Source organism: Paenibacillus sp. FSL R5-0341 (genome assembly GCF_037975235.1).
GTDB classification, from domain to species: Bacteria; Bacillota; Bacilli; order Paenibacillales; family Paenibacillaceae; genus Paenibacillus; species Paenibacillus amylolyticus_A.
Map to the genome: position 1 here is coordinate 4,380,439 of NZ_CP150241.1, position 57,671 is coordinate 4,438,109.

General features: G+C 46.0%; 57 protein-coding genes and 1 tRNA gene (1 of these 58 running past the window's edge). 16 read left to right on the forward strand and 42 right to left on the reverse strand.

Annotated elements, in window-relative coordinates:
* A protein-coding gene (locus MKX75_RS19605; protein WP_339166477.1) for a GNAT family N-acetyltransferase crosses the window boundary here: on the forward strand, positions 1 to 125 show its 3' portion. 322 nt of this gene lie to the left of the window's left edge; only the last 125 of its 447 coding nucleotides appear in the window; its start codon lies beyond the left edge, outside the window; its stop codon occupies positions 123 to 125.
* A 143-nt stretch (positions 126 to 268) separates the two neighbouring features.
* On the opposite strand, the gene MKX75_RS19610 is transcribed toward MKX75_RS19605, so the two are convergent.
* The 8 genes from MKX75_RS19610 to MKX75_RS19645 form a co-directional block, all read right to left on the reverse strand.
* Positions 269 to 1,138, reverse strand: coding sequence for a PHP domain-containing protein (locus MKX75_RS19610; protein ID WP_339166479.1), 870 nt, complete (start codon positions 1,136 to 1,138; stop codon positions 269 to 271).
* Between the two features lie 64 nt (positions 1,139 to 1,202).
* On the reverse strand, positions 1,203 to 2,126 hold the full coding sequence (locus MKX75_RS19615) for a selenium metabolism-associated LysR family transcriptional regulator (protein WP_339166481.1): 924 nt from the start codon (positions 2,124 to 2,126) through the stop codon (positions 1,203 to 1,205).
* 131 nt (positions 2,127 to 2,257) lie between these two features.
* Positions 2,258 to 2,695 (reverse strand): hypothetical protein, encoded by a 438-nt coding sequence (locus tag MKX75_RS19620; RefSeq protein ID WP_017687436.1) that lies wholly within the window; start codon positions 2,693 to 2,695, stop codon positions 2,258 to 2,260.
* A 165-nt stretch (positions 2,696 to 2,860) separates the two neighbouring features.
* A complete protein-coding gene (locus MKX75_RS19625; RefSeq protein WP_026080981.1) occupies positions 2,861 to 3,124 on the reverse strand; it encodes a YlbG family protein in 264 nt (87 codons plus the stop codon).
* Positions 3,125 to 3,154: 30 nt separating this feature from the next.
* A complete protein-coding gene (locus tag MKX75_RS19630) occupies positions 3,155 to 3,592 on the reverse strand; it encodes a YlbF family regulator (protein ID WP_062835367.1) in 438 nt (145 codons plus the stop codon).
* A 152-nt stretch (positions 3,593 to 3,744) separates the two neighbouring features.
* On the reverse strand, positions 3,745 to 5,463 hold the full coding sequence (locus MKX75_RS19635; RefSeq protein ID WP_339166483.1) for a helicase-associated domain-containing protein: 1,719 nt from the start codon (positions 5,461 to 5,463) through the stop codon (positions 3,745 to 3,747).
* A gap of 36 nt (positions 5,464 to 5,499) precedes the next feature.
* The gene (locus MKX75_RS19640) at positions 5,500 to 7,194 is read right to left on the reverse strand and encodes a DNA repair helicase XPB (RefSeq protein WP_339166484.1); all 1,695 of its coding nucleotides are present in this window, start codon (positions 7,192 to 7,194) and stop codon (positions 5,500 to 5,502) included.
* 127 nt (positions 7,195 to 7,321) lie between these two features.
* Positions 7,322 to 8,491: a M20 family metallopeptidase gene (locus tag MKX75_RS19645; RefSeq protein WP_264927975.1), complete on the reverse strand. Its 1,170-nt coding sequence runs from the start codon at positions 8,489 to 8,491 to the stop codon at positions 7,322 to 7,324.
* A gap of 210 nt (positions 8,492 to 8,701) precedes the next feature.
* On the opposite strand from MKX75_RS19645, the gene MKX75_RS19650 reads away from it, so the two are divergent.
* Positions 8,702 to 9,049: a YugN family protein gene (locus tag MKX75_RS19650; protein ID WP_339166486.1), complete on the forward strand. Its 348-nt coding sequence runs from the start codon at positions 8,702 to 8,704 to the stop codon at positions 9,047 to 9,049.
* A gap of 13 nt (positions 9,050 to 9,062) precedes the next feature.
* Entirely contained in the window at positions 9,063 to 10,352 is a 1,290-nt protein-coding gene (gene ftsW / locus MKX75_RS19655) for a putative lipid II flippase FtsW (protein ID WP_062835372.1), read from the forward strand.
* 172 nt (positions 10,353 to 10,524) lie between these two features.
* Here the strand turns inward: ftsW and MKX75_RS19660 are convergent, their stop codons facing one another.
* Positions 10,525 to 10,887: an Asp23/Gls24 family envelope stress response protein gene (locus tag MKX75_RS19660; protein ID WP_017687428.1), complete on the reverse strand. Its 363-nt coding sequence runs from the start codon at positions 10,885 to 10,887 to the stop codon at positions 10,525 to 10,527.
* A gap of 183 nt (positions 10,888 to 11,070) precedes the next feature.
* Here MKX75_RS19660 and cax point away from each other — a divergent pair, with 183 nt between their 5' ends.
* A complete protein-coding gene (gene cax / locus MKX75_RS19665) occupies positions 11,071 to 12,141 on the forward strand; it encodes a calcium/proton exchanger (RefSeq protein ID WP_062835373.1) in 1,071 nt (356 codons plus the stop codon).
* Positions 12,142 to 12,326: 185 nt separating this feature from the next.
* On the opposite strand, the gene MKX75_RS19670 is transcribed toward cax, so the two are convergent.
* From MKX75_RS19670 to MKX75_RS19690, 5 genes are all read right to left on the reverse strand, one after another.
* Entirely contained in the window at positions 12,327 to 12,620 is a 294-nt protein-coding gene (locus MKX75_RS19670) for a YlaN family protein (protein WP_017687426.1), read from the reverse strand.
* 225 nt (positions 12,621 to 12,845) lie between these two features.
* Positions 12,846 to 13,091, reverse strand: a complete 246-nt coding sequence (locus tag MKX75_RS19675; RefSeq protein WP_036614658.1) for an HPr family phosphocarrier protein — start codon at positions 13,089 to 13,091, stop codon at positions 12,846 to 12,848.
* A gap of 95 nt (positions 13,092 to 13,186) precedes the next feature.
* Positions 13,187 to 14,302, reverse strand: coding sequence for an aminopeptidase (locus MKX75_RS19680; RefSeq protein ID WP_339166488.1), 1,116 nt, complete (start codon positions 14,300 to 14,302; stop codon positions 13,187 to 13,189).
* Between the two features lie 114 nt (positions 14,303 to 14,416).
* Positions 14,417 to 15,310, reverse strand: coding sequence for a hypothetical protein (locus tag MKX75_RS19685; RefSeq protein WP_339166489.1), 894 nt, complete (start codon positions 15,308 to 15,310; stop codon positions 14,417 to 14,419).
* A 101-nt stretch (positions 15,311 to 15,411) separates the two neighbouring features.
* Positions 15,412 to 17,403: a sensor domain-containing diguanylate cyclase gene (locus MKX75_RS19690; protein WP_339166490.1), complete on the reverse strand. Its 1,992-nt coding sequence runs from the start codon at positions 17,401 to 17,403 to the stop codon at positions 15,412 to 15,414.
* A 465-nt stretch (positions 17,404 to 17,868) separates the two neighbouring features.
* Between MKX75_RS19690 and rpsD the strand changes: the two genes are divergently transcribed.
* The 3 genes from rpsD to MKX75_RS19705 all read left to right on the forward strand — a co-directional run bounded on the left by rpsD (position 17,869) and on the right by MKX75_RS19705 (position 24,088).
* Positions 17,869 to 18,468, forward strand: a complete 600-nt coding sequence (rpsD, locus tag MKX75_RS19695; protein ID WP_062835377.1) for a 30S ribosomal protein S4 — start codon at positions 17,869 to 17,871, stop codon at positions 18,466 to 18,468.
* A gap of 187 nt (positions 18,469 to 18,655) precedes the next feature.
* The gene (locus MKX75_RS19700; protein WP_339166491.1) at positions 18,656 to 20,761 is read left to right on the forward strand and encodes a methyl-accepting chemotaxis protein; all 2,106 of its coding nucleotides are present in this window, start codon (positions 18,656 to 18,658) and stop codon (positions 20,759 to 20,761) included.
* 228 nt (positions 20,762 to 20,989) lie between these two features.
* Complete coding sequence (locus MKX75_RS19705) at positions 20,990 to 24,088, forward strand: transglycosylase domain-containing protein (protein WP_339166492.1); 3,099 nt, start codon at positions 20,990 to 20,992, stop codon at positions 24,086 to 24,088.
* Between the two features lie 239 nt (positions 24,089 to 24,327).
* On the opposite strand, the gene acsA is transcribed toward MKX75_RS19705, so the two are convergent.
* Positions 24,328 to 26,052 (reverse strand): acetate--CoA ligase, encoded by a 1,725-nt coding sequence (gene acsA / locus MKX75_RS19710; RefSeq protein ID WP_145151220.1) that lies wholly within the window; start codon positions 26,050 to 26,052, stop codon positions 24,328 to 24,330.
* A 294-nt stretch (positions 26,053 to 26,346) separates the two neighbouring features.
* On the opposite strand from acsA, the gene MKX75_RS19715 reads away from it, so the two are divergent.
* Positions 26,347 to 26,979 carry a GNAT family N-acetyltransferase gene (locus MKX75_RS19715; RefSeq protein ID WP_076332395.1) on the forward strand — a complete coding sequence of 211 codons (633 nt, stop codon included), beginning with the start codon at positions 26,347 to 26,349 and terminating at the stop codon, positions 26,977 to 26,979.
* Between the two features lie 136 nt (positions 26,980 to 27,115).
* On the opposite strand, the gene MKX75_RS19720 is transcribed toward MKX75_RS19715, so the two are convergent.
* From MKX75_RS19720 to MKX75_RS19735, 4 genes are all read right to left on the reverse strand, one after another.
* On the reverse strand, positions 27,116 to 27,811 hold the full coding sequence (locus MKX75_RS19720; protein WP_062835382.1) for a 5'-methylthioadenosine/adenosylhomocysteine nucleosidase: 696 nt from the start codon (positions 27,809 to 27,811) through the stop codon (positions 27,116 to 27,118).
* Between the two features lie 120 nt (positions 27,812 to 27,931).
* Positions 27,932 to 28,945 (reverse strand): catabolite control protein A, encoded by a 1,014-nt coding sequence (gene ccpA, locus MKX75_RS19725; protein WP_062835383.1) that lies wholly within the window; start codon positions 28,943 to 28,945, stop codon positions 27,932 to 27,934.
* 92 nt (positions 28,946 to 29,037) lie between these two features.
* Positions 29,038 to 29,385 carry a bacillithiol system redox-active protein YtxJ gene (gene ytxJ / locus MKX75_RS19730; RefSeq protein ID WP_264927987.1) on the reverse strand — a complete coding sequence of 116 codons (348 nt, stop codon included), beginning with the start codon at positions 29,383 to 29,385 and terminating at the stop codon, positions 29,038 to 29,040.
* Between the two features lie 122 nt (positions 29,386 to 29,507).
* Positions 29,508 to 29,921 (reverse strand): hypothetical protein, encoded by a 414-nt coding sequence (locus MKX75_RS19735; RefSeq protein ID WP_062835385.1) that lies wholly within the window; start codon positions 29,919 to 29,921, stop codon positions 29,508 to 29,510.
* A gap of 277 nt (positions 29,922 to 30,198) precedes the next feature.
* Here MKX75_RS19735 and MKX75_RS19740 point away from each other — a divergent pair, with 277 nt between their 5' ends.
* Entirely contained in the window at positions 30,199 to 30,723 is a 525-nt protein-coding gene (locus MKX75_RS19740) for a type 1 glutamine amidotransferase domain-containing protein (protein ID WP_062835386.1), read from the forward strand.
* Positions 30,724 to 30,847: 124 nt separating this feature from the next.
* Here MKX75_RS19740 and ptsP read toward each other — a convergent pair whose 3' ends face one another.
* The 4 genes from ptsP to aroA form a co-directional block, all read right to left on the reverse strand.
* A complete protein-coding gene (gene ptsP / locus MKX75_RS19745) occupies positions 30,848 to 32,608 on the reverse strand; it encodes a phosphoenolpyruvate--protein phosphotransferase (protein WP_339166495.1) in 1,761 nt (586 codons plus the stop codon).
* Entirely contained in the window at positions 32,605 to 34,485 is a 1,881-nt protein-coding gene (locus MKX75_RS19750; RefSeq protein ID WP_076332393.1) for a glucose PTS transporter subunit IIA, read from the reverse strand. The genes ptsP and MKX75_RS19750 overlap by 4 nt, the downstream gene beginning before the upstream one ends.
* Before the next feature lie 196 nt (positions 34,486 to 34,681).
* On the reverse strand, positions 34,682 to 35,116 hold the full coding sequence (locus MKX75_RS19755; RefSeq protein WP_339166496.1) for a CoA-binding protein: 435 nt from the start codon (positions 35,114 to 35,116) through the stop codon (positions 34,682 to 34,684).
* 58 nt (positions 35,117 to 35,174) lie between these two features.
* Complete coding sequence (gene aroA, locus MKX75_RS19760; RefSeq protein WP_145151207.1) at positions 35,175 to 36,470, reverse strand: 3-phosphoshikimate 1-carboxyvinyltransferase; 1,296 nt, start codon at positions 36,468 to 36,470, stop codon at positions 35,175 to 35,177.
* 106 nt (positions 36,471 to 36,576) lie between these two features.
* Here aroA and MKX75_RS19765 point away from each other — a divergent pair, with 106 nt between their 5' ends.
* Positions 36,577 to 36,882 carry a rhodanese-like domain-containing protein gene (locus MKX75_RS19765; RefSeq protein ID WP_339166498.1) on the forward strand — a complete coding sequence of 102 codons (306 nt, stop codon included), beginning with the start codon at positions 36,577 to 36,579 and terminating at the stop codon, positions 36,880 to 36,882.
* Between the two features lie 130 nt (positions 36,883 to 37,012).
* Here MKX75_RS19765 and MKX75_RS19770 read toward each other — a convergent pair whose 3' ends face one another.
* Both MKX75_RS19770 and gndA read right to left on the reverse strand, forming a co-directional pair.
* Positions 37,013 to 37,522, reverse strand: coding sequence for a shikimate kinase (locus MKX75_RS19770; protein ID WP_248278203.1), 510 nt, complete (start codon positions 37,520 to 37,522; stop codon positions 37,013 to 37,015).
* 267 nt (positions 37,523 to 37,789) lie between these two features.
* On the reverse strand, positions 37,790 to 39,199 hold the full coding sequence (gene gndA, locus MKX75_RS19775) for an NADP-dependent phosphogluconate dehydrogenase (RefSeq protein WP_062835391.1): 1,410 nt from the start codon (positions 39,197 to 39,199) through the stop codon (positions 37,790 to 37,792).
* Positions 39,200 to 39,461: 262 nt separating this feature from the next.
* On the opposite strand from gndA, the gene MKX75_RS19780 reads away from it, so the two are divergent.
* Positions 39,462 to 40,067: a suppressor of fused domain protein gene (locus tag MKX75_RS19780; RefSeq protein ID WP_339166499.1), complete on the forward strand. Its 606-nt coding sequence runs from the start codon at positions 39,462 to 39,464 to the stop codon at positions 40,065 to 40,067.
* A gap of 76 nt (positions 40,068 to 40,143) precedes the next feature.
* On the opposite strand, the gene MKX75_RS19785 is transcribed toward MKX75_RS19780, so the two are convergent.
* Entirely contained in the window at positions 40,144 to 40,743 is a 600-nt protein-coding gene (locus MKX75_RS19785; RefSeq protein WP_062835393.1) for a hypothetical protein, read from the reverse strand.
* A gap of 253 nt (positions 40,744 to 40,996) precedes the next feature.
* On the reverse strand, positions 40,997 to 42,289 hold the full coding sequence (locus MKX75_RS19790; RefSeq protein WP_062835394.1) for an MFS transporter: 1,293 nt from the start codon (positions 42,287 to 42,289) through the stop codon (positions 40,997 to 40,999).
* A gap of 176 nt (positions 42,290 to 42,465) precedes the next feature.
* Here MKX75_RS19790 and MKX75_RS19795 point away from each other — a divergent pair, with 176 nt between their 5' ends.
* On the forward strand, positions 42,466 to 43,941 hold the full coding sequence (locus MKX75_RS19795; RefSeq protein ID WP_062836119.1) for an aminotransferase class I/II-fold pyridoxal phosphate-dependent enzyme: 1,476 nt from the start codon (positions 42,466 to 42,468) through the stop codon (positions 43,939 to 43,941).
* 208 nt (positions 43,942 to 44,149) lie between these two features.
* On the opposite strand, the gene MKX75_RS19800 is transcribed toward MKX75_RS19795, so the two are convergent.
* The 6 genes from MKX75_RS19800 to MKX75_RS19825 form a co-directional block, all read right to left on the reverse strand.
* Positions 44,150 to 44,467 carry a DUF1292 domain-containing protein gene (locus MKX75_RS19800; RefSeq protein ID WP_036614722.1) on the reverse strand — a complete coding sequence of 106 codons (318 nt, stop codon included), beginning with the start codon at positions 44,465 to 44,467 and terminating at the stop codon, positions 44,150 to 44,152.
* Positions 44,468 to 44,565: 98 nt separating this feature from the next.
* Entirely contained in the window at positions 44,566 to 45,120 is a 555-nt protein-coding gene (locus MKX75_RS19805) for a hypothetical protein (protein WP_062835395.1), read from the reverse strand.
* 506 nt (positions 45,121 to 45,626) lie between these two features.
* Positions 45,627 to 46,367 carry an SDR family oxidoreductase gene (locus tag MKX75_RS19810; protein ID WP_339166501.1) on the reverse strand — a complete coding sequence of 247 codons (741 nt, stop codon included), beginning with the start codon at positions 46,365 to 46,367 and terminating at the stop codon, positions 45,627 to 45,629.
* Positions 46,360 to 46,986 (reverse strand): TetR/AcrR family transcriptional regulator, encoded by a 627-nt coding sequence (locus MKX75_RS19815; protein WP_339166502.1) that lies wholly within the window; start codon positions 46,984 to 46,986, stop codon positions 46,360 to 46,362. Before MKX75_RS19815 ends, MKX75_RS19810 begins: the two co-directional genes overlap by 8 nt.
* Before the next feature lie 519 nt (positions 46,987 to 47,505).
* Entirely contained in the window at positions 47,506 to 48,072 is a 567-nt protein-coding gene (locus MKX75_RS19820; RefSeq protein ID WP_339166503.1) for a YdhK family protein, read from the reverse strand.
* A 170-nt stretch (positions 48,073 to 48,242) separates the two neighbouring features.
* Positions 48,243 to 48,662: an organic hydroperoxide resistance protein gene (locus MKX75_RS19825; RefSeq protein WP_017687397.1), complete on the reverse strand. Its 420-nt coding sequence runs from the start codon at positions 48,660 to 48,662 to the stop codon at positions 48,243 to 48,245.
* 255 nt (positions 48,663 to 48,917) lie between these two features.
* Here MKX75_RS19825 and MKX75_RS19830 point away from each other — a divergent pair, with 255 nt between their 5' ends.
* Positions 48,918 to 50,132 carry a chromate transporter gene (locus MKX75_RS19830; RefSeq protein WP_339166505.1) on the forward strand — a complete coding sequence of 405 codons (1,215 nt, stop codon included), beginning with the start codon at positions 48,918 to 48,920 and terminating at the stop codon, positions 50,130 to 50,132.
* Between the two features lie 124 nt (positions 50,133 to 50,256).
* Here the strand turns inward: MKX75_RS19830 and MKX75_RS19835 are convergent, their stop codons facing one another.
* From MKX75_RS19835 to MKX75_RS19845, 3 genes are read right to left on the reverse strand one after another with little or no spacing between them, the layout of a single operon-like run.
* Positions 50,257 to 50,943, reverse strand: coding sequence for a hypothetical protein (locus MKX75_RS19835; RefSeq protein WP_339166506.1), 687 nt, complete (start codon positions 50,941 to 50,943; stop codon positions 50,257 to 50,259).
* A 2-nt stretch (positions 50,944 to 50,945) separates the two neighbouring features.
* Positions 50,946 to 51,944 (reverse strand): hypothetical protein, encoded by a 999-nt coding sequence (locus tag MKX75_RS19840; protein ID WP_339166507.1) that lies wholly within the window; start codon positions 51,942 to 51,944, stop codon positions 50,946 to 50,948.
* Positions 51,931 to 52,194 carry a hypothetical protein gene (locus tag MKX75_RS19845; protein ID WP_339166508.1) on the reverse strand — a complete coding sequence of 88 codons (264 nt, stop codon included), beginning with the start codon at positions 52,192 to 52,194 and terminating at the stop codon, positions 51,931 to 51,933. Before MKX75_RS19845 ends, MKX75_RS19840 begins: the two co-directional genes overlap by 14 nt.
* A gap of 95 nt (positions 52,195 to 52,289) precedes the next feature.
* On the opposite strand from MKX75_RS19845, the gene MKX75_RS19850 reads away from it, so the two are divergent.
* Entirely contained in the window at positions 52,290 to 52,526 is a 237-nt protein-coding gene (locus tag MKX75_RS19850) for a hypothetical protein (RefSeq protein ID WP_339166509.1), read from the forward strand.
* A 183-nt stretch (positions 52,527 to 52,709) separates the two neighbouring features.
* Here MKX75_RS19850 and MKX75_RS19855 read toward each other — a convergent pair whose 3' ends face one another.
* Both MKX75_RS19855 and MKX75_RS19860 read right to left on the reverse strand, forming a co-directional pair.
* Complete coding sequence (locus MKX75_RS19855) at positions 52,710 to 54,359, reverse strand: recombinase family protein (protein WP_339166510.1); 1,650 nt, start codon at positions 54,357 to 54,359, stop codon at positions 52,710 to 52,712.
* A 198-nt stretch (positions 54,360 to 54,557) separates the two neighbouring features.
* A tRNA-Val gene (locus MKX75_RS19860) sits at positions 54,558 to 54,629 on the reverse strand.
* A gap of 700 nt (positions 54,630 to 55,329) precedes the next feature.
* On the opposite strand from MKX75_RS19860, the gene MKX75_RS19865 reads away from it, so the two are divergent.
* Positions 55,330 to 55,773: a GNAT family N-acetyltransferase gene (locus tag MKX75_RS19865; protein WP_062836121.1), complete on the forward strand. Its 444-nt coding sequence runs from the start codon at positions 55,330 to 55,332 to the stop codon at positions 55,771 to 55,773.
* 113 nt (positions 55,774 to 55,886) lie between these two features.
* On the forward strand, positions 55,887 to 56,123 hold the full coding sequence (locus tag MKX75_RS19870; protein WP_017687389.1) for a DUF3892 domain-containing protein: 237 nt from the start codon (positions 55,887 to 55,889) through the stop codon (positions 56,121 to 56,123).
* A gap of 74 nt (positions 56,124 to 56,197) precedes the next feature.
* On the opposite strand, the gene MKX75_RS19875 is transcribed toward MKX75_RS19870, so the two are convergent.
* From MKX75_RS19875 to MKX75_RS19890, 4 genes are all read right to left on the reverse strand, one after another.
* Entirely contained in the window at positions 56,198 to 56,479 is a 282-nt protein-coding gene (locus MKX75_RS19875; protein ID WP_186333752.1) for a hypothetical protein, read from the reverse strand.
* On the reverse strand, positions 56,463 to 56,684 hold the full coding sequence (locus tag MKX75_RS19880; RefSeq protein WP_017687387.1) for a hypothetical protein: 222 nt from the start codon (positions 56,682 to 56,684) through the stop codon (positions 56,463 to 56,465). The genes MKX75_RS19875 and MKX75_RS19880 overlap by 17 nt, the downstream gene beginning before the upstream one ends.
* A gap of 194 nt (positions 56,685 to 56,878) precedes the next feature.
* Positions 56,879 to 57,199 carry a DUF3889 domain-containing protein gene (locus tag MKX75_RS19885; RefSeq protein WP_339166511.1) on the reverse strand — a complete coding sequence of 107 codons (321 nt, stop codon included), beginning with the start codon at positions 57,197 to 57,199 and terminating at the stop codon, positions 56,879 to 56,881.
* A gap of 56 nt (positions 57,200 to 57,255) precedes the next feature.
* Positions 57,256 to 57,564 carry a hypothetical protein gene (locus MKX75_RS19890; RefSeq protein ID WP_339166512.1) on the reverse strand — a complete coding sequence of 103 codons (309 nt, stop codon included), beginning with the start codon at positions 57,562 to 57,564 and terminating at the stop codon, positions 57,256 to 57,258.
* Between the last annotated feature and the right edge of the window lie 107 nt (positions 57,565 to 57,671).

Sequence of the window (57,671 nt, forward strand, 5' to 3'; positions counted from 1 at the left end):
ATACGCGTGACCATGGATGTGCATATATGTCTTGGATCACAGCAGTGACGAATGAGCGAGCACAACAATTATTCGAACGTCTTGGGGCTACACGTGGCGCTTGGGTAAACTATTCCATTACGTAGACTCTTTTGAGCACAAAAAAAAGGACATGGAAACATGAAGGTTCAGCCCTATCATGTTTCCATGTCCTGTAATCCTTCGATCCTAAATGTACTCAATAAGCAGAAAAACCCTCATATCCAGATAACGTGTTAACCTGTCTAGATCATACTCCCTCTTGTCGTGAAGCAGCTGCCTTCAGCCTTTCTAACACATCAACCTTTACGGTCTTGCTACCGAGATCCCCGTGGAACACAACTCCTTGCCGTTCGCCATGATAATCCGATCCACCAGTCTCAATAAGATCATACTCCCTGGCCAGCTTACCATACCTTCGTTCCTCTTCCGGGCCATGGTCCGAATGAAACACCTCAATGCCATCTGGACGAGAGTCTTCGATGATACGTCGCACCAATTCATCATCATTATAGAGACCCGGATGGGCAATCACAGCGGCTCCACCAGCGGCTCTGATCCACTCACATGCATCCTCGGGTGCAACGCGGGGTACAGATACGAAGCCAGGCTTGCCTTCAGCAAGATATCGATCAAATGCATCCCGCATGTCGACAGCATATCCCTTCTTCACCAACACATCAGCCATATGAGGTCTGCCGATACTCTCATCCTGCTCTAACGGCCGTCCTAGCTCATCGAGTACCTCCTGCCAGCTTATATCAAGCCCGAGTTCCTGCAGCTTGCCAATAATCAGATGATTTCGCTCATCTCGTGCTTCTCGTAATCCGCGCAACCGTTGCAGAAACTGCTCATCCTCCGTATTTACGTAATAACCCAAGACATGAATATCTTTGCCGCCAGCCCGGGTGCTGATCTCCACTCCAGCAACGACATCAATCTCGAACTCTTTACCCGCTTGCTGTGCTTCCGCTACACCAGCTACTGTGTCATGGTCCGTCAGAGCAACCGCAGATAGTCCTTTTTGCTTGGCAAGCTTCACATTATCAGCTGGTGGCTGCATTCCATCGGAGGCCTGACTGTGGGTATGAAGATCACAGCGTCCTTGGCGTTGATCCATGTACAACAGCTCCTTTGTGTAAAATGATTTGGATTACTCTCATCTATCATTGAGTTTCCGCCTATTATGCCTTCCCCGGCTTGTGTTCTGGCTCAGATTGCTCCTGTTGACGCAGATAGTTCAGGAAAGCGACAGCTGACAGCGGCAACAAGGACGATTTTAGATGGATGGCATAGAACTGCCGTTTGAATTCGAGTCCACGGATATCCACAATATGAACGAGTCCCAGAGCAAGCTCATGCTGCACGGAAGAAGGAGATAACATCGTAATGCCCACCCCTGCCTCTACAGCCGATTTTACGGCTCCAGTACTTCCAAGTTCCATCACCACATTCATATCCTGTGGATCAATATTTTTCTTTTGCAGTTGGTCTTCCATCACCTGACGGGTACCCGAGCCCTTCTCACGCAGCACAAAGGGATAGTTCATTACATCTTCAAGATTCACTTTGCTACGCTTAGCCAGATCATGCCCAGCAGGTACAATCAGTTTCAGCTCGTCCTGCATGACAGGCTCTACAATCATGTCCGGATGGTGTACAGGCGCTTCAATCAGACCAAAATTAAGCTGGTGTTTCAATATATCATCCATAATTTGCGTTGTGTTCATCACCTTCATGACAATGGAAATATCGGGATACTGAAGCGCAAACGGTCCGAGCATGCGTGGGAGCACATATTCCCCGATCGTTAAACTGGCTCCAAGCTGGAGTCGGCCCTGTAACATCTGGGTAAACGCCGACATCGCTTCATCCGTCTGTCTGACCAGTTCTACGCTCCGTTTCGCGTGAGGCAATAAAGTCCGGCCAGCCTCAGATAGTTCTATTTTTTTGGTGGAACGATGCAATAACTTGGTTCCAAAATAGTCCTCCAATGATTGAATCTGCATCGTTACTGCCGGTTGAGTCATATGTAATGCTTGTGCAGCAGCCGAGAAGCTGCCCTTCTCTGCTACCGTATAAAAAATATGCAATTGGTGAAAATTCATATCTTCGCCCCTCTTCGATTACACTCTCTACATTGTAGCCGATTTCCTGCTTGGCAACAAAAAAAGCATGCAGCTTGTCTGCATGCGATGATACTTGAATCTATGATTTCAACTTATTAAATCTACTCAATTTACTTGTGCTTGCGGCTATTTTTGACCAGCGTCATTCTTCTTGAATGTCTTAACCATGAATAATATGACTTCAGGTCCCTCAACTCAATGGTCTCCGACATACGTCCCAGAAACGTAACTACAATCATTTTGTGCAGCGGGTTGCCCGCAATATCATATTCTCCTTCAAGTTCGGAAAATTCGGCGACCACCACCAGATCCTCATCAATCAGGTAGACGTCCTGTTCATTACGGTAGTATGGTGTTATACGGTCCTGCTTCAGACACTCCCATAACCACGCCGCAATATGGTCATCATCACTACGTGCAGGCTCAATACGGTCTGCATACCGCATCTTGGCATGATGGGTAATGACGATGTCGGCCACTTTCTTGTCTCCAAGAGCCACGAAAAACGGCTCGTAGGTGCTCCAACGTTGCATCACCTTATCACGCATGGGAATCACTCTCCACCAGATAGGACTTTCTATCTATTTATTACCAAATATATTACAACATTAGTCCCGCAACCTCAAGGCGTAAGTTTAACTTTTTTTCACAATAGCCAATTTGTGTATAATTCAAGAAAAGAGCGACCCCAAAGGGTCCCTCCAGTTTCTCTTCTATATTCCGTAAAAGCTCGTTTTGTCCATGGTTTTGCTGGCATACTCGGTTTTGATCTCATTACGATACGAGCGTTCGATCTTGCGCACATAGGAAAGTCGCTTCACATTTTTCATCGTATCATCTGCCCGTTCTGCATTAACATACATGACTACATAATGCATACGACGGGAGATATAATGCACGGTGCCATATTTTTCGAGATTACGGGCAGCCTTCAAATCACTGACCCAAATAATGAATCCTGTCCTTTCCGCAAACATCATCGTTCCCCGCCCTTCTATAATGATTACTTAACTGCAACCACATTTGCCGCCACTACCGCAGCCGCCCTTCGGATTCGGATCGTTGCTCGGTACCTTAATGGTCGTTGACACTGCAAATGCAATGGTCTCTGACATCTGGAATAACATATCATCCAGGGACTTCTCTGCCTGTTTGAAGCGAATTACCGCCTCGAAATTTTCCAACTCCTGTTCCAGAGCCTTCACCTGATCTTTCGCTGCATGATAATCCGGGTGAAAATGACCAAAACGCTGTGTTTCTTCAAACAATTCTTTCTTGGCATTCAGCTTCCGAATCCCCATCTGAATCTCAGGGCTAGTCTCGACTTGCTGCTTCCAATATAAATAATCCGATACTTCGGCAGATTGGTTAATCATGTCGCCCAGTTCATATGCGCCCGTTAACACTTGGGCCATATCGACCGTGTTCATTTCCGCTACGCTCATGAAATATTCATCCTATCTATATATAAAGTTCTACTCAACGTAGACTACCTCATCATAGCATATCCATGAATAGTTAAGAAGAGTTTTTCCTGCAATTAGAAATAGGGGGAACTCGAAAATTCGCCTTTCAACCTGATATTCACGTGAAATAGTCAGGTTATGACATCATCTGGCAGGATAAGACGCATTGAATCCCACTGTGACGGGGAGAATGTACGCCATTCCGTCTCTGATGTATTTTCACTTGAATCCAGCATACACCAACCGCTTAATGTCCATTCTTCATGCCCCTCTACCTGATGTGGAATGAGGTATCGCGTACGATTTTCCTGTTGTATCCCCAGCTTTGTCTGCCACTCAATGGCTTTGGCAGCAATCTGTCGTGCGGTTGAACTATGATATCGACGCCACTCCTTGTACCAGGTCTCCGGTATCTCCTCAAATCCCAACAGAGAGAACTTCTTCTCAATGACAGAATGATCATGCTCCAACCCATGCAGAGAAGCAGGGACATCAACCAGACCTTGATTATCGGGAGTGTAGAAAGAAGAATATACACCGCTAAACATATCTTTTTCTAATAACTTCGGATCATCTGCGGAGCCTGTACTTTCCTCCATTACCTCCATACTTCTATCTACAGTCAATGGTGCAGCATCCGTCTCCTTGCCCCAATCTGCTAACGCAATCCGTACATTCTCCGGTATACCTGTCAGCGCATATTGATCCAGAAACTCTATCACTGCAGGTAATCCATACCCGCTGGCTATGGCCGAAATGAATCGTTCTCTTGTCAAACGGTAGATGGACATTCGATCACGCGTCACCCGTTCTGCGCATTGCTCCAGCATCCAGATTACATCAGGCCCCGCTTCCGGTGGCACCAACATGTCGAAATCAGGCTGCATGTAAAACCCACAAGGCTCCGCCTCACCTACCGCCTCTTGGCGTAGATTCAACAGGCTCTGTGGTTCGATCAGCCAACGGAATGCCAATGCTCCCGACTGATCTTCTCCAACGTCGCCATAACCCCAACCAGCCAGTGCATAAAGCCATCCCCTGATCTGAGGTTCACATGTGGAATTCACTATACGACACCATACGTTCTTCCCTGGAGAAAGAACGGCCAATTGATGACGGAAATGCTGTAGAGTAGGCTCGGTATTCCCGTATCTGTCTACACAAGCTTGATATATCTCCCGATGCATCTGTCCCCATGAAAGCTTCAACCATTGCTGTAATTGATGATCTACGATCCGAATCCTCCCCTCTGCCTTCTGAACCAGATTCAGACTGAGCAGTAGATCGAGAAGGATTGCAACGTGAATCGGATACAGGTCCGAATGTTCATATCGGATGCCCAGACCTTCAAAGTCTGTCGAAGATAACACCGTGATCACACTTAATTTTTGAACACTTTTCTTATGTATGGTGCCCTTCCCTGTCAAAGGAAGTCCTTCTCTTTCGATCCAAGCGATCAGATGAAGAAGCTCTGCAGCAATATCCGGCTTTCCCTCTTGTAGTACATGAGCATGTATTGTCATCTGTTCAACGGTTAAGCCCACTCTCTGCACATAAGCAATCGTCAATGTCTCCATCAGCGAAGCAGGAATATAGAATAATCGCTCCCCCCAACTCTTATGAACAGATTCGATCCATCTTTGCTGCCTAAGATTGGCGAATGTAGATTGGGCCTCTGCGACACTTAGCCCTTCGACAGCCCACTGTTCTCGCTGCAGGAGGGAAGAGAAAGGCTGTGCAGCATGTTTGTGAAAAATTGCACCAAGTACTTTTTGTTCTACCAAAGTAAGCTTTGACCATGAATCAATATCCATTACCATAGGCTCATTTACTGGTTCATATGAAGCCATCCCTTAATCCCTCCTCTTTTTGCGAATATAAATAAACTATCCGTTTTCATGAACGATGGCATATTCATAACCCTGTTCCACCAAGAACATCTGACGGTTTAACGCAAACTCTTGTTCCTTGCTGTCCTCTGATACCAGTGCATAGAAGTAAGCTTTGTTTTCCCCAGCTTTTGGTCTCAGAATTCGTCCCAACCGTTGTGCTTCTTCCTGCCTTGAACCGAAACTCCCAGATATCTCAAGAGCAACCGCAGCATCGGGCAAATCCACAGCAAAATTGGCAACCTTGGATACAACAATCGTTTTAATCTCCCCACGTCGAAAAGCGGCAAACCATTTGATTCGCTCTTGCTGGGACATTGTTCCCGAGATCAGAGGTGCTTCAATTTCCCGGGCAATCAACTCAAGTTGATCCAGATATTGTCCAATTACAAGTGCAGGCAAATCCCGATGACGCTCCAGCAAACGCTTGACCACATGTACCTTCGCCGGATTCTCGGCAGCCAATCGAAACTGATGCTTAACCTCGGCTTGCAGATAATTCGATCTTAGTTCTGGGGAGAACGGGATACGTATCTCCTGACATTGTACATCGGCAATCCATCCTTGCTGCTCCAGCTGTTTCCACGGCATATCATAGAGCTTCGGGCCAATCAGCGAGAACACATCCTGTTCACAGCCATCCTCTCGAACCAAAGTAGCCGTCAATCCCAGTCTTCGAGTAGCTTGAATATCCGCAGTGGCACGAAACACTGGCGCAGGCAGCAAATGCACTTCGTCATATATGATCAGACCCCATTGCCGCTCACTGAGCAGTTTGATATGGGTAAAATCAGCATCCTTGGATTTCCGGTGTGTAAGAATCTGATATGTAGCTACAGTCACAGGTTTCACTTGTTTTTTTTGACCGGAATACTCACCAATCTGTTCGCTGGTAATCGTTGTTTTGTCTTGAATTTCCTGAATCCACTGTCGCACAGACGTCGTATTGGACGTCAAAATAAGGCATTCACACTGAAGCCGCTCCAGAACGGCCATGCCAATGACCGTTTTGCCTGCCCCACAAGGCAGCACGAACAATCCGCTTCCTCCCATGCCCTCACTGCCTTCGAATGCATCCACAGCTTCTCTCTGGTATGAACGCAACGCAAATCGCTCTGAGTGGTCCCCTGGATCATTGGACCGCCATTCAAATGAAAGTTTGGTTCCCTCCCGATACCCCACATAATCAAGTACCGGGTAACCCAGCCGTGTTAATTCTCTTTTCAATAGACCTCGCTGTGCTCCTGAGAGCAGAAGCTCATGAGCGTCTGTTCGTTCCATACGAAAGGCAGCTATTGTTTTCAATCCGCTTAACTCATCCAGCAACCGCTCATCCTCACTGTAAAGGCGCATTCTGGCATGATTTGCTTCCGAATGCAGCTTTAATTTCCCGTACTGATCCATAATCCTCTGAACATCCTGTATAAGTGCAGCAGGCACGTTCCAGCGGGACACCAATTCCAGACTTGCGATGACCTGATCTGCATTCCATCCCAGTGCAGCAGCATTCCAGAGCGACAATGGAGTAATTCGATAGGTATGAAACGCCGCCGGTGTCTTAACTAGTTCTGAATACTTCCCAAGCTGCTCTCTTGCTCTTTGGAACCCAGGGTGTCCGACTTCCAGTAAAACCGTAAAATCCCGCTGAACAATACAAGCATCCGTTCTTTCTCTATGTTCTGTTCCTTCCATTCGAAACTTCCTCCTATCAAAAAAAGTCCAGTTCCGGCAACTTCCGAAAATGAACCACTTTAAAAATCCACAAAAAAACATCCTGCCCATACCTCGGTATGAACAGGATGCCCAACTGCATCTAAAGTCATTCGGCTGTATAACCCTTAGCCATGGCGATAAATAATTTTACGGCCGTCTGCATCGCATCTTCATCAAAATCAAACATCGGATGATGATGCGGATAGATCGCATTTTTATCCGGATTACCTGCTCCAACAAACATAAAGCACCCTGGAACCTTCTGCAGATAATACGCGAAATCTTCCGCTGGCATCAGCATCGGCGACGTTTGCACTCGTTCTGCCCCAAATACTTCTGTAGCTTCCCTGAAGAAACGCGCTGTCTCCAGTTCATCATTCACCACAGGCGGATATCCCATAATATATTTCACTTGAGTCTCGGCCCCGTACGCAGCCCCTGTCTGGGCCACCATGGTGAGCACCCGCTCTTTCATCCCATTTCGGGTCTCTTCATCAAACGTTCTTACCGTACCGCTCATTTTGCACTGCTCTGCAATCACGTTTTGAGCGGAGCCAGCCTGCATTGTGCCAATGGTCAGCACCGCCGGTTGCAATGGATCAACCGAACGACTGACAACGGTCTGAAGCTGCATCACAAGCGCAGAACCCGCGATAAGACTGTCTATCGTGGATTGCGGCATGCCGCCATGTCCACCTTTACCTTTGATCTCAATGTAAAAGTCGTCCGCCGCTGCCATCATCGGTCCTGCTTTACTGGCAACAACACCTACAGGCAACGGGGTCCACAGATGAATGCCGTATATGACGTCCACGCCTTCAAGTGCACCATCGGCAATGACTTGGACCGCACCACCCGGAAGCAGTTCTTCTGCTGGCTGAAACAAAAAGCGAATCTCCCCTCGGATCTCCTGCTTGTGACGGCTGAAATACAATGCCGTACCGAGCAAGATCGAGATATGACCATCGTGGCCACATGCATGCATCGCTCCTGCTTGTTGTGATGCGTATTCGATATTCTTCTCATCCTGAATTGGCAATGCGTCCATATCGGCCCGCAGCATGACGACAGGCCCTGGCTTGTCCCCACGAATCGTACCGATGACCCCGTGACCGCCTACATGACGCTTCACTTCAACGCCAAAGCTCTCCAACATATCCGCTACAAAAGAGGATGTCTTCTCCTCATGAAAGGAAACCTCAGGATTGCGATGAAGGTGACGCCGCCATTCCACCATGTGGATCTGCAGATCTTCCCACCATATATTATTAGTCATGTCTCTCCACCCTTTCAATCTTGAACGGGACTTGGATCAAGCCCGAACCTTCCTCTTCAAACCTATTGCTGTATATTGTAGCAGAATTGGAAGAAAACCGATACGAAACACCCCTGGAAAGCTTGCACGAGAAGGGGAAACATACTATCATGAACTAGAGAAATGCACGAGAAATTACACTCGGAAGCTTATGAGGAGGATCAGACGCTTATGATTTTTGAGAATACAGGCTTGGATGGCTTGAAGAGCGACTTGGCATACCTGGATGAGAGCGCCGAGAAAGTCGGATTTGTCCGGTGGCAATGGGAATATTACCGTGCTACATATGACTACAAAATTGAAGATGAACAAACCAAATCAGAATACTTTGTACGCATTAATACCCGCGCAGTGGAAGGCAAATTGGAAAAACCGGATACCGTTCTTTCTGTTGAAGCCGTTTATCTTGGCAAAGCCACCTTCCCTCACGGTCTGGATTATGACTCTTCCGTTCCACAGCCAGTCGTGAAGCTGGCAGCCGAAAAATTACAGCAGCTCAAAGAACTGCTGGAAGCATAGGCTGGGCCAAACGATGAAACAACAAACGGCCCAAACGAAAACGAAGAGAGGCACGCCGGATTTTCAACTGCTAATCCTCACTTTATTGTTGGTGGGCTTCGGACTGGTGATGGTATTCAGCTCCAGTTCCAGCATTGCAATCGCAAGCGATAGATTTAACAATGATGCCCTTTACTTCACGAAAAAACAACTTATGTGGGCGATTATCGGTCTATTTGGCATGTTCTTTGCCATGAATATCCGCTTCAACAAGTACAAAAAGCTATATGCACCCTTTTTCCTGATCACTACAGTCATGCTGGTGATTGTTTTGATCTCAGGTGCAGTATTGAACGGCGCACGAAGCTGGATTCACATTTTTGGTTTCAGTCTTCAGCCTGCAGAGTTCGCAAAAATTGCTATCATTCTATATCTTTCTGCTCTTATCACCAAAAAAGGTGAAAAATTCAGGGTTTTCAAGACAGGGTATTTTCCCGTCTTGTTCATCGTTGGATTCATCGCAGGACTAATCATGCTGCAACCAGACTTTGGTACCACCTTCATCCTGGTGTCCACCTGTGGTCTCTTGATCTATGCCGGTGGCGCCAGTATGAAACATATCCTGGGTTCGATTCTCTTGGTTGTACTCGGTGGAGCACTGGCGTTCGGAGCGAATTCCCTGTTCTCTTCCATGTCTCCTTCAGACACGACGACTGCTACAACAGCGGTCACTGCGGAGCAAAACTACAAGATCGGACGTATTCAAGCTTTTCTTGATCCATTATCCGATATTAATGGAGGAAGTCTTAACCTCTACCGTTCTCTTGTTGCCATTGGTGATGGTGGCATGACGGGTTCCGGGATTGGACAAGGTACGATGAAGCTGCACTATTTGCCAAATGCGTATAATGACTTTATTTTCTCCGTAATCGGGGAAGAACTCGGATTCATCGGAAGTACCTTATTCCTTCTGGTTTATCTGTACTTCATCTGGCGAGGTATTATTGTATCTCTCCGCTGCCCTGATCCATTCGGAACACTGGTCGGCATAGGCATCATGGGACTGATTGCGATACAGGCATTCATCAACATCGGCGGTGTAACTCAGACCATTCCGGTGACGGGGGTCACACTTCCGTTTATCAGTTATGGGGGTACCTCACTCTTTGTGATGATGGTCGCCATGGGCATTTTGCTGAGTATCTCGCGTACCAACAACCTTGACGTGATCAAGGAAGAGAAAACCAAGTCCGTGACTGTACAGACACAGACTCGCACTTCTCCTGCTCTTCGTTCACGGGAGTCCATCCGTCGGATTCGGTGAACGGGATTGGCCGTAAAGGCACAGAGCACGTCTCAATACAAAAAAAGCTAACACAAAAAAGGCTGTGCACCCAATTGGATGCGCAGCCTTTTTGTGTGTACCTAGTACACTCTGTCTATCAAGATGGAGACAAGTCAAGATGTCTTTGTCCTCCATCGCGGATTGCGAAATTTTACAGATCGTCGCCTTTGAAAGATACGCCTTCTACCTTTACATTGACTTCAACCACGCGTAATCCGGTCATGGTCTCTACCGCTTCTCTTACATTCTGCTGAAGCATACGGGAAACTTCATGAATCGGGGTTTCGTACAGGACGATGATGCGCAGGTCAATGGCTGCTTCCAGCTGGCCGACCTCAACGCTCACGCCTTTCTGTACGTTTTTACCGCTGAGTCGCTTCGCCCAGCCCTCTGACAATCCTCCAGACATTGCGGCAATTCCGGGCGTTTCCATTGCAGCCATTCCGGCAATTTTTGCAACCACGTCATCGGCAATCCGGATGTTTCCGCTCTCCAGTTGAAGTTGTTCTGCCATGCCACATCCTCCTTCACTTCGTTACTCGTATTTTAAATCCTTTCCACCCCAAAAAGCAAATTAAACTCAAAAAGATGCGTTTACAACCTACCACCATTTGGTTATATTGAAATATGAAAATAATCTCATAAGCTTTTACAATACAATTTCAAAACAAAATATTTTATAACCGAGGTGTTTGTTGTGAGAAACCGGATTTCATCCATTTTGCTGATTGCGTTCTTTGCACTCAGTGCCATCGCCCACTACTTGAAATGGGATTCGATTCTACAGTTCGTGATTTCAGCCATTTCGGTTATTTTTGTGGCCGGTTTTTTAGGCAAAGCCACCGAAAATGTTGCCCACTACGCCGGACAGCGGCTGGGTGGATTCCTGAATGCCACCTTCGGCAATGCCGCCGAATTGATCATCGCCATTTTCCTCGTGAAAGAGGGACTGTTCGACATGGTCAAAGCAAGTCTGACAGGCTCCATCATCGGAAACCTGCTGTTAGTGCTCGGGTTAAGTATTTTTGCCGGAGGACTCAAGTTCAAAATCCAGAATTATAATGTATCACTCGCAGGTCTGAATGGTTCCCTGATGATTGTTGCCATCATTGCCCTGTTTATTCCGGCAGTCTTTCTCAATACACATTCCATTACACAGAAAGACACGAATACCCTTAGTCTCATCGTGGCCGGGTTGCTCATCCTCGCGTATATCGCCTGGCTACTGTTCTCCATGGTGACGCACAAGAACTATCTTGCGGACGTCACTGAGGATTCTGATGAAGAGCTACCACATGAGCATGCTCCGGCATGGTCCAAGAAAAAATCAATTCTCTATCTGGTGCTCGCAACGGTCATGGTTGCCTTCGTCAGTGAATGGCTTGTCGGCACGCTCGAAGTATTCACTTCCGAATTTGGACTTAGCGAGCTGTTTGTTGGTGCATTCCTTGTAGCCATCATCGGTAATGCGGCGGAACACAGTGCAGCCATCATGCTTGCCATGAAAAATAAAATCGGAGCAGCCGTCGAGATTGCTGTCGGCAGCAGCTTGCAGATTGCACTCTTCGTTGCCCCTGTGCTGATTTTTGTCAGCTACTTCACAGGTAGAACCATGGATATCGTGTTTACAACGATTGAACTGGTTGCCATTGGCGTATCCGTATTTATTGCAAAGTCGATCACCCAAGATGGTTCTACGAACTGGTATGAGGGTCTACTTCTGCTCGTGGTATATATTATTCTGGGCGTATCTTTCTTCTTGGTATAACCCTTCCCTCAGCAAACTAGCATTAAAAGAAACAAGCCATAAGAGACAGCTCGAATATCCATATCGAGTTGTCTCTTCGCATATACACGCCTTCGGAGTGACTTATGTCATAATCGATTCAGACGCACAAAAAAAGCATGCATAAACGCCTGCATGCCTTCTATTCTGACCCGCGCATTTGCAGGCTATTGCTCATTCTTTTTGTTCAAGGCTTCATATAGAATTGCCAAATTCCGCTCAAGCGCGCTAACCAGCTGCTTACCTGCACCTTCTGGAAGGAGCCCTGCACGAACAGCAAAGTCAACTTCCTTGGAGAACCCATACATCTGTGTATCCAATACTTCCTCATAGAGAGGGCAGTAGCGGGTAGCCAGATTCTCCATCTGTACTTCAATAAGCTTCTGTATTTTATCTGCATCTTCTTGAAGAAGACTGATCGCTTTCAAATTCAGCTGGTCCTGCAGATCAGATGAAGTCATGCATTTTTCCCCCCTATGTCCCAAAAATCGCGTAAAGACGTTCTACCTCTAATATTAGACGAAATGGAGAGCTAATACAAGAACCTGACCAAAATAAGCCCACAAAGTGAAGCCTTCTCTTGCAGCTTATTCCCCCTGTTCCAGAGATGTCCAGATGAGGATTCAGGTCATGCAATGCCAAAAAACACCCCTGCCAAAAAAGGCAGAGGTGCTTCTTGAGAGCTATTACTCAGATGCGATGCTTACATTCAGTCCATGCTTGGCAAATACTTCTGACATGGCTGCTTTCGCTTCAACTGCATCTGGTCCATGAACATGCAGTTCATAGCTGTGGGTGCTGATCAGCGTTGTAAACAACCCGAGAATGCTTTTCACATCGATATACTTGTTCTCCGAATGAAGCACGATTGAAGAAGTAAACTTGCCTGCTGTTTGAGCAATTTCCACTACAGCCGCGTTATTACTCGACATAGGAATCCCTCCGTCTTTTTACTTTGGTATCATCTATTAATTACCACTACATGATACCGTGAATCCGCTTTCCTAGCAACAGCAAAATCCTGTTCCTATTTCAAACGGTCCGGATTGAGGCATTCCAGCTCAGGAATAACAAAGATACCGTCTTTACGAATCAGTACATCGTCAAAATAAATCTCCCCGCCGCCGTAATCCGGACGCTGGATCAACACCAGATCCCAGTGAATGGATGAGCGGTTGCCATTGTCGGTTTCTTCATACGCCTGACCTGGCGTAAAGTGCAAGCTGCCTGCGATTTTTTCATCGAACAAGATATCTTTCATCGGATGCAGAATATGCGGGTTAAATCCAATCGCGAATTCACCGATATGACGAGCACCCTCATCCGAATTCAAAATTTCATTCAAACGCTCTGTGTCGTTGCTTGTCGCTTCAACAATTTTGCCATCCTTGAACGTGAACTTGATATTTTCAAAAGTCACTCCATTGTACAGGGTTGGCGAGTTATAACTAATTGTTCCGTTCACGGAATCACGTACAGGGGCACTGTACACTTCGCCATCCGGAATATTTTTTTGGCCAGAACATTTCTCTGCACCAATATCTTTAATGGAGAAGCTCAGCTCTGTTCCTGGTCCCGTGATGCGAACTTTATCCGTACGTTTCATCAGGTTAGCCAGTGAGTCCTGTGCTTTGTCCATTTTGGCATAATCCAGGTTACATACGTCGAAGTAGAAATCTTCAAACGCTTCTGTGCTCGTATTCGCCAGTTGCGCCATACTTGCGTTAGGGTAACGAAGTACAACCCATTTCGTATGTTTGACACGTTGTTCACTATGTACCGGGTGGGAGTACAAAGAATTGTACATTTTCATTTTTTCTTCCGGCACATCGGACAGATCATTCACATTTTCTCCCGCGCGAATACCGATATAACAATCCATCTGCTTCATACGGTTCAGATCAATCTCTGCCCACGTTTTCATCATTTCTACTGTCGCATTTTTCAACATCGCACGCTGTACGGTCTTATCGGTCAACTGCACAAAGACGTTACCACCTTTTTTGCCTACCTCTTCAATAATGGCGTTAATCAGATCACGTTCTGATCCAATCATCTCAACCAATACATTTTCACCAGGTTGTACATCTACAGAATAGCCTACCAGGCTTGCTGCAAGCTTTTGAATTCTTGGGTCCTTCATCTTGGTAAAATCCTCCTGTCATCTGCCTTGCTTGAATTGAACAACGGTAAATTACGATACTATTGTAGCACGCGAACAGTCATCCCGTCAGCAGGCAGTCCCATACTTCATTTATTAATATGACTTGAAGTTTACATCGGTGACAAGAGCTTCTTTGTTGCTCTTACGGTTGTTGTCCGTGTAACTCACCTGACTTTCAGAGGATAAGCGAAGAGGCAAACTGCTCTTCCGATCTACGGTGAGATGATATACTGTTTGCACGTTGGCTTTTTCCATCATCTGCTGCATTGTTGTTTCACCCTGTGCCCATACTTTCTCCAGGTCCTTCTCAAGCTTCTCCTTACGCGCTCCTTTCACCGAAGCTGCCTTGTGCATATATTCTGCTCGAATAGCGTTCATCTCGTCGTTTAGCTGGGTTACAGCCCATGTTTTGGCGTCTTCCGGTGCAAGTTCAATCCGTAACGTTCTGGTTCGACGCCCGGACCCATACTCCGATTGAATGGTTTTGTGCATTCCGTCGATCTTCTCCAATTGGGCGATTGGATTAAAACGGGAAAGAGAACCACGCAGCGGCTCATGCTGCGCCGACAATGCCATCCATTGCCCTTGTTTTCGCTCGAAAGAAGCGCTAAACCCACTGGGCTGTCCGTTATTGTTTACGGCGGTCGTATGAATACCTGTACCCACAGCAGTTACCTCTCCAGGTAATCGGGTCTGAAGGGTCAGACGATCATGATTCTCCAGCTTGCCTTCAAATTTAAACTGATTCTCGAACAGCCCACTGTTCTCCCGTCGCAGTCCTGCTTCTCCTTCAAAACTTAACGTTTCTTTTCCGGCTATCCCGGATAAGGCCAGGGAAAAAACTTCTTCAGGTGTTCGATCTCGCTGAATCAATCCACAACCCGGAACACCAATAATCAGGATGCTCACAAGTAACCATAATGTACATACCGACCGGCGGTTAAGCATGCCCATGTCCATCTTCACCCTTCCGTCAACTTTCTCCATAGATTGCCCTGCCCGTATTTGCTTATACTTCCTTCTATAAACTACTTGATCTCCAATACATAAAAAAAAGAGAACGACTCCGCAATTGGAATGGTTCTCTCTTAACGCGATACTTCCTGTTCTTCTACAACGATTCTGTTCCGACCGCCATTCTTCGCGCTGTACAAAGCCATGTCAGCTCGATAAAACAATGACTCTACACTAACTTTCTCATCCATCCAATTCCACTCGGCGATGCCACTGGATACCGTAACAAGAGGTCTGGTCTCTTCCGCAACTCTCCTTCGGATCACTTCCGCGTATTCTAATGCCTGATGCACACTTACCTGCGGCATATAGATGGCCAGTTCTTCTCCACCCCATCTGGCGCAGATGTCTTCCGGACGAACAGAGCTGGTGACTATTTCACTCACTTGCTTCAGTACTTGATCCCCCGTCTGGTGTCCAAATGTATCATTCACCTGTTTGAACTGATCGATATCCACCACAATGAGAGAGCCACAGAACTCATGAGCCTGACGCTCGTGAATGACGCTATCCAGGTAATGCCTTACGTACAATCCCGTCAACATATCCAGATTAGCCAAACGCCTAACCTCGGCATGTAACATGGCATTCGACAGGGCAAGCCCGATATGAATAGATAACATCTGCAAGAGCCGATAATTATCGTATGAAAAATATTGCTCTCTGCTGTGTCCAAGCAAAATGGCACCCTTCACTTCACCATTGACTCTGATCGGTGATGCAATCAGTGACATGGATCCGGTATCTTCCATGAAAAAGGAGGACACTTTATCATATTGCGCATAATTGGATATAATAAGTGGTTCCTCTGTTCGATACAGCAAGCCTGCGATACCGTATTCTACAGAAAATGATTGGTGAAAAACATCTTTCACGTTAGATGACATGACTTCGAAGTCATTCGTATTATCATTGAGTTGTAAAATGCAGCACGTTTCAGCCTGAAATATTTCCTTTAGCTCTTGCTCGGATAGTTGATAAATCTCCGAAAGATGCAGACTCTTGTTCAAGCGCTGTGTAAGATCATTGATTAGACGAAGTTCCTGTATCAACATATTGGATTGTTCGTGCAACTTGGCGTTCTCAAAAGCCGTGCCTGCGGTATCTACCATCATCGTAATCAATTGCAGATCCGATTCTTCCATGATCTCCTCGTTCATTTCGATATGGAACACACCGTATATGCCTTGTTTTCCTTTCAAAGGAAGACCTACCTCTACGATGCGATTCTCTCCATCATCTGAACGAGCAATGATCATCTTGCCTTCCATAAACGAACGCACACATATATCTTCTCCTCGTTCCTGGACAAGCAATGGTTTAATCCGTGGATTAAAGTTGCTCTGATCCTGAGACATATACAGTTTGATATACGTGGCTGGGTACAGATAGTCCATACTGTCAAATACCTCATCCAATATAGCGTCGACATCCATTTTGTCATGCATTCGCTGAACAATCTGAAAGAGGATGGACCTCCGGTGTTCTTCACGCGCTGTTTGTTCATGAGCATGTAACAGGTCCGTCATAAATATGTATTCAAATCTTCGGTAAAAGCAGGTGCGGTAATGCAATGCCTCAGATCGAACCACAGCTTCAGACGTTTCATATCGATTGGATTCATAGATCACAGCAGTGAATACGGCAAACATATCCTTGTTCGTTCTGGAGAATAAGGGATGTGTTATCAGGAGATATTCTCCACGTTCGCTAGTCCCTCTATGGGACAGGGCTTGTCTCTTATCCAAACATTCCAATACAAGCCTGCGTGCATCCACGCCCGAATCAGCATCTCGATCACGATCGTACCCTATACAATCGCCTTCCGTGTTCCATACGCTGTAAAAGGTTGATCTCCTGTCCAGGCCCGGATCTAATTTGGAGTTCCAGTCCCTGTAAGCCTGCTCTAGCAAGCTGCCCAAATATGAAAAATCAAAAGGTGTGATATCCATTTTTTGCATCCACAACACATGCTCTTCATGAGGATGAGGAGCGGCAAAAGATGCGGAATCGCCCGAACTTCGTGAATTCAAGCTGGCAGGTAAACTTCTTAGATGTTCTAACATGTCAGGCGCTCCTTTGCACCGTTTTTGCATCCACCAGGATGCATTAATCTGCAGACGTTATCGCAAACCTGCAAATTCGCTGCGATAACCTTGTTACATAAAGATGATTTAAAGTTAAGATACAATCTATTTTACTCTGTTTAAAGCTTTTTTGCATCCATATTTCAGAAAATTGTCCCATTATTTTAGGCCCAATGACCTATCGACAAATTTAGACGTTTTTTTGCTTTTATTCTACGCTTGACTTTCGTTCTCTTAAACTGTAATATAAATTGTTGATGAAGACTACTAATGGGTCTTTAAATTTGGGCATTACCGGTTGTGTCACCCTCATTCTTTTTGTTGCTTTCAGGACAGCGGCTGAACTTTCCTGATCGTTCTATGCGAGGCCAAGCCCGCATCAACAAATTGGAGCGCAAACAGAGCCCTAATATGAACTTTAACTAAAAAGGAGCTACTTTAAACATGGCACGTTACACTGGTCCTAAATTTAAATTGAGCCGTCGCCTCGGCATTTCCCTTAGCGGAACAGGCAAAGAATTGAAACGCCCTTTCCCTCCAGGTCAGCACGGAGCTAACCAACGCAGAAAAATGAGCAACTACGGTATGCAATTGCAAGAAAAACAAAAATTGCGCCACATGTACGGTTTGGGCGAGAAGCAATTCCGCACACTGTTCTCTAAAGCTCAAAAAATGCAAGGTATTGCCGGCGAAAACTTCATGTTCTTGCTTGAGTGCCGCCTTGACAACCTCGTTTACCGCCTTGGGTTTGCTAACTCCCGCGCTGGAGCGCGTCAGTTGGTAGCACACGGTCACGTAACTGTAAACGGCAAAAAAGTCGATATCGCTTCTTACCAAGTAAGCACTGGCGATGTAATCGGCTTGCGTGAGAAGAGCCGCGCTCTTTCTTCCGTTAAAGAAGCTTTGGAAGGCCGTTCGCATCTTCCAGCATACGTTGAATACAACGAAGCAGCTGTAGAAGGTAAATTCATCCGCTTGCCTGAGCGTGCTGAATTGTCCCAAGACATCGATGAAAAACAAATCGTCGAGTTCTACAACCGTTAATCGTTGCAATCACATTAAAGTTTCAATCCAAACAGCTGTCGAGATTTTCTCGGCAGCTGTTTTTCTATGCTTTTTTCTATTTATCTTCATAATAGAAGCTAAAATATCGATATAAAATATAGACTCCCTATAGGAGAAGCACACATCCATACTAACATCACAAGAGTAACATCGAGGGGGATTAAACATGCTTTTTTTTCGCAATCGCAAGCTGGCTGTTAAGCTTGGACTTCTACTAGGGATCGTATTACTCTGCTGTATCGGAGCCCTGATTGCATTTAACACCAAATCCATTTACGACAAAAGCCTGCAGTACGGTGAATCCATTGCTGGACAGGCAGCAAACCAGGCTACAAACGAGTTCATGACTGACATTAATCAGGTCAAAAACACATTAGACACCATGAGTACCACGTTATTGGATGCCGCTCAGAACGGGTCTCTCAACCGTGAGGAAGTCGTTAGACTTCTTGAACAGTATCTGAAAAAGGATGAGAAAGTTTTCGGCTTTTATACAGGCTGGGAACCTAATGCCTTTGATGGGAACGATGCGGATCACGTGAATAAAAATGTATATGATGATGCTACGGGGCGATTCGTTCCATACGCCATACGGGACGGTAACTCTCTGTATTTTGAGCCTCTGACTACCTATGAGGGGAACAGTGAAACCAGTACGTACTATCAGCAACCCAAGAAAACCAAATCCATCTATTGGTCTGAGCCTGTTACCTATACGGTTGGTGGAAAAGAAACACTACTCGTTTCGATTGTGCTCCCTCTATTAGATGAAAACAAAACGTTTCTGGGCATTGTTGGGGCCGACTTTACCATTGATCGTTTTCAGCAAAATATAGCATCACTCAATCCGGATCAGGGTTATGCGATGCTGATTACTGGTGAAGGACAGATGGCTGCTCACGGCTCCAAACCGGAACTGGCCAATGAAGGAGCCGTCATTCCAGCTGAAATGGAGTCAGTCATTCAGCGTATTCAGTCTGGCAAGTCCCAGTTTTACGCTACTGACCCTGAAGTAGGTGAAGAATTATTTATTGCCGAGCCCGCCAGGTTGCAAGGAACCGATTCGAACTGGTACCTTGTCTCGGCGCTGCCAAAGAGCCATATCCTTCAACCTTTCTATGAAAGCTTGAACTGGTCCATATTGATTGCTGCATTGGCTGTACTTTTGCTTGCAGGTGTGGTCACTTACACCATTATCTCCATTGTAAGGCAGTTGAATCAGGTCAATATCGTGGCTGGACAGCTGGCTGGCGGAGATCTGACACAAAAGTTACCCGTACGATCCAAAGATGAATTCGGTATCATGGCAGGTCATATGAATCAGATGATGGATACACTGCGTCATACGATATCGGTTATATCCGAACATGCTCTATCTGTAGGCTCCACTTCTCAACAGTTGACCGCCGGTGCCGAAGAAACAGGTAAAGCCGCCGAACTGATTGCATTAACAGGAGTCGAACTTGCAGATAAAGCAGGTAAACAGGTGCAGGAACTGCAAGAGTCCTCCCGTTCCATGAATGAAATATCTGCAGGGATCGGAAGAATCGCAAAAGCCGCCTCCGATGTATCCGATTCATCACGAGCTGTGGCTGAGCGAACAACCGTTGGAACCGATAAAATTCAGTCTGCCATGCGTCTGGTGGATAGTGCCACCTCTTCTGTGCAAACGTCCATGACCGCACTGGAGAATTTCCGTCAACGCTCTGAAGAGATTGGACACATTACGGGCATGATCACGGAAGTTAGTCGGCAAACCAACCTTCTCGCACTTAATGCTTCCATTGAAGCATCACGAGCGGGTGAACACGGACGAGGGTTTGGTGTTGTTGCCTCGGAAATTCGTAATCTGGCTGAACAATCCAGAATATCAGCAGCGCAGATTGCAGAGTTAATTCATAGCGTTCAGCAAGAGGTCCTTTCTCTCGTTGAAAATATGGAACACGGGAACTCCGAAGTTAGCCATATTGCGGAAGTGATTAATGAAAGCGGGGAACTCTTCCTTACCATCTCATCACAGATTTCAGATGTAAATGAGCAAATTGAGCATGTCTCAGCCATTGCGCAGCAGATGTCAGCTGGATCGCAACAAGTGGATGCCACGTTGGTGCAACTCAAAACCATTGGACATGAGACAGCCGATCACGCAACTCGTGTTGCCTCTGCTTCTGAAGAACAACTTGCATCCATGGAAGAGATCACAGCGGCATCTGCCTCGCTGGCTAATCTTACCCAGGAACTATTGGAACTGATTCAACGCTTCAAAACCTGATGTAGAAGAGCTCATAACGACACATCATTCAGGCCACCCTATGCACCACAGCATGGAGGTGGCCTGCTTATTTTGGCTTACAACTCATGAAATGTGCTTCAATATCGCATGATATATAGCATAATCCATGGCAGAATGGCAAATTTCGACCATTACTTGTATTTCTCAGGCATGCAAACCCGCCTTTTTATGCTATAATAAGTGCTGTTAAAAGGAGGAAGACACTGAATGGTTGATGTTAATAAGAAAAAGCCCGATGAACAGCCTGTACGCAAGCGCAGCTTTGCCCGCAGACTGGGAAGTTTCGTCAAATGGATGGTTGTCCTTGGCTTTATGGGGGCACTATTTGTAGGCGGTGCTTTGATGGGATACGTCAGTTCCATTGTGAAAGACGAGCCTGTCCGTTCAAGGGCCCTGATTGAACAAAAAGTCAGCGAAAACTCCATCACAGGCTTTGCTTACTTTGCCGACGGCAGTCCGATCGGTCAATTACGTACAGAAGAAGACAGGCGTCCGGTCACTACGGACCAGATCCCACAAAAGGTTATTGATGCTGTCGTTTCAATTGAAGACAATCATTTTTACGAACATAAAGGTGTAGACATGAGCGGAACGCTCCGTGCCGTGAAACAAAAAGTGCTGAAAGAATCAGTACAAACCGGCGGTAGTACACTGACTCAGCAATTGGCGCGTCGTGTGTTTCTGAATTTGGATCGCACGGAAGATCGGAAAGTGAAAGAAATCTTGCTCTCACTCCGACTCGAACGTTTCCTGACCAAAGACGAGATCATGACAGCCTATCTGAACAAGGTTCCTTTCGGTAACGGTTCCAGCGGATACAACGTTTACGGAATCAAGGCCGCTGCCAAAGGTCTGTTCAATATTAATGATCTTGAAAAAATCAACATCGCTCAGGCTGCTTATCTTGCTGGATTGCCGCAGCTCCCCTCCTCTTACTCTGCCTTTAACGGTAAAGGCGATTTTGTAGAGGAAAATTTTGACCGCGCAATCAACCGTCAGCATCTGGTATTACGCCGTATGCTTGAACTGGGCAAAATCAATCAGTCCGAGCATGATGAAGCTCTTGCTTTTGATATTAAAAGTTCACTCGCTCCGAAGACCATCAAGGCTTACAATACTTATCCATATCTTATGATGGAAACGGAACGACAAGCTGCACAGATTTTGATGAAACAATTGAATTCCGATACAGCTGAATCCACAGACAAAGGTACAGATGCAGACACACCTCAGAAGGAAAGTAGTGCGTTATTAGAGGAAGCTCAGACGCAACTGCGTACAGGTGGATACCGCATTTACACGACCATCAACAAAAGTATCTACAAAACGATGCGTACCATTGCGGAAGATGACAGCAATTTCTCAGCAGATGATCCTGTCAAAGGAAAAGAACAAACTGCTGCCATGCTGATTAATCACAAAACGGGTGCTATTCTGGGTATGATTGAGGGCCGGAATTTCCAGGATGAACAGATGAACTACGCAACGCAGATGATACGTCAGCCAGGTTCAACGATGAAACCTATAGCCGCTTATCTTCCTGCGCTAGATGAAGGTCTTGTCCAACCTGCTTCTATTATTGATGACTCACCGATCATTCTCAAAAATGGTCCGAGCGGCTACCACATTGCCAAGAATGCCAATAACCGGTATCAGGGACTGGTCACTGCCCGCAGAGCACTGAATTATTCTCTTAATATACCGGCTCTGAAGTTGTTTAATGAAGAAGTAGGAATCGAGAAGGCTTGGACCTTCGCCAAGAAACTGGGTATTACCACCATTCAGAAGGAAGACTATCAGGCTCAGACCGGTGTTCTCGGAGGTCTCCAATACGGTGTAACCGTTGAAGAATTAACCAGTGCCTATGGTGCGATCGCCAATAATGGTGTATATAACGATTCTTACATGATTAGCAAAATCGTAGATTCCAAAGGCAACATTGTTTATAAACACGATACTGAACCTGTCCAAGCCTTCTCGGAGCAGACAGCATACCTGATGACCGATATGCTGCGGACCGTTATTACAGAAGGAACGGCAGATAAAGTACGTGAAAATTACAAATATTCCAAGAGTGTACCAATCGTAGGTAAAACGGGTTCCACTCAAAACTACGCAGATGTCTGGTTTGAAGGTTATACACCAGATGTCACACTTGGCGTGTGGGTTGGATACAAACAGCCGGTGAATACGCTGGAAAGTAAATCACAGAGAAAACGTGCGCAGCAACTGTGGTCGAAAATCCTGAACGAAGTGATCGATACGCAAAAAGATCTGTTCGTCACGGATTCGTTCAAAAAACCATCTGGCATCGAAACACGCACGGTGTCGGCATACAGCGGCAAGTTGCCAACATCCATGACTGACAAATTTGTTACGGATATTTTCAACAGCAAGTTTGTTCCGAAGGATAGCGATGACGGTGTAGCCAAAGCCAGGTACATTACTTACAATGGTGTAAACTATATTCCGCGTGACGGAACACCTTCGGACATGTTGAAGGAAAAAACAGTAATCAAACGTAAAAAACCAATCTCGGATCTCATCAAAGAATTGCAAAATGCATTCTCACGTATGAGTCGACATGAGTCACTTGCTTATTATCTTCCTGAAGATGCTGATGCAGACATGCCAACACAGATTGATCCAAGAACAGATAACGGCAAAGCTCCTGATGCACCAGGTAACGTACGAATCTCTACCTCGGGTGACCGAGCTGTAATTACATTTAATGCCACACCAGAAAATGATGTCGTTGGTTATCGTCTGTATCGTTCTGTAAACGGTGGAGGATTCCAGAATCAGGGTCAAGTTGTCCTGACCGGTGAATCCAGATCATTCTCTGCATATGCAGCGCCAGGCGGCAACTTCGCCTTCTATGTAACCGCAGTGGATGTTGCGGGCAGAGAGTCTGCTCCTAGCGCTACCGTAAATAGTGCTGGAAGTGTAGCCCCTCCTGTGGAAGAAGAGATTAATGAGCCAATTGAAGTTCCAGGTACAGTCATTACTCCGGGAGAAACGCAGAACGATAATACGACAACGACAGCCCCAGGTACACCTGGTCAAGTCAGCGTATCTGCGCTCTCTCAAGGACTACGTATTCAATGGGCGTCCACTCCGAACGCAGATAGTTACGCTGTATATTACAGTGAAACAGGTTCGGCTCCTTACACCAAAATTGGAACAACGTCGGGAACGACCATGGATTATGGCGTACCTGCGACTACCGCTGGATGGTTCAAGGTATCTGCCAGCAACAGTGCGGGTGAATCCGAAGCTTCTGCAGCCGTACATTTTCAACCCTGATTCAACATCGTGATCCGCAAAAAGCCGCACGCTCAGACCGTATCTGAGGGTGCGGCTTTTTCATTTGCATTTGCAGCATCTAAAAAAGCCTGCTTTATGCCATTGGCATAAAGCAGGCTTTTACAACCGATTTAAATGCGTACAGTCACCGTATTTGGATTCGTAGAGTATTAACTTCTTCCCCATACTCGTTGGTATCCACACGATACCGACACATTCATGATCCTAGCACTGTCACGTTAGTCTTCAATGGTGGATAGATCTCCTGCTGGCAGATCAAGCTCCCAGGCTTTCAGTACCCGGCGCATGATCTTGCCGGAACGTGTCTTGGGCAGTTTATCCTTAAACTCAATCTCACGCGGAGCGGCATGAGCAGACAGGCCTTCTTTTACAAAACGATAAATCTCTTCTTTTAGCTCCGGGGTCGGCTCATATCCTTCACGAAGCGCTACAAAGGCCTTGATAATCTCCCCACGTGTCACATCCGGCTTGCCGATTACCCCCGCCTCCGCTACCGCAGGATGCTCCACAAGCTTGCTCTCCACCTCAAAGGGTCCAATACGCTCACCTGACGAATTAATCACATCATCAATCCGTCCTTGGAACCAAAAATATCCTTCTTCATCCATATAAGCAGAGTCGCCAGACACATACCAGCCCGTAAGCCTGAAATACTCCTCGTATTTCGCAGGATTATTCCAGATCTTCGCCATCATGGATGGCCAAGGTGTTCGTATCGCCAGATTGCCCATACTGTACGGCGGCAATTCCTGCCCGCGATCATCAATAATAGCTGCCTCAATTCCAGGCAATGGACGTCCCATGGAGCCAGGCTTAATCGGCATTCCAGGATAGTTACAGATCAGCTGCGCACCTGTTTCGGTCATCCACCATGTATCATGAATTCGCTGACCATAGGCTTTCCATCCCCAACGAACAACCTCCGGATTGAGCGGTTCACCGACAGACATCACGTGACGCAGACTGCTCAGATCATGCTGGGCAATCGTCTCTTCTCCTGCACCCATCAGCATACGGAAGGCCGTTGGTGCACTGTACCAGATGGTGACTTTGTTCTTCTGGATGGTATTGTACCAATCTTGAGGACTGAAGCGACCGCCACGTATCACATTAGTCACTCCGTTGAGCCACGGGGCAAAGATCCCATAAGACGTACCTGTCACCCAACCAGGGTCAGCTGTACACCAATACACGTCATCCTCACGCAAATCCAGAACAACCTTACCTGTATAATAGTGCTGAATCATGGCATTCTGAACATGGTAGACCCCTTTGGGTTTACCCGTAGAGCCTGAGGTATAGTGAATTAACAAGCCATCCTCACGATTCAACCACTCCACTTCCATCTCATCCGAAGCTGCAGACATCTCTGCATCAAAATCAATGAGTCCTTCTTCATGCTGTGCGCCGCCACCCACAATAAAGATATGTTTCAGTTCAGGCAGTTCGGAACGTTTAATCCGCCCCAGCAATTCCGGAGTCGTGACGAGTGCTACAGCCCCGCTATCCTCCAGCCGATCCTTCACAGCCGTTTCCATAAACGCTTCGAACAAAGGGCCCGCGATGGCTCCAGCCTTCAATATACCCAGAAGACTAAAATACAGCTCCGGGCTACGCGGCATAAAAATAAACACGCGCTCCCCTTTGGCTATGCCATATTTGCGGAGAACATTCCCGAACCGACTCGACTGTTCACTCAGATCAGCGAAGGTATAGGCCTCTTCACGCGAAGCATCACTATACAATAAAGCGGTTCTTCCGCCTCTTCCTTCCAGTACATGACGGTCAATCGCTTCATGCGCCATGTTCACTTTTCCGCTGGCGTGCCACGTAAAGTGCCTTTCCACCGATTCCCAATCGAACCGGCTTCTCGCCTCCGTGTAATCGCCCAGGTTAGATTCGGACACAACCGTTTGCAGCATCTCACCATGTGCTTGACTCATGCTTGCCAGCCTCCTTCAACTCGACATTTCGATTCCCATTATGGGTTAATTCTCATTGCCTTGGTGTTGACTGAACTTCCAGTTAGCGCTTACATTAGTAGAGAGAACTTCTCATCATGTACTTGCTCGGCCAAACAGATGTTAACTATACTGTATTGAATTGTGAACATTTTTTGTCTACGCAATTATAGCAAATCTTTTCAATTGTCGTCTATGGCTTTTCAATTTTTTGGATTTTTGCTATAGCGGCCTTTTTGAACAACCTCTATAAGTAGGGAGAGAGGAGCATGAACCATGGAACATATCAAGGAATATCACATGCGTTCCATCTTCAAGTCCGGCCACCGAATTACCATTGAAGGCCCCATGCAGGCCGAGGAAATAACCCACCTTGCCTTCCATCCGGATCTGGATGCCTTTCGGCGCCCAACCGAGCAACAGGAAGCGTTGGCTGAGATTGCAGCATTGCCAGAAGGTCGAATTATCCTCGCACATGAAAATGAAACGATTATCGGCTATGTAACCTTTCACTATGCGGATGAGTGTGAACGCTGGTCTGAGGGCAACATGACTGATCTGATTGAGCTTGGGGCAATCGAGGTTGCGGACGAATACCGCTCGCTTGGCATTGGACGTGAAATGCTGCTTACGGCTCTGGAAGATAAACATATGGAGAACTACATTATTTTCACGACAGAATATTATTGGCATTGGGACCTTAAGGGCAGCGGACTAAACGTATGGGATTATCGCAAAATGATGGAGAGGCTGATGGAAACGATCGACATGACGTGGTATGCAACAGACGACCCTGAAATCTGTTCACATCCTGCCAACTGTTTGATGGTACGTATCGGAAGTCAGGTGCCCATGACATCGGAAGAACAGTTTGATCGTGTACGCTTCCGTCATCGGTTCATGTACTAATTCGATGATCTATTTTCGAAAACGATATACATAACAAAAACCGCCTCTCGCAGCGTTGCTCCATCATTCATGGAACAGCTAATCAAAGGGCGGTTTTTCATTCATAACGTATCGCATTACTTTCGAAACTATGCCATTACATATTTTCTAGCATATGCTCCACAATGCGGTGCGAACGCTGCGAAGATTCCACGGTAAATTCAGCAAAGTTAACATGCGCTGAACCATCCGCTTTATCCGACATACCACGCAGGACAACAAATGGTACACGATTCATATAACAGACCTGTGCGACTGCTGCCCCTTCCATCTCGGCACATGCACCGTCCATTTCGGTATATAACATATTAACCGTATCTTTATTCGCAATAAATTGGTCTCCAGATAACACTTTACCGATCAGATAATTGGCCCCCTGAGCTTTGCACGCTTCTTCAGCAAGTGCAATAAGTGAAGCCTCGGCGGGGAATGCAGATGTCTCCTGGTAAGGAATTACTCCGCGTTCGAACCCCAGTGGCGTTACATCCATGTCGTGCTGAACACATACAGACGATATAACCATATCTCCAATGTTCAGCTCCGGGTTAACCGCACCCGCAACACCTGTGAAAATAATGCGGTTGACCTGAAAACGATCGATCAAGATCTGTGTCGTAACCGCTGCGTTTACTTTACCTACACCGGATTTGCAAACAACGATTTGCTTGCCAAGCCACTCGCCTGCAACGTATGTAATCCCGGTTTGTTTGACCGTCTCCAGCTGCTTCATACCTGCCAGCAAAAGCTCTACTTCCTCATCCATCGCTCCGATAATACCAATCGTTTCGCGCATCTTCTGATACCCCCTGTTTTTATTTTTAATCTCATTCAGCACAAAAGCTCCGTCTCCGGAGCTTTCGCATATCCACTATGTAGAGAGAATGACTTCTCCCTTTCCTGTATATAATCCCGATTAAACTACATCTGCGTGACTTACAGACAGACGAAGAATCGTTTCATGAGGCAAAATAACACGTGGGTTCTCCACATTTTCCTTCTTCATCAGCTTCGTCAGCAAACGCATCGCTACTGCACCAAGATCGTACATTGGCTGAGCCACTGTCGTCAACTGAGGACGCACCATGGAAGCCATACGGATGTTATCCACACTAATAATGGAGAAATCATCCGGTACTTTCAGGCCTTCATCCTGGATGCTGTGAATGGCACCAATCGCCATTTCATCTGTTGCCGCAAAGATCGCCGACGGTTTCTTCTTCAGTCCGAGGAAATACTTCATCGCTTCCACACCGGATTCGTAACGATAGTTACCGATACGTACCAGATCCTCTTGATATTCCATGCCTGCTGCTTCCAGTGCTTTCTTGTAACCTTGGAAACGGGCATATCCATTCGCAGGATCTTGCAGTGTACCACTGATCATTGCAATTTCCTTGTGTCCATGACGAATCAGGGTGTTTACGGCGTCAAACGCAGCCGCCTCATGGTCAATATCCACCGAAGGGAATGTTCCCTTCTCATCACTCGTTGCACAAAGTACGATCGGCACAGCCGCAGACTGGAACGCCTGAATGTGTTCGTCCGTTACTGTTCCGCCCATGAAGAGCAGTCCGTCTACTTGTTTTTCAAGCAAGGTGTTAATAACACGAATTTCTTTTTCTTTCTTCTTATCTGCATTACACAAAATGATATTGTAGTGATACATATTCGCAATATCTTCAATTCCGCGGGCAATCTCCGCGAAGGTTGAGTTCGAAATATCCGGAATAACGACCCCGACCGTGGTTGTCTTCTTGCTTGCCAGACCTCTGGCTACCGCATTCGGACGATATCCCAACCGTTCGATGGCTTCATATACTTTTTTCCGCGTTTGCGGTTTGACATTAGGGTTATTATTAACTACCCGTGATACCGTTGCCATAGACACTCCAGCTTCACGTGCCACATCATAAATGGTTACCGTCACAGTACTTCTCTCCATTACCAGTAAATTTTCATACCATTTTCATTAAGATTTATATTACGACAAATTTTTGCATTAATCAATTAAAATAGGCTTTAGGACTCACTCAAAACATTCGTAAGTGTGGCGCTAGTAATATCTGAATGGGAAGTATGCCATACAGGAATTCCCTTTTTGATCAGGATCGCCTGTGGAGATTCGTGCTTAACACCCAGCTTATCTGCTGCTTCATTGGATACCGGGCGATCTTCCACAACATAAATGATGCCATATTTCACTTGTTCATTGGGATTGTTATGCAAATAATCGTTCATCTCCTGATAAGCATTCGAGCTGATCGGGCAGCGTGTGCTGTGCTTAAACAGAAGCAAGGGTTGATCCTTGGTAGCCTCCACTGCGGAGTTTAGCTGTTCAATACTTGTCATTTTAGTCATGTCAGCCATTAGATATACATCCCCCTTTACCAGGAATACCGCTATGTTGAGCGTTTTCACTCTTCGATATCTTAACAAAAAGTGCGCGAAAAAGCCAATTTTCATGAAAACAAGCATTTTACACGTCAAAATTAGACAGCATTCGAGAAGTACTCCTGCCACACAAATCCGGATAATTGACTTAATCTGCGCTGTGTGGTCTCAATCCACGCTGTATCTCCAGACTTCGTTGCGTAACCCATAATGTCCAGCAGCAGATTAATACGTTCCTCCACCGCTTGCTGCATGCGATATTCCATCTCCCGATCTGTCGCATCTGGCCAGGCTAGCAATTGCTCATGAAACAGATCTGCCAGTTCATTCCGTTCACCAAAAGATACGTCCTGCTTCACGGGTTGTTCACCCAATGTGCTTATGCATTCTGTTAAGTCCGGCTTGACCGGCGGAAGCACTTCGTAGGATACACAGTCTGTACATGCAAATACAGGTACGTTTCGAATTTCCACCTTTTTGGCGTATACCACTGTTCTTAATTCCAACTCCATTACATGTCCACATCTGCACGACTTGCGCACAACCATCACCTCATTCGTTCTATACTCTTATATAAGTACCATTCGACCTATTTCGGCTCAAATCCTGCTGCAAACGAGAGGTTGCACAAATTACCACTCCCACCAGATGAAGGTTGTCGAATGCAGGCAGTCCTTGACTTGTAATCGCTTCCTCAAAAGTGAATGTGCACTTCCATGAACTCCCACGGAGAATCTGTTACAATTATAGACGCGACATCCCTAATCACCACAAAAAGGAGAGATGGATATGAGATTAACCGGTAAAAAAGTCATCGCTCTGGTCGATGAAGAATTCGAAGATCTGGAATTGTGGTACCCTGTGCATCGTGTTCGTGAAGAAGGCGCGGAGGTGCATCTGGCTGGCGAGAAAAAAGGAAAAACCTATATTGGCAAATATGGTGTCCCTGCTGAAGCTGAATACAGTTTCGATGAACTCGACAGTTCACATTATGATGGTATTCTCGTGCCAGGGGGCTGGGCGCCGGACAAGCTGCGTCGTTATCCCAAGGTACTTGAGCTTGTGAAGGAAATGAATGCAGACAAGAAACCGATTGGACAGATCTGTCATGCAGGTTGGGTGCTGATCTCCGCCAAAATTCTGGACGGGGTAACGGTAACCTCTACACCAGGCATTCGAGATGACATGGAAAATGCAGGTGCCATATGGAAAGATGAAGCGGTTGTTGTTGATGGCCATATCATCTCAGCGCGTCGTCCACCCGACCTTCCACCTTACGGTAAGGCATTCTGTGATGCACTCGCTGACAAATAAAAATAACCCCGTTGTGCTTGAGATTAGCACAACGGGGTTATTTTACTATCACAAGTTTCTTAACAATAATTTATCACAAATGTAAATATATTAACTTAAAGGTATTTATATCCAATTATCCAGTTCATGATGCATTCGAACCACTTTGCTCGTCTGGACTACCTGTGGAATCATTAAAAACCTGTAGGTGCTCCTCAATATCTCCGCTGGTGCGCAGGGCGAAGCACTTACGTGCTTCTTCTTTGGCTTCCGATGCAGTTGTATTCAGCACTCTGTGCTTCACACGTAGCAGGGATTGTGGAGACATACTCAAGTGGCGGATGCCAAGCTCCAGCCAAAGCGGTATGGCACGTTCGTCCCCTGCCATCTCTCCGCACACACTAACATCAATTCCGGCGGTGTGAGCCGCATCCGCTGTGGCACGAAGCATCCGTAGAACAGCCGGATGATATGGATGATACATATGAGCTATCTGCTCATTCATTCGATCTACTGCCAATACATATTGAACCAGATCGTTCGTACCAATACTGAAGAAATCTGCTTCCTCAGCCAGAAGGTCAGCAATCATCACCGCTGCAGGAACTTCAATCATAATCCCTACCTGAATGTGAGGATCGTATGACAGTCCCCGCTCGTCCAGATCGGACATCGCCTCACGAAGAATCTCATTGGCCTGCTGAAGCTCTTCCACCGAAGAGATCATCGGATACATGATTTTGACATTACCGGCAGCACTGGCACGCAGAATGGCTGTAAGCTGTGTTTTGAACAGATCCTTGCGGTCCAGACTAATGCGAATGGCACGGTACCCCAGAAACGGATTGTCTTCCTCAGGCAATTCAAAATAATCGAGCTGCTTGTCACCACCGATATCCAGTGTACGAATGACAACGGATTGGCCTGCTGTTTTCTCTGCCACAAGGCGGTACACCTCATACTGCTCTTGCTCGCCCGGGAACGTAGCCCGGTCCATATAAAGGAACTCTGTCCGGAACAAGCCTACGCCCTTCGCTCCATGTTTTAAAGCCATGTCCAGTTCCTTCACGGAACTGATATTGGAAGCAAGGTGTAATACGGCCCCGTCTTTAGTTACGGCATCTACTGTAGCAAGCACTTGAAGTTGTTCCTTTTTCTTCAGTTGCTTGCTGCGCAGCATCGTATACCGTTCAATCGTCTTGCGGTCCGGATCGGTAAATACCAAGCCATTGTCACCATCTACCACAAGCATATCCCCTGTCTCTACCGGCATGCCAAGACTCGCTTCCAGGCCGGAAACGAGAGGAATGCCGAGTGCACGAGCCATAATCGCAGAGTGTGATGTTTTCCCGCCAATTAAGGTTACAATGCCTAGCACATGAGTGGGATTTAGATGTGCCAGTTGAGATGGCGACAGCTCTTTGGCAACGAGTACATAAGGCTGGGTATCCGAAGGAAGTGTAATCTCTGGCGCGCCAAGCAAATGCTTGAGCAGACGGTTACCCACATCCTTGATGTCAATAGCCCGCTCCTTCATATACTCATCTTCCAGCAGATCAAACATCGTGACAAAATGGTCAATGGCTTCTTTGACCGCCACTTCTGCTGCCTTGTACTGGCGTTCGATAATACCGCGAATTTCGTTCATGAATACCGGATCTTCGAGGATTGCCAGATGTGCATCAAAAATACTGGACTCCTCTGGACCAACGACTTCCTTAAACTCATTTTTGATATATTCGATCTCATCCTTAGATGTCCGTATGCCCTCATACAACCGTTCGAACTCCTGGGCGAGATCCACCGAATCCATCTTCTGATCCGGCAGATCCCATTCCCAACTGGGCAGGACAAATGCTTTGCCGATGGCTATGCCTGCAGCTCCGTTGATGCCTTGTATCTTCATTCTACCCCTCCAACGTTCCTGTCATAGAGCACCACGGACATAACGGATGCCTGACCTTTCTTAACTTGCTTAAATGGAGCAAAACTCCATGATTTTACACGATCTGGATTCGTAATTACCATTGGTGTTGTCAGTGATGCCGCTTGCTCGCGAAGTACTGCCAGATCGAACTTGATCAACAACTGCCCTGGCTCCACCGTATCGCCCTCCTGAACAAAAGCTTCAAAATGGCCTTTCAACTGAGAGGTATCGATGCCGATATGCAGTAACACCTCAAGCCCCTCCCGGGTGGAAATACCCAGGGCATGCATGGTCGGGTACAAGTGCATAATCGTTCCGAAGACGGGTGAGACCAGCTCTCCCTTTTCAGGAACAAAAGCTACCCCATCCCCAACAAGCTTGGCTGCAAAGATCTGATCCGGCACCTCTTCGATTGGGAGCATTTTACCCTGAACGGGCGCACAGAATAGAACCTGTTGCAGATCTCTTTCCAGCAGTTTCGCGATTTCTTCTCGGATCAATTCCGAGTAGGTACCGAATACCACCTGTACGTTACCGCCACCCAGCTTAATCAGTCCAGCGGACCCCATACTCTTCATGGCACCCGTGTCGATCAAGCGGTCATCATGAACAGTCAGGCGAAGTCGCGTAATACAGGCTTCAACCTGCACAATGTTCCCTTTTCCACCCAATGCTTCGAGAATCAAAGGTGCCTGATAAGGAATATTACCTACCCAATCTTCCAGCATGGACCCCTCTTCACGTCCTGGTGTTGGTATCTTGAACGTACGAATCGCCCATCGGAACAGGAAGTAATAGACCAGCCCATATAGTATGCCAACCGGAATGAGCTTCCAAGCATTCTCCGATAGATGGAAATTGAGTATGTAATCAATAATACCTGCGGAGTAAGAAAACCCGTGCCTAATATCGAGCCAGTAGCTAATCCACATGGCAACACCGGACATGACTGCATGCACGATGAACAGATAAGGTGCGGCGAACAAAAAAGCAAACTCAATCTGCTCCGATACCCCGGTCAGAAAACAAACGAGTGCCGATGTCAGAAAGGTTTTCTTGATTTTCGGTTTCAGATCTTCCCTGGCTTCCTGAATAATAGCGAAGGCTATTGCCGGAATGGCGAACATCATGATGGGAAACAAACCCGCCATAAAAAATCCTGCGGTGGGATCACCTGCAAAAAATCGAGGCAAATCACCTTGCACAATGTTACCATCAGGCGTTTCAAACGTCCCTAACTGGAACCAAAACACATTGTTAAGCAGGTGATGAAGGCCGAAAGCGACCAGCACCCTGTATAACACCCCGTAGATGAACAGCCCAAAACCCCCGAGACTGTATTCCCAAGTGGCGATGGCGTTCAATCCATGCTGAAGGATCGGAGCAAGCCATAACATAAAACAGGAGAACAGTGCCGAACAGAGTCCAACAATGAGTAAAACAAACCTTGAACCCCCGAAAAATTGTAAAATTTCAGGCAGTTTAATGCTTTTAAAGCGATTATGCATTCCCCCGGCAAGCGCGCCGAGTATGATTCCGATTAAGGAAGCGGGCTGAACGGTGCCGTCGCCGAAGTTGCGAGTGACCTGATCATATATCACGATACCAGCCAGCGCAGCGAGTCCCGCTTGTCCGGCCTGGTTGGAGAGTCCCAGTGCTACACCGACAGCGAACAAATACGGCAAGAAATAAAAAATACCGTGTCCGGCCACGGTAGACACTTCACCGACAACTTCCAATCCCCAGGCGTCCCAAGGCAGACTGCCAACACTGAGCAAAATTGCGGCGGCGGGCAGGACCATTGTAGGCAGCATTACCGCTCGTCCGAGCTGCTGCAAGGATCCGAGCCAATTCATGGCGACCTCTCCTTTCTATCCTAGATGGTAAGCTTTACGCAACGTTTTGTCAAAGTAAAACAGTAACCAATTGGTAATTAATACGGCAAAAATAGAACAGAAAAAATCCCGTCAACTTCAAGTTAACGGGATTCATCCTATAATCATTCAATTGGGACAGATCAGGAGATCATCTGATCACAGGTGAACGAGCCTCTCAGCCGCGTCCAGCGCCGCGCAGAACGATGGAATCCTCTACCTTGATACAACGATTCGTTACCGCTGTCATGCCGTTCTCCGCAGCAATCTGGACCGCTTCATCACTATGGATGCCAAGCTGCAGCCACAGTACATTCGCTTTGATGGCGGCAGCGTCACGAGCGACATCCGCGCAAAACTCTTCGCGACGAAAGACATTGACGATGTCTACCGACTCTGGAATATCCGCGAGTGTGGCATATACCGTCTCTCCAAGGATTTCACCTTGCACCTGTGGATTAACCGGGATGATGCGATAGCCTCTGCTCTGCATGGCTTCGGCTACCATATAGGAAGTGCGATCCGATTTGTCTGATAAGCCGACGACTGCGATGTTGCCTGCCTTGCGCAAAAGTTGTCCAATTTCTTCACGAGTAGGGTTGTTAAATTCCATGTTCAAGCACCATCCTTTTCTGATTAAAGTGCGTGTTCAAAAGACAGTTTTCAGTTATTTACTCTTTTACCCATTGAACCGAGGCGCCAAGCGCCTGCAAATGATCGAAATATTGCGGATAAGACTTGGCTACATGGTGTGCATCCCGAATACGAAGTGGTTCCTTGGAACGCAGACCAACGACTGTAAGCGCCATAATTACGCGATGATCGTAATGAGCGTTAATCTCAACGCCACCTTCAACGCCTTCCGGACGCCCGTGTACGATAATCTCAGCCTGACGCTCTTCGACGTTCGCTCCTGCCTTCCGCAGCTCGTTCAAATAATCAGTGATTCGGTCACATTCCTTGTAACGCAGGTTCTCTACATTATAGAACCGTGACGTGCCTTCCGCAAACACAGCTGCGGCTACCATAGCCAAAACGGCGTCCGTCGCGGCATCCCCGTCGAATTCGATCGCTTTCAGTCTACCATTGCCTTGAACGTGTACGACATCGTTCTCATGTGTCAATGGCACTTCCATCATACGCAACACATCAACGATGGCACGTTCACCTTGCTTACTCTGCTCCATCAAGCGCAAAATCTTCACATCAGACTGTGTAACCGCTGCTGCGGCAAGAACCGCTGCTGAGCCCGGGTAGTCCCCTTGAACTGTGTAGGTCGTTGGCTGGTAAGCCTGTCCACCTGGTACACGGAAGGACATGTAATCATCACTTGCATGGATAACGATGCCTGCCTGCTCCAGTACTTCCAGGGTCTGTCCGATAACGACCTTGGACTTCAGGTCATTCAGCACTTCAATGGTGCTGTCTTCTGCAAGCAAAGGCGTAACAAACAGCAATGCGCTAAGATATTGGGAGCTAACGGAGCCGGATACACGAATGTGTCCCCCCTTGGCATTGCCACCTTTGATCGTAATCGGCAGGCGCCCTTGTTCATGTTGTACTTCTACACCCAGTTGACCAAGCGCATCGATCAGGTCATCATGCGGGCGTTTGCCGAGCGAATCCGGGTACGTATTCACAAAAGTAACTTCAGGACAAAGCGCTGTAACGCCCATCAGGAAACGAAGTACTGCACCCGCATTGCCTACATTCAATTCACGCACATCACGGGGATGACTGCCAAAGCCTTGGATCACAATCTTGCTGTCGTCTTCTTCAAGCACTGCCCCCAGATCGCGAATACATCTGCGCATGGCGTCACTGTCTTCACTGTGTGCCGGGAAATGAATGGTACTTGTACCTTCTGCCAGCGCAGCAGCCAGCAAATAACGAGTCGTGTAGTTTTTGGAGGACAGAGCTCCGATTTCCCCGTTCAGGGTAGGGGTTGGTTTAACAATAACGTCCATGGATGAAATTCTCCTTCATTAATTATATTGTGGCCAAATTGACATTCCATGCATCGCTTGGGTATCATTATAGGCGTTAAGTCCATACAGAAAAGAGGACCTGAATATGACACAAATAGCTGAAATTGAAACATCTGAGCTGCGCCGCCGTTTACAGGCAGGAGAGAAGCTGCAGATGATAGACGTCCGCGAGGACGATGAAGTGGCACAAGGCATGATCGAAGGAGCTAAGCATATCCCGCTTGGACAGATTCCGGACCGACTGTCTGAGATTGATAAGTCAGGCGAGATTGTATTCATCTGTCGTAGTGGTTACCGCAGTGAACGTGCCTGTGAATATCTGCAGCAACTGGGCTATGAAGGCTGTACGAACATGATTGGCGGCATGCTTCAATGGCAACAGGAAGACTAGAAAAACTCGGAGCGGAGCTAAGTCATTGTAACCTTGTGACCTCTACTCCACTACTAGAAACGGGCCATATGGCCCGTTTTGTTATATCCGCCACCTATCTATCAACCAACAAACTTCGACGATCACAAGCTTAGACGCGGTAATGCACTAAAATTAAACGAGTCACTTCAGCAGCGGATAACTCGGTTGTATCCACTGTATAATGCGCGAACCGATATGCGTCTTTCCGTTCTTCCATAATCGTCTTGATACGTTCCTCTGCATTGCCTGCAAGAAGCGGACGATTGTCACAGCCGCTAACACGTTCTACAATCACTGCTGGATCAGCAGTCAGGGCAACAACCCAGCCATTCTTCGACATCACGTCACAATTATCCGAACGCAGCACCACGCCACCTCCGGTCGCAATGACCTGTGACTTTTTCTCCAGTACCGAGCACAACATACGGCTCTCGGCATCACGGAAATACGTCTCTCCCTTGTCAGTGAACAGTTCTGGAATCGTACAGCCTTCCTCTTTTTCCACCGCGGCGTCCACATCAATCAATCGGTAGCCAAGCTCGCGTGCAAGCATGTCAGCGACGGTAGATTTGCCAGTTCCCATCATGCCAATGAGAATAATATTGTTAGACTTGCTCAAGGTGTACACTCCTTTAATTCAAGCAATTCGTGAGCACTTTTGTCCTATCATAACACAGCCCTGCGGACTGGGAAAGACCATCTCCTTACCGACTTCCGTTGGACCATCCAGCAACATAACGAACTCCAATGAGCTTATTTATAAAAAAGAAGCCTGGCGTTAACCGGCAATAACCGGAACACCAAACCTCTTTATGAGCCTTTCAACAGGCCAAAGCTGCCACTTAAAGGGGCACTAGCCAAATCTAATAGACTTGTATATGTGGTACTACTCCATCCAGTTGTGGTGGAAGCTGCCTTCTTTGTCCACACGTTTGAACGTGTGAGCACCGAAGTAGTCACGTTGTGCTTGCAGCAAGTTTGCTGGCAAACGCTCTGTACGGTAGCTGTCGTAGTAAGAAAGAGCGCTGGAGAAGCCTGGTACCGGAACACCTTGTTGTACAGCAGCCGCTACAACTTCACGCCATGCGCCTTGATAAGACTCAACGATATTTTGGAAGTAAGGATCCAAGAGCAAGTTTTTCAGAGCTGCGTCTTTATCATAAGCTTCCTTGATGTTTTGCAGGAACTGCGAACGGATGATGCAACCACCACGGAAGATCATGGCAATGTTGCCGTATTTCAGATCCCAGCCATACTCATCGGAAGCTGCACGCATTTGTGCAAATCCTTGTGCATAGGATACGATTTTACTTGCGAAGAGGGCTTTACGCACGCTCTCGATGAATGCTTTTTTGTCCCCGGAGAACGCTTCAGTCGCTGGTCCACTCAGGATTTTGCTAGCTGCTACACGCTCGTCCTTCATGGCAGAAAGGAAACGGGAGAATACGGATTCCGTAATCATGGACAATGGTACGCCGAGATCCAACGCGCTTTGGCTTGTCCACTTACCAGTTCCTTTTTGTCCTGCAGCGTCCAGAATGACATCAACCATTGGTTTACCAGTTTCCGGATCATATTTGGAGAAGATATCTGCCGTAATTTCGATCAGATAGCTATCCAGCTCTCCTTGATTCCATTCCGTAAAGATCGCGTGCAGCTCTTCAACGGAAACGTTCAATACGGATTTGAGCAAGTGGTAAGCTTCACCAATCAACTGCATGTCTCCGTACTCGATACCGTTATGCACCATTTTCACATAATGTCCGGCACCGTCAGGTCCAATATATGTACAACATGGATCGTCACCGACTTTGGCCGAAATTGCCGTCAGAATCGGTTCAACCAGTTTATAAGCACTTTCCTGTCCACCTGGCATGATTGAAGGGCCTTTCAATGCGCCTTCTTCACCACCGGATACACCTGTACCGATGAAGCGAATGCCTTTGTCTTCCAACTCTTTGCTGCGACGTTGCGTATCAGGGAAGTATGCGTTCCCTCCATCGATGATGATGTCGCCCTCATCCAAGTGAGGAAGCAGTTGTTCAATGGTAGCGTCGGTCGCTTTGCCGGCTTGTACCATGATCAAAATTTTGCGCGGGGATTCCAGGGATGCTACGAACTCTTCAATGGAGAATGAGCCTGTCAGGTTTTTACCTTCAGCTTCTTTCAGAAGATCATTGGTTTTCTCCGGGGAACGGTTATATACCGATACCGAGAAACCTCTGCTTTCAATGTTAAGGGCCAAATTTTTGCCCATGACAGCCAGGCCAATTACGCCGATTTGTTGTTTTGTCATCTGGTCCTCCATCCTTTGCTCCAATTAATTTTATTGAAATGAATTCTCAACAATACTCCTATTTTAACGGTTTTATGTATAGAAGTGAACCCCGTGACACCGTTACGCAACGATAAAACACCCCAATCTGCTGAGGTGTTCATCGTATTTTCATAAATAGAACCGTGAAGGCAATACATCATGCCAAAGTAATCCAATATTGTATTGTACAATGCTATAATTATATCCAATGAAGTTCGAACAAAAAGGAGGATTGTACATAATGGCGTTAGAGCAGTTCTCAAAAGAGGAACGGTTTTCCCTGGATATTCGAAGAACATTTCTTCTGGGGGCGTATATGAATGAATGGGGGGTGCCAGAGCTCAGGATCATTCTTTCGAAGCCAGAAAGAAACATTCATGTAGAAATCTATTATTTTCCTGCCACAATTCAATCTGGCATCGCAAGATTCGTGACGGTAGGGTTGTCTCAGGCAACGCGGCCCTCAGGAGAGCTTGTAGCTGCTGAATGGATGCTTGCGCTGCAACCGGATCTTGGCGGTGAAGAGGTGGAGCGTGTCAACACGTACCTGGTCGATCTGATCTCCCATCACATCGAAAATGTGCCGGATTCGACGGTTCCCCGTGTGATGGAATCAAGCGGATTAGCACCAGCCCGATGGAATGCGAATGCCTTTCTCATTGATGAATTGCGGGGAGAAAAAGAATCCCTCGAACAGATTCATGTGGGTCATGAGACGGTAGCATTACTGTGGGCAGTACCCATCACTTCTTTCGAAGCCAACCTGTTGCTCACCCAAGGATTGGATGAATTTGATGCCTGGATTGAAAGCTCGCAATATTCTATCGTCGACCCCTGTCGTCCGTGATGCCCGTTAGGCACAAAAATAGAGCCCTGGCTTGCGCCGGGGCTTTGGTATAGATGACTTTCAAAAGAAATATTCATCAACCTTCCAGCATTAACAGATGTCCAGACAACTGTTTCAATGCTTCGCGGCAGGCATTTGCCTTTTCCGTATTATTCAGCTGAACAGCCGTATACAGGCGCTCCAGTTCATCGTCCACTTCCATGCGTAACAACATGAGTCGCTCTTCGCCTTCGCGCGAGAGGAACATTTCTTCCATCTCTTCCGCCGTCGGCGCAGGTTCCTTTTGAAAAATAACACGCTGTTTGAACCCGGACACTTCCACGAGCCGAATAACTTCACCGAATAAAATGTTCTCCACGGTCATCTGCTGATCCTTGAACCGCTTCACAACCGCATGCCCGCGTGTATCTCCAATCAGCTTCTCCAGCCACTCTGCAAGCTTCGCGTCCTTGATAATGTAATCACCTGTCATCTTATAGTTACCACTGCGTGTCTGTTGAAAACGGAGCTTTACCAGCTTGCGGCCAGTACGGACAGACAGGATAAAAAAGGATTCATCCTCGCTCCAATATAGTGAATACCCCTCACGAATAAGGTCTTTGATCAAATTTTGGATATGCCGACGGTTGAACCGCAGCTCCAGATTGCAATATTCAACTTCATAACTCTTATTCACGGCACTCCCTCCATCTGTACCGGAATTGCTCCGGCCCTCGTCTTCAATCGCTTCTACTCAATCGGCTTACCCTATTTTATACTTCATTTTATGTAAGGGTACTTGGTTATTTGACTATTTTTCACCGAAAGGGCCGCAGGATTGCAGCTTTCCGCAGGAGCACAGGGGCAAGCCCCCGATTTTGTTGATATTATGGACGCGAAAAAGGGAGTTCCACAACCACGATGGTTGACGGAACTCCCTTTTCTATTGCTTATTTGGCCGGAGCAGTACGGAACGGATTCCGAGATAATACAAAATGCACGACGGCAAGTCCTGCCATGACGATGGCACTGCCGATGAATGGAGCCGGATGACTAACGTGATCCCACAGCAGTCCGGAAACAATGGGGCCTACAACCATTCCTGATCCTTGTAGTGTAAGGAAAAATCCCCAGATTGCTCCCCGCTCCCCTTTGGGAATCAGTGTGGCTACAAAAGCATTCCAGGCTGGCAAAATCATGGCATAACTAATTCCCACCAGCATGACAACACCAAACACCACCGGAATGGATGTGATGGAGGAGAATGCGAACAGACTCGCTGCCGCCATCAAAAAACCAACGTTCAGGAACGGTTTGGTGCCGAACCTGTCTACCATTTTACCAACAGGCAGTAAGGCAATAACCGTTATTCCACCGCCCGCAATCAGCAACAAACTGTATAGGTTCGGTGAGATGTGCAGGTCTGTGCGTGTGTATAACGTAATTACCGGACTGAGCAGCCCGATGACAAACGACTGCATAAACAAGGCAGGATACACCAGCGGATTGACATTAAGCGTGCTGCGCACCCGTTGCAATGTGCCCTTCACACTCTTTTGCAGCCGGATGAACGGCGTGAGCAGATTCGGTTTGGCTGGATACTTCACATCTCCATTCTTCGCTGCTTGCTCGGCATGCTCTCCTTCGACGATGACACGTCCGGGAAGAATCATGGCTACCAGGATAACTAGAATGGCACATCCCATCAGCACGAGAAATATGGTTCGATAATCATGATGCGTGCGCTCCAGCAACCAGTTCATGCCCACGGGTCCAAGCCCTGTGCCGCCCAAAGCGGCCATCTCCAGCGCTCCCATTGCTGTACCATTTTTGTTCTGTGGGCCTGACATCGCAGTCACCCCTGTCATGGCGCAAGGCCAGAGCGGTGACGTACCAACACCAAGGATCAGACAGGCCATGGCCAGTCCAAAGGCGCTTTTAAGAAAAAGGATCATAATAACAGCGATTAAGGTACAGATTAGTGCTGTAACCATCGTTGCACGAAAGCCGATCCGTTCTGCGGCCCAGCCGGAAGGCGCCCGGAACAGATTATCTCCCAGATATTGAAGCGCAAAGGCTACACCGATAACACCTGCGGACAGACCCAGAATATTGTCCATATACACGGGCAAAACAGCTACCAACAGGGCTCCTTTGATAATTTCAACTAGAAAAAGTGTCAACCACATCGCGATAAAAAATGGTGATCGCAAAATTTTGGCTGGTTTTGTGTCGGTTTGCATTCTTTTTCCCCTTTCGGCGTTCATTAACCTATTCCCTATCCTTAGTGTAACCGTGGGGAATGTGCCCAAATCTCGGCAATTTAAAAAATTGTCGATTATACTGTTGCATTCGGTTCTTAATTTGCTATACTCATCTTTGTTTACCAATTTTATTAGGAAGGGTTGTGACAGCACTGATGAATCACCACCGTACGCCGCTGTTTACCGCTTTAAAAAATCATGCGGCACTCAATCCGGTACAGTTTCATATTCCGGGCCATAAAAAAGGATTGGGAGCGGATACCGAATTCCGTGAATTTATTGGCGATAATGCCTTCTCCATAGATTTGATTAACATCGCACCGCTGGATGACCTGCATCAGCCTACCGGTGTCATTCAGGAAGCACAGATCCTGGCAGCAGATGCCTTCGGAGCCGATTATACCTATTTTAGTGTACAAGGCACAAGCAGTGCCATCATGACCATGATTCTGTCTGTATGTACACCGGGTGACAAAATTATTGTGCCCCGTAATGTGCATAAATCGGTTTTGTCCGCCATAATTTTCTCAGGCGCCAAACCTGTATTTGTTTCTCCTTCACAAGACGTCAATCTGGGTATTGATCACGGAGTGACTACACAGTCTATCCGTCGCGCACTTGAGCGTCATCCAGATGCCAAGGCATTGCTCGTGATTAACCCGACCTACTACGGTGTAGTTACCGATCTAAAAGAGATTGTTGAGCTTGCACATAGCTATCAAGTCCCTGTACTTGTTGATGAGGCACATGGCGTACTTATTCATTTCCATGAGGATCTGCCGTTGTCAGCGATGGCAGCAGGTGCCGATATGGCTGCAACCAGTGTCCACAAGCTTGGTGGCTCCATGACACAGAGCTCCGTACTCAACCTGAACACGAAGAACGGGTTCGTGAATCCACAGCGTGTACAGACGATTCTGAGTCTGCTCACCTCAACATCAACTTCATACATTTTGCTTGCTTCACTCGACACATCAAGACGTAACCTGGCTCTCCACGGTCGTGAGATTGCACAGAAGGCGATTGAACTAGCCGAGTTTGCCAGACGTTCGATTAACGATATGGATGGACTGTATTGCTTCGGCAAAGAACTGCTAGGTACAGAAGCGACCTTCAACTATGATCCAACCAAAGTGACGATCCATGTCCGCCACTTGGGTATTACAGGATATGAGACAGAGAACTGGCTGCGCGAACATTACAACATCGAGGTCGAACTTAGTGATATGTACAATATTCTGTGTCTCATCACGCCAGGAGATACGGATGACAGCGTAGATATCTTGCTGAACGCTTTGCAGGATCTCTCCCGTACGTATTATCAAGTGAACCCGGCCCATGAACTGGTGGTTAAAGTTCCGGATATTCCACAGTTGATGCTGACTCCACGTGATGCATTCTACGGTGATACCGAAGTCATTCCGTTCAAGGAATCCGCAGGACGTATTATTTCGGAATTCATCTATGTGTATCCGCCAGGTATTCCAATCCTGTTACCGGGTGAGGTTATTACCCAAGAGAACATCGACTACATCATTGATCATGTCGAAGTTGGATTGCCTGTCAAAGGCCCCGAAGATCGCAGCGTAACCAACGTTAAAGTGATCGTGGAAGCCGATGCCATTTTCTAAAACAACCCCATTTGCGCTGTAAATGGGATGAACGTAAAGGACCAAGCCCTAAGCTTGGTCCTTTTTTATTTTATGGGATAAGTGAGTTTGCATTTTCCCGTCTATTTCGTCGTTCAAACCGGTCATGAAAATGCTCGTCTTCCTCTTGAGAACAAACAAAAGGCCCCCTGAAATCAAGGAGCCTTCATGTTATGTTCCAAAAGAATGACTATTCTTGTGATGCAACGAGTTCGTTGTAAGCCGCTTCAACGCGGTTCCACTCTTCTTCGTCTTCAATATTGTAGAGCACCATTTCCTCGTCTTCTTCTTCCATACGCAGGATGATGCCGTCAGCTTCAGGATTGTTACGTTCCAGCAGGAGCGCATAAACATGCTTCTCCACGTCAAACGTCTCCACCAAAACCATCTCCACGTCTTGGCCGTTCTCGTCTGTTAATGTGAGAAGGACTTCTTCATGCTCGTGGTCGTGGTCGTGGTCTTGCCCGCATCCGCAGCCATCGCCGTGTTCATGTGTGTGATCGCTCATTGAAATACCTCGCTTTATAAATAGAAATTGTGTAACCTTGCATATCGTAACATGTTCAATGACCTAGGTCAATTTAAAAGGGCAGCGTTACTTTCGCTTCAATCGTTCAGCGCTGTAATGATTTTCTCCGCTACCAGGACGTAGCTACTGTTTGCATTTTCTTTAATATGAAAGCCTACCTGGTACTTGCCAGCACGACTGAAATCGTACGTAAAATCATATGTGCGGAACCAGAAGTTATCCTTCTGGGTCGTAAGCTCCTGGGACTGGATATCTTTCACCTGACCGCTCGGATTAGTGATCGTAACTTTCACAGCAGCTACATCAGCTGTCAGACTGTCCACTTGTGAAAATACATTGAATTTCAACTTACCTACATTAACGTTGCCAAATACAGTGTCTCCCTTGAAGAGAAAAATATGTACATTCGGTTTGATCACCGTTACTCTCTTGTTGCTGCTATCCCATTTGACGACGCCTCCGGTTTCCCTTACAGGTACATAGGTCGTTCCATCAATGAGATAACCTCCATCAGCTGCTTCCTTGCCGTTAATGAGAACTCGAATCTTCTCGTTCACCGAATCTGCAAACAATAAAGACCCGCCGAGCAAGGAGAATACCGTGACACAAAGCAATATTCGTTTCCATTTCATCCCGTCAATATTCCCTCCCCTGCTGCTAGCTGTTGTACATTTATACTGCAGATTCATCCACAAAGTTGCGCTGTTTTTCATCATTTTTCATTTTTTATCCAGATTTTTTTCCACCCCTTGGAGTACTCAAAAAGAGGCGATCCTCATTAAAGGATGCCTCTGTCCTATTATTGTTATATATACGGGATTATACGAAGAGTTACGAAGAAGTATGGCGGGTCAAAATACAGGGAACACCCTTGCCTAGTGCCCCTTCAATTCTCATACGTGCAGCGTAATCCATTCCTCGTGTACATGGTGTCTTGCATCTCTCGCATACATCCGAAGTCACCAACTTCATGGATACACGAATTTTGTCACTCTTTAACGCGGGAGCTTTCTTTCCTTTTGCCTTTGCCATCCCGGATTCCCCATTTCCCCAAGTGCTTACTGATGTAATGCATCATATGGGGATTCGCCCGGTTGTGTGTCAAATGGAATGATCAAACTTCTTGATTTCAGTTATGTTAAATAAAGCCACCATTCACTCGGATCGTCTGACCCGTAACCCATTGAGACTCCGGGCCTACCAGAAATGAAATGACACTTGCGATGTCTTCCGGCTCACCCAGACGACCGAATGCATTCATTTTACGGATTCCTTCCAGCTGTTGCTCCGTCTTGCCAACCGAGAACAACTCCGTGTTGACCGGACCTGGTGCGACTGCATTAATCGTAATCTGTTTGGAACCAAACTCCTTGGCGAGTTGACGGGTGATCTGCTCTACCGCCCCCTTGGTCCCTGCATACACACTGTACCCAGGAAACATCTGTCCTGTTACCGAGGTAGAAAAGTTCACGATACGTCCTGCATCTTCCATATGTTTAAGCGCTTGTTGGCAAGCAAAGAACGTGCCTTTGACATTAATGGCAAACTGCTGATCAAATTCTTCCTCTGTCACTTCCGCTAGAGGAGTTGTCTTCATGATGCCTGCATTATTGATTAAAATATCCACTTTGCCAAGCTCGCTGATCGTTTCGGAAAACAGACGTTCCACATCTTCCTTCCTCGCCAAATCCGCTTGCACGGTAATGGCACGAACTCCTTTTTGCCGAACAATCTTTGCTACCTCTTCTGCTTTGTCCGGACGACTTGCATAATTAATCACCACATCGGCTCCGAGCTCCGCGAGTTGCTCCGCAATGGCACGCCCAATACCTCGCGACGATCCTGTGACCACAGCAACCTTACCTGTTAGTTTATTCATTCGATCTCCCACCTTCTTCATTCATATTAGATAAACCGTGTTCGACTAATAACCATACTTGTGCAAATTCATCATCTATCGCATCGCTGTGCCATTCATAGGCATGTGCCGGATGATGGAAACGAGCCGTTGCATGAAGAATAGCCGTTGCTGTTACCTTAGGATCACTGAACTTAAACTGGTGATTCTGTCGAATAATTTCGCTCAAATGGTGTATAAGATGTTCTACATGTTTGCGGATCAGATCAGCTGATTCCTGCGTAACCCGCGCATACATCTCAAATAATTCGGGATCTGACCCAGCATAATGACGTTTAAGATGTATTAATGTTTCTATATATACTTTCAGATGATGTATGCCTTCCCTTGTGTTGTTCTCATCCTGAGTTACCAAAGTTAAAGGTGTGATGATTTCATCTTCGAGCCATTGTTCAGTGACACCTTCAAGCAATTCCTTCTTGCTGGCATAATGCCTATATATCGTTCCATGACTGACTCCGAGCAATTTGGCGACATCGGTGACGGATGTTTTAGCAGCACCGAAGCGTCTTATCGTTTCCTGCGTAGCTGCAATAATCTGCTCTTTGGTGAGAAATTCAGAAGTTTTGTCTTTTACCATATGAACGAGATGGTTAACACCATCCACTTGCCACCTCCATTGAGATTAGATTAACACACTCGATAACAAATGACAATTATTGATTTTTGTCATTTGTTATTATTTTTAACTTTCAATAACGTCATAACAAAAAAAGAGCCTATTAAAACTTGGCTCTTTTGCTTCCTTATGATGTATATCAACACACTTTGCGATTTACAATAGTTTAGTATAGTCACAATTGATGCACTTAGAAAACGTATTTAAATAATAAGAATATGACAAGTAGGATGCCTCCCAGAATGAGCCAGTTACTGATTTCGTACCAAATGCCCTTCCCTCCGGACAGGTATTTCTGTTCATTCTCTTGATGACGCTGACGGTGTGTATCGGTCTCAGAGCCATGGGGTGGTTTGCTAAAATCCATCATAAGTACATGCCCCTTTCAGCAGCTTTGTTTAATCCTAATACCATTATAACCCATAATAGAGTAAGAATTTGATTTTTCTGCATAAAAAGGGCTGTTTCATACAAATAGTTCTATTGGATAGCCGTCAATTCTTCTTCCGTGACCCATTTGTGATTATGCATGGGATCTCCTCCTGTTGTGGGTGTATAATCAACCATATATACCGTTGTCTCTTCAGCAGAATCAATAATGGCCTTCGCACCCTTCATCCCTTTCATGTGATCAGCGCTCAACACTACCTCAGAGCCTGCCGCATACGGTTGTTCCTTATGGTCCTGTATTTCCTCATGGATAACCCATTTATGATTTTGCACGGGATCTCCGCCTGTTGTTGGCGTATACGTAACTGCATATACCGTAGTTTCATAGGCTCCAACGATCTTTGCTTTCGCACCCTTCATGCCTGACATGTGGTCGGCACTCATCAGCGCCTGGCTTCCTACTGGGAAGGTAGGGTTGTTTTTTTCCCGCATTCCTTCCGGTAGCTCTCCCGATTCAGAATGGTGCATCTCACCTGCGGCAGCTGTATGACTGTCATCGTTACTTTCAATAGTTTGCCGAGTCTCCTTGCCACATCCACTCAAAATCAAACTGCTTGCAATCAATATAGTCGATAGGGTCAGTAAATATTTTTTCATGTTTTGCACTCCTTTAATTCCAGTTATACCCTTCATTATACCCCCTATGGGTATATAACAATCATTATGATTGCTTTTTACGGGCAAAGCACTTCTTACAGCAGAGCAAAACAATACAAAAAACCTCCGATTTCTCGGAGGCTTCTTATAACAACAATTAGTTTCAATGATTACGCCAGTTCCACGTTAACATTCACGTTCCCTTTAATTCCTTTGGAATATGGGCAGTAGTCATGGGCAAGTTTCACAAATTTCTGTGCTGTTTCCTCATCCAGACCGAGAATCTTAACTTCCAAATCGACTTGAAGCTTCACGCCATTGTCCTCAGAGTCCGTCACCAACATTACAGTAGCAGCTACGGTACTTCTTTCAATTTCAACTTTGTGTTTCTTCAATTGAAACTCCAGTGCGGAGTTAAAACAAGCACTATATCCCGCTGCAAACAACTGCTCCGGATTGGTAGCTGTCGTCACTTGTCCTCCGAGTTCAGGTGGTGCAGCAACATCCAACATAAACACGTTATCTGGCGATTGTACGATTCCTTGACGTCCGCCTGTATTGATGACTGTTGTTTCATATAATGTTTTCATGTTTGAAAACTCCTTTAGTTTTTTAGATTTATTTTGACTACATTTCGATCTATTTTGTATCGCTAACAATTACATTGTACACAATTAAATTGCGCATGTAAATAGTTTATATAAAAATAATATAGTTTAATGCTGCGTTTAAATGAATAGCGATGAGGAGAATTATAATGTAGTTATCGGTAGAGGAAATGTATTCTTCTTTAACTTTCATCCATCAGATAATCTAAGTCGAACCGTTAAGGAGGAATAACACGTTTGGAGCATAATTCATTCCTAACCCCGGACAAGCCCAAACCTAATAAAGTCAGGGCACTTTCTGAGGTGTTGGCTGTATCCACCAAACTCGGCCTGACTTCATTTGGAGGACCGACCGCTCATCTCGGTTACTTTCATGAAGAATATGTTCGTCGTAGAAAATGGATGGATGAACGAAGCTATGCAGATTTAGTTGCGCTATGTCAATTTTTGCCCGGTCCTGCCAGCAGTCAAGTCGGGATTGGAATTGGCATCATCCGGGGCGGTTTGCTGGGGGGACTGATAGCATGGCTTGGTTTTACACTTCCTTCTGTCATTGCGTTAGTTTTGTTCGCTTTCCTTCTACAAGGATTTGATATCAGCCGTACTGGCTGGATTCACGGCCTTAAGATTGTGGCAGTAGCTATTGTTGCTCAAGCGATATTGGGCATGGGGCAAAAACTAACTCCTGACCGTTACAGGGCAACCATCGCTATATTTACTGCAGCGGCGACCCTTGTGTGGCCAACTGCGTTCACTCCAATCCTTTTTATTGTTATTGCAGGCATGGTAGGTATGATCCATTTTAGAAAAATGACAGGCATTCAGACAGTAGACTTGTCTATCCCTGTGAGTCGTAACTTGGCAATATTCTGTTTGGCTACGTTCTTTGGAATCCTGATTCTTCTCCCTGTACTCACACCATTTGATCGTTCGGGATGGCTGTTATTCTTTGATAGCTTCTACCGTTCAGGTTCACTTGTATTTGGTGGAGGGCATGTTGTCCTTCCGTTACTGGAACGTGAATTCGTCCCTACAGGTCTGATTAATAAGTCCGACTTTTTGGCGGGATATGGAGCAGCACAAGCTGTACCTGGACCATTGTTCACCTTTGCCAGTTATTTAGGTGCGATGATGCGCGGGGTCCCAGGTGCTTTGGTTGCAACGATCGCTATCTTTTTGCCAGCATTCCTTCTGATCGTAGGAGCATTGCCCTTCTGGAATTCTTTATGTAAAAGCCCGAAAATTCAAGGAACATTAATCGGCATTAATGCAGCCGTTGTAGGTATTTTGTTGGCGTCGTTATACGATCCGCTCTGGACAACTGCAATCCTGACTCCTGTTGATTTTGCACTCGTATGCATGTTGTTTCTAATGCTCGTTTTCTGGAAAGTACCACCGTGGATCGTTGTCGTTGCTGGTGCAGCAGGCGGTACAATCATGAATCTTCTCTAAATAAAAAGGTACCCGAACACTACACTTCTTTTTCAAAGCGTCCGTGTTTAGGTACCTCATTCCTGCAAGTATGTCTTTTTACCAATCCATGCAGTTAATTGATTTATACTCTTCAGCATTCCAATCAGTTACTCCAGATATCCACTTTCATCTGTGCACATTTGAAATACTTGGCCTCTGCGGGGCTTGTGGTCAGTTTCAACAGACATTGCAAATTTCCATGTTGGAATATCCCACCACTGAGATCAGCAGCAACACCGCCATACTGGTCATCCGCACCAAGCCATACGGACGGTCTCTCGAACCCAGCTGAGAACTGTAATCCGGTGCAGAGCAGCACAGTCAGGTTCTTACGGTTCTGTGCCTCATCTCCTGCTACGCCATGTGTGGTGAAGAACACCATGTTTTGCTTGAAATCGGTATACGTTCCATCTGCTTTATAGGCACGAACCATACCATACTTCTGATTGACGTTCTGAAAAAACGTGATTCCGGCCTTGCTATCTATCGATTTAATGCCAAGCTGAACTGAAATACCAATGTTCCCGTTCAATTGTAACGCTTCCAAAGTGACTGCAATGGCTGTTACTTTCGAGCTGTCAATCAGATGTTTCATTTTCAACTCTGCCGAGGCTCCTGCGGTTGCCGGTGTTGTAACTGTAATGGTCCCTCTGTCGGGCAAAGGCTCAAACGTAGGTGTACCCACCACCTCAAGCCAATCCGGTAACGTTCCATGAAGAAAATCGGCCACAAGCTGTTTGTGAACTTTTCCAAATGGCACGATCTGACCCGCTGCATCACGTATAACCATCTCTACACCCCCACCGAATAGGCTACACCGATATTATGATCGGTATTGTAATACACGTACACTACTCCGTCCATAACGGACACCATCATGGATTGCATGTTTGTCGTTTCCCAATTCAATGCCGGAAAATGTATATCTGAAGGTTTGTCCAGCAGTTGACGAAAGTCTGCGCTGATCTTGGCAATAGCAGGCCGAGCTACGGTCGTAACCCCACCGGAAGCATAAGCCGATAACATGCCGAGCCACCACATGCTCCCTTTGTACATAAAAACACCAGCATTGGGTCTCGAAATGTTTTCACCCGGGTTTAAAGTGGCATCATTACCACCCATTAATGGTCTAGGATCAGCTAGCCAGCTGCGCCCATCATGAGAATGCCAGATACATTTACGGCCGAAATCACCGCCGCCCATCACCGAGAAACCGATCCATTTGCCCCCATTTCTAAAGCACGAGAAGTATCCGGTATGACCATCACCTGGGAAACCTGGAGGTTTGTCCAGAATCAAACCCACTCTTGTCCAGTTAATCATGTCTACAGAGGTCGCAAGTGCCGTCGATTGATTGATCCCCAGTCCGTTTTGTTGATAGTACATGAAGAACAATTGTTCTTCATCGTTCCAGATCACGAATGGCGTTTCCGTCGAATTCCCAACCACGGTATCCAGATATACCTGTCCGTGTTTGGTCCAGGGTCCTGTCGGATTGTTCGAGTAGGCTAGTCCAATTCCTCCGATGTTATTGTGATTGGTAGAATACGTGGCATAATAATCTGCTTTGGCATTAGGGATAAGTCCCTTTACCTTGATCGCCCGAAACCAATAGATCGATTGAAGACCCGCCATGGCAGCGGTATATATAGGATTGTCCATTTTTTTATCAAATTGAGGTGTGTACATCCGTCTGGATTCTGCATCGCAATAATCGTATGGCGCAATGGCCCTGTTCGCCTTCATCGCTGCATCGAGTGCTGCCTGAGCAATATTTTCAGCCATGGACATGGAAACTCAACTCCTTCGTGAGCAGGGTATTACCATTTACCGGTGACAAATATAAACTGTCTTTTAATAGGATTGAACAATCAACAACATTACCCACATTCGCAGCCGGCTCCTGAGTAATACGAATGATAGGGCGAATGTCATCATTATATGAATACGCTTTCATTTTGTTGATTCCTTTACTTCCCTTGCCATGGTGATCAGCAAATCTCCTTTTCATGGGTACGCCCGGATAATGTTGATCCTTCATATTAATCCCTCCTATTGTTTTCTCCCGATAAGTATATTCATGAAGTTGCCTTTCTGTTAAAGCATCATGCCCATCTTGCAGCCTAATATTCCAAAATGAGCTATGAATCATTTAGAACAATCGCCGAACAAAAAATAAATAGAAATCTGGAAAACTTATTCTATTCTCTATTACTAAAACAACACGCTAATCTTGATTCAAAAGCTTTAAAGATCGGTGCAGAAATTTACGCAGCGTCCGTGGATTGGTTAAATCATGGGTCTCCTCCGGCAGAACAATATATAGAAAAAGCCTTACCGTTTTTAGTGACCAAAACTAAATCATTTATCTAAGTAAGAGTAAGGTGAATTGTCTGTGGCGCTGAGGTAATAAGGAATTTTTCATTTCGTCCCCCATCTGTCCCCAAAACTTATTTTACGCCTTCTTCACAGTTCATAAAAAAGAAAAGAAGCCTTACATCGTAAGGCTTCTCGTGTATGATCTGTAGTGGGCTCGAACCACTGACCCCTACCCTGTCAAATAAGTGAGCTCTTGATATCCTTACTCTCTCTGTATAGATAACCGAGTAATTCTTTTATTCCACCCTTGATTTCAACCAATATTTTATCTTTGCTAATGTAGACAACCTCTAGCAATGTGCTTAACATCATTTTCTTCTTTTCTGTAGATGCATTTGTAAATATCTCCCCCCAAACTGGGAGATCATCTTTTAGAGCCTCCATCTCTGATATCTCCATTTTTTTGGAGGATAACAATTGCTCTATTCCCTTAATGTCTTCAGTAGTTTTCTGAATTTCGTTTTCTTTTTTCTCGATAAGACCATTGAGCATTTCTGGTTTGAATGCGCTCTTACCCATTATAGATTTTGGAACCTCAGCGTTTAATGTCACAAGCTCCTCGTAGTTCTCTTCCAGTAAATTTTGCATTGTTTTAATTTTTTCCTCTTCTTCATTAGAAACCTTCTTTTTTAATGATTCAATTTCTGATTGGAAATCTATTGTTCTGAGTTGACTTAAGTATACATCCACTCTTTCTAAGACTTGTCTCTCTACCTTCTTTGAAGAAAATGTTGCCTGTCCGTTACAATCCGTCTTTCCTTGCAATTTTCCACTACAACGGTAACTTTTATTCTGATTGTATCTGACTATTTCTCCATTAGCTGCTTTGTATTTATTTACAAATGTAGTCGTGGTCAATCTAGAATTACAACAACCGCATCTGGCTATTCCAGTTAAAAGTAAACTTCCTTTAGTGCTTATGGGAATGGAATTTTCATTTCTGTTTGGATTCTTAGGGTTCTTTTTATCCCTTATATTCTGCACACTATTCCAATCCTCTTCTGAAACTATCATTAATTCAGGGATTGGTTTTGAAAAGATATCGTCTCCTTCTTCTTTTCTGTATCTCATTACTCCTTTGTAAATTGGATTCTTAAGTATAACGTTTACAGTAGGAGCACCCCATTGTTTTGCTTTTCTTGTCGGAACATTTTTTTCGTTTAGAAGTTTAGCTATTCTTAATTGTCCGTAACCTTCTTTAAGCACTAGTCGAAATATTTCTTGTACGTTCTTTGACTCTTCTTCGTGCTTGCACAGTTTTTGCAGTGCTTTCCCTTTTTTATTTACATTACCGGAATCAACAATTTTATACCCGTAGGGAATACCTCCTCCCCTAAAAATACCATCTTCGACCATCTGTATATGTTTTTCGTTGACTCGTTCAGAGGTCTTCCTACTTTCATCGCTTGACTGCCAAAATCTTAAGTAGTTAACCATCCGATCGGTGTATGCTTCAATTTTTTGCTGACCTTCTATTACAGACCACATTTCTACCCCTTTGTTTACAAACCACTCAAGTACAAAGGGAGTCTCATCATCTTTTCTTCCAAGCCTATCAAACATAAATACCAACAAGACATCGAATAAACCATTCTCAGCATCCTCTTTAGCCTTTTGGATAACATCACGCTTCGAGGCAGGTACTTTAAAACCTGATACCCCTTTTTCGGTATATTCCTTAACTAGCTTCCATCCCTCTTGTTTCTCTACCATCTTCCTGCATGCTCGTTGTTGCATTGGAATATCGTTCCCGTCCATCGGACTTTTTGTGGACACTCGATATAGTGCCGCAACACGCTTTATTTGTCCCATTCCATCAACCACCATATCTTTTTTCTGTAATATTTTTATCGATAGACGTAACTACTTTCACTGCTTTATTTTATCCAAATTGTACCATTAAGTATATTTATTATCAACAAAAACCACCTACACATATTATTGGAGGTGGCGATAATATTATATAAAAAAGGCAACCCCTCTTGAGATATAACTCTCAAAAGAAGTTGCCTTTAATTTTACATATAGGACGAGTGGGGATCGAACCCACGACCCTTACCCTGTCAAGATAATGCTCTCCCGCTGAGCTATCGCCCTGTAATAATTAAGATGTATCCATAACGATCATACTACTATCTTTAGCTGAGCTAACAGATCATGATATATAATTGTTTCCCAATCAAGTAACAGTATCATATCAAGTAACCGTGTTCATTGTCAATCATTTATTTGGTTATAATTCACCCGAAATGGTGCACAATAAAGGAAAGATTCCCATTTATACAACGAGGTGAATTCCCTATGAGAAACTCAACAAAACGGTCAAAGTCCAATAAACATACATTTACCAAATGCTTCTTTCTCTTTGCTGGGCTTGTGATTCTCATTACAACCGTTACTGGTTGCGGCTTGGAGCGGGATGAACATACAGTACAATTTCAACAATTACACCAGCCCAATGAAAATGGTGATTCTCTGCCTGTCTGGCTAGACGTGTACTCCAAATCTGTGATTCAAGATGTATATTCTCCACGAGGGAGCAGTGAAGTCCTACCGTGAAGGTTAACAGGTGAATTACTCATCTTCATCCCACTTCCGTGAGTATGCTTTCTTGGTCACGTAATACAACAGAGCAATCATTCCCGCCGACATTAGCAATGTAATTACCATGATGCCTGCCATGCCCATCGCTAGTTCCTCCTCTCCCAATATGTTCCAGACTTAACTATACAGGAAAAGCATTTTTTTGTATAATTCAGTCTGATATGTCGCGCAAGAGCAGAAAGAAGGAATGGAATTGGCAGCTGAGATTAGTTATGTAACGACGGAAGAACAACTGGAGCAAGCCTTGGGGATTCGCCATCACGTTTTTGTGATCGAGCAACAGGTGCCTGCCGAGATTGAAATTGATCAATATGATGTCATCAGTCCTGATGTACATCATGTATTGTTAAGTACGGATGGGCAGGCTGTTGCCACGGGACGTCTGATCTATTACAGCAAGGATACGGCCAAAATGCAGCGGATCGCGGTGCTTGAGTCTCATCGTTCATTTGGTTATGGACGAGTGCTTCTGTTGGCCATGGAAGAGCGGGCACGTGAACTTGGCTTAACCTATTCTGTACTCGATGCACAATGTCAGGCTCAGAAATTCTATGAAAAACTGGGTTATGAAGTGATTTCGGAAGAACCTTTTTATGATGCAGATATTCTGCATGTTCGTATGAGAAAGAGCTTGTAAACCCTCGGCGTCGGCAGGTCTTTATCAGTATATGGTGCATACTTCCGACGAAATCGGATAGGCTAATCAGGTAAGCAGATTCCTATCTCGTCATATAAGGAGAGTGTGACATCATGGATCAAACGACACGCGAGAGTTTCACAGCCGTACAGAAAAATGGCGATGGTGACCTGACAGCATTTCAGACTTCAGCAGGACGTGTACTGGATTATCAGCAAGCACTTGCAGAAGTAAAGGCTGGCGCTATTGCCGGTGTGAATGTATTTAAAGGTAAGGATGGCGAAATGTACATTCGCGGTGATGCCGACGGTGACCCAACCAACAACCTGGACCAACTTCCCCATTTCTAAATAGATGCACAAGTCGTATGTGTGACACAGTAAGCGCCGATCCGGATATCCGGGTTGGCGTTTACTTATTATGACTAGTAGTCCGTAAAATATTTTACGGAGTCCCCGGAAGGCTGGCTTTTGCGAATCGGCTGTTGTACCTGTTCCCATGCCTGCAAAATCTGTATCCCTTCCAGAGTAGACCGGTTATCCCACGCGATATGCCCAGTGCGTTCAAGCTCCAGCAATGACTCATGAATGAATGCTTTGCTTCGTCCCGTCTTATTCTCCAGTTCATCCATACGCGGCAGCCGACGCCGTTGCCCTGCATAGTTCACCATAATTCGCAAAATCTTGCGTTCAAAGTCGTTCAGCATACTTTACCTCCCCGTTCAGATCCGTAACAGGACGCCATGCCAGAATACCTTGCTCCAGAAATGTTCGGGGTGAGCCTTCTTTTCCTGCAGATGCCCTAATCATCCCGCCACGTACACTGTTAATTCGAATCTGTCGCTGCGTAATCTGCCCTGCACGATCCATGTAGACAAGCTCCACCATCTGGCCAATATATTTCCCTAGCATAATCATCCCTCCGATAAGAACGTTTGTTTGTATTTCTTATTATATGCGAACTTAAGTTCTTTATTCAATAGTAAAAAAAGGGTTTTGTAAAATAAAAAAACCAGACTTTCACCTAAAGATTAAGGTGGTCTGGTTCCTCCAATGATGTAGCTGATATTCAAACATGGCTTGTAATCAGCAAGTTCAATAGCAGATCAGTGTCGATCCGATTCCGAAAATTGTACTTTTTTCAATTGCTGTGTTGACGGGTTAAAATCAACATTCACATAGACTGCGAATTGCTTGCCGTCTTTTGCACGAACCCATAACTTGAACTGTTCCCGTGATTGATCCGCTGTTAGAGAGGTACGACCGATATGCTTGTAGTCCAAAATATCCACATTGTATTTGGTTTGTGTTTCTTTGACCGCAATAATTCCCCATTTCGCATAATCAGGGATTGCGGCACCTGTTCCTGATGTAATTCCGGCTAAACTCAGGACTACCGTCATGACGGTAACGAAGAGCATTCTCATTTCACTCACTCCTTGGGACAATATGTTTCTGTTATATTGCCCGTCCGGGTTTTATTTTACACGAATAAACGAAAGATCCAGGCCAGTGGCCGTAGGGAAAAAGGAACCACATGAACAAGCCGGTCAAACGAATCAGTAGGCTCCGTCCGGAAGCTCATTCCCCAGTCACCCGAGAAAAAGTGTTGTTGTGTCTTCGGCTCCTCAGGACGTTCCAACCCGTACTTCTTCTCAAGTAACTGCCTCGTTGTTTCATCCACCTGAACCTCGTTCGTAACGTCATATGCTGTGGCAGGCTCGCTGCTTATGTACATCAGAATCATTAGAAACATCACAATCCCAACTATTTGTATCCAACGCTTATTCATCTCTTACTCCTTTATGGATTCATGACTCTTTTCTCTTGTAACGTGAAGATTCGTTCGAATGTTTGATTATACATAAAATTCACCGTATTGGAAATAACAAAAAGGAA

Bases quoted from the DNA above. Each gene is read 5' to 3' on its own strand.
- MKX75_RS19610 (WP_339166479.1), bottom strand. From the start codon at position 1,138: ATGGATCAACGCCAAGGACGCTGTGATCTTCATACCCACAGTCAGGCC.
- MKX75_RS19615 (WP_339166481.1), bottom strand. From the start codon at position 2,126: ATGAATTTTCACCAATTGCATATTTTTTATACGGTAGCAGAGAAGGGC.
- MKX75_RS19620 (WP_017687436.1), bottom strand. From the start codon at position 2,695: ATGCGTGATAAGGTGATGCAACGTTGGAGCACCTACGAGCCGTTTTTC.
- MKX75_RS19625 (WP_026080981.1), bottom strand. From the start codon at position 3,124: ATGTTTGCGGAAAGGACAGGATTCATTATTTGGGTCAGTGATTTGAAG.
- MKX75_RS19630 (WP_062835367.1), bottom strand. From the start codon at position 3,592: ATGAGCGTAGCGGAAATGAACACGGTCGATATGGCCCAAGTGTTAACG.
- MKX75_RS19635 (WP_339166483.1), bottom strand. From the start codon at position 5,463: ATGGCTTCATATGAACCAGTAAATGAGCCTATGGTAATGGATATTGAT.
- MKX75_RS19640 (WP_339166484.1), bottom strand. From the start codon at position 7,194: ATGGAAGGAACAGAACATAGAGAAAGAACGGATGCTTGTATTGTTCAG.
- MKX75_RS19645 (WP_264927975.1), bottom strand. From the start codon at position 8,491: ATGACTAATAATATATGGTGGGAAGATCTGCAGATCCACATGGTGGAA.
- MKX75_RS19650 (WP_339166486.1), top strand. From the start codon at position 8,702: ATGATTTTTGAGAATACAGGCTTGGATGGCTTGAAGAGCGACTTGGCA.
- ftsW (WP_062835372.1), top strand. From the start codon at position 9,063: ATGAAACAACAAACGGCCCAAACGAAAACGAAGAGAGGCACGCCGGAT.
- MKX75_RS19660 (WP_017687428.1), bottom strand. From the start codon at position 10,887: ATGGCAGAACAACTTCAACTGGAGAGCGGAAACATCCGGATTGCCGAT.
- MKX75_RS19670 (WP_017687426.1), bottom strand. From the start codon at position 12,620: ATGACTTCATCTGATCTGCAGGACCAGCTGAATTTGAAAGCGATCAGT.
- MKX75_RS19675 (WP_036614658.1), bottom strand. From the start codon at position 13,091: ATGTCGAGTAATAACGCGGCTGTAGTGGAAATTGCTCAAACAGCAGGC.
- MKX75_RS19680 (WP_339166488.1), bottom strand. From the start codon at position 14,302: ATGAAGGACCCAAGAATTCAAAAGCTTGCAGCAAGCCTGGTAGGCTAT.
- MKX75_RS19685 (WP_339166489.1), bottom strand. From the start codon at position 15,310: ATGGAGAAAGTTGACGGAAGGGTGAAGATGGACATGGGCATGCTTAAC.
- MKX75_RS19690 (WP_339166490.1), bottom strand. From the start codon at position 17,403: ATGTTAGAACATCTAAGAAGTTTACCTGCCAGCTTGAATTCACGAAGT.
- rpsD (WP_062835377.1), top strand. From the start codon at position 17,869: ATGGCACGTTACACTGGTCCTAAATTTAAATTGAGCCGTCGCCTCGGC.
- MKX75_RS19700 (WP_339166491.1), top strand. From the start codon at position 18,656: ATGCTTTTTTTTCGCAATCGCAAGCTGGCTGTTAAGCTTGGACTTCTA.
- MKX75_RS19705 (WP_339166492.1), top strand. From the start codon at position 20,990: ATGGTTGATGTTAATAAGAAAAAGCCCGATGAACAGCCTGTACGCAAG.
- acsA (WP_145151220.1), bottom strand. From the start codon at position 26,052: ATGAGTCAAGCACATGGTGAGATGCTGCAAACGGTTGTGTCCGAATCT.
- MKX75_RS19715 (WP_076332395.1), top strand. From the start codon at position 26,347: ATGGAACATATCAAGGAATATCACATGCGTTCCATCTTCAAGTCCGGC.
- MKX75_RS19720 (WP_062835382.1), bottom strand. From the start codon at position 27,811: ATGCGCGAAACGATTGGTATTATCGGAGCGATGGATGAGGAAGTAGAG.
- ytxJ (WP_264927987.1), bottom strand. From the start codon at position 29,385: ATGGCTGACATGACTAAAATGACAAGTATTGAACAGCTAAACTCCGCA.
- MKX75_RS19735 (WP_062835385.1), bottom strand. From the start codon at position 29,921: ATGGAGTTGGAATTAAGAACAGTGGTATACGCCAAAAAGGTGGAAATT.
- MKX75_RS19740 (WP_062835386.1), top strand. From the start codon at position 30,199: ATGAGATTAACCGGTAAAAAAGTCATCGCTCTGGTCGATGAAGAATTC.
- ptsP (WP_339166495.1), bottom strand. From the start codon at position 32,608: ATGAAGATACAAGGCATCAACGGAGCTGCAGGCATAGCCATCGGCAAA.
- MKX75_RS19750 (WP_076332393.1), bottom strand. From the start codon at position 34,485: ATGAATTGGCTCGGATCCTTGCAGCAGCTCGGACGAGCGGTAATGCTG.
- MKX75_RS19755 (WP_339166496.1), bottom strand. From the start codon at position 35,116: ATGGAATTTAACAACCCTACTCGTGAAGAAATTGGACAACTTTTGCGC.
- aroA (WP_145151207.1), bottom strand. From the start codon at position 36,470: ATGGACGTTATTGTTAAACCAACCCCTACCCTGAACGGGGAAATCGGA.
- MKX75_RS19765 (WP_339166498.1), top strand. From the start codon at position 36,577: ATGACACAAATAGCTGAAATTGAAACATCTGAGCTGCGCCGCCGTTTA.
- gndA (WP_062835391.1), bottom strand. From the start codon at position 39,199: ATGACAAAACAACAAATCGGCGTAATTGGCCTGGCTGTCATGGGCAAA.
- MKX75_RS19780 (WP_339166499.1), top strand. From the start codon at position 39,462: ATGGCGTTAGAGCAGTTCTCAAAAGAGGAACGGTTTTCCCTGGATATT.
- MKX75_RS19790 (WP_062835394.1), bottom strand. From the start codon at position 42,289: ATGCAAACCGACACAAAACCAGCCAAAATTTTGCGATCACCATTTTTT.
- MKX75_RS19795 (WP_062836119.1), top strand. From the start codon at position 42,466: ATGAATCACCACCGTACGCCGCTGTTTACCGCTTTAAAAAATCATGCG.
- MKX75_RS19800 (WP_036614722.1), bottom strand. From the start codon at position 44,467: ATGAGCGATCACACACATGAACACGGCGATGGCTGCGGATGCGGGCAA.
- MKX75_RS19805 (WP_062835395.1), bottom strand. From the start codon at position 45,120: ATGAAATGGAAACGAATATTGCTTTGTGTCACGGTATTCTCCTTGCTC.
- MKX75_RS19810 (WP_339166501.1), bottom strand. From the start codon at position 46,367: ATGAATAAACTAACAGGTAAGGTTGCTGTGGTCACAGGATCGTCGCGA.
- MKX75_RS19815 (WP_339166502.1), bottom strand. From the start codon at position 46,986: ATGGTAAAAGACAAAACTTCTGAATTTCTCACCAAAGAGCAGATTATT.
- MKX75_RS19820 (WP_339166503.1), bottom strand. From the start codon at position 48,072: ATGAAAAAATATTTACTGACCCTATCGACTATATTGATTGCAAGCAGT.
- MKX75_RS19825 (WP_017687397.1), bottom strand. From the start codon at position 48,662: ATGAAAACATTATATGAAACAACAGTCATCAATACAGGCGGACGTCAA.
- MKX75_RS19835 (WP_339166506.1), bottom strand. From the start codon at position 50,943: ATGGTTATACGTGATGCAGCGGGTCAGATCGTGCCATTTGGAAAAGTT.
- MKX75_RS19840 (WP_339166507.1), bottom strand. From the start codon at position 51,944: ATGTCCATGGCTGAAAATATTGCTCAGGCAGCACTCGATGCAGCGATG.
- MKX75_RS19845 (WP_339166508.1), bottom strand. From the start codon at position 52,194: ATGAAGGATCAACATTATCCGGGCGTACCCATGAAAAGGAGATTTGCT.
- MKX75_RS19850 (WP_339166509.1), top strand. From the start codon at position 52,290: ATGAGCTATGAATCATTTAGAACAATCGCCGAACAAAAAATAAATAGA.
- MKX75_RS19855 (WP_339166510.1), bottom strand. From the start codon at position 54,359: ATGGTGGTTGATGGAATGGGACAAATAAAGCGTGTTGCGGCACTATAT.
- MKX75_RS19870 (WP_017687389.1), top strand. From the start codon at position 55,887: ATGGATCAAACGACACGCGAGAGTTTCACAGCCGTACAGAAAAATGGC.
- MKX75_RS19875 (WP_186333752.1), bottom strand. From the start codon at position 56,479: ATGCTGAACGACTTTGAACGCAAGATTTTGCGAATTATGGTGAACTAT.
- MKX75_RS19880 (WP_017687387.1), bottom strand. From the start codon at position 56,684: ATGCTAGGGAAATATATTGGCCAGATGGTGGAGCTTGTCTACATGGAT.
- MKX75_RS19885 (WP_339166511.1), bottom strand. From the start codon at position 57,199: ATGAGAATGCTCTTCGTTACCGTCATGACGGTAGTCCTGAGTTTAGCC.
- MKX75_RS19890 (WP_339166512.1), bottom strand. From the start codon at position 57,564: ATGAATAAGCGTTGGATACAAATAGTTGGGATTGTGATGTTTCTAATG.